This is a genomic window from Geodermatophilus sp. SYSU D00684 (genome assembly GCF_054050455.1).
Window position 1 is genome coordinate 112,045 of record NZ_JBJGZI010000006.1, and the last position, 57,671, is coordinate 169,715.

The following is a 57,671-nucleotide window of genomic DNA, read 5'->3' on the forward strand; positions in this document are numbered from 1 at the left end:
GGAGTCGCGGGCGGCGTCGGTGTCCTCGATGCGGAAGACGAACGTGCCGCCGGTGTGCCGCGCGTGCGCCCAGTTGAACAGCGCGGTGCGCAGCAGGCCGACGTGCACCATCCCCGTCGGCGAGGGGCAGAAGCGGGTGCGGACGGTGCTCGTCGGGGTGGTCATCGCGCACCGCCCGCGGTGGAGGCGGTGTCCGCGCCGCTGACCCCGTTGGTCAGCGTGCCCAGGCCGTCGATCGAGCACTCGACCCGCTGCCCGGGCCGGATCGGCCCGACCCCGGCCGGGGTGCCGGTGAGCACGACGTCGCCGGGCAGCAGCGTCATCACCTGCGAGATGTAGCTGACCAGCGTCGGGACGTCGAACAACAGCTGGCTGGTGCGCCCGGCCTGCCGCGGCTCGCCGTCGACGGTGCAGGTGATCTCCAGGTCGGCCGGGTCCTTGCCCAGGCCGCGCAGGTCGGTCTCGATCCACGGGCCGAGCGGGCAGAACGAGTCGAAGCCCTTGGCGCGGGTCCACTGCCCGTCGGCCTTCTGCATGTCGCGCTCGGTGACGTCGTTGGCGATCGTGTAGCCGAAGACGCTGCCCGGGACCTGCTCGGGGGTCAGGTTGCGCGCGCCGCGGGCGCCGATGACGACGGCGAGCTCGACCTCGTGGTGCACGTTCGTGCTGCCGGCGGGGATGCGGATGGCGTCGCCGGGGCCGATGACCGACGTCGAGGGCTTGAGGAACAGCAGCGGCCGCTCCGGGGCGTCGCCGGTGTTCATCTCCTTCACGTGGTCGGCGTAGTTCTTGCCGACGCAGACCACCTTGCTCGGCAGGATCGGCGAGAGCAGCCGGACGTCGGCCTGGGCGAACCGCTGGCCGGTGAAGGAGATGGTCCCGAACGGGTGGCCCTCGATCTGGGCGACCTGCCCGTCGCCGTCGAGGACTCCGAAGGACATGCCCGAGGGCGAGGCGAAGCGGACGATGCGCACGACGTCGAGGCTACTGACCCCGCGCGCACCCGCCGCCCGCCCTACGGTGACCGGGTGGCCTGCCGCCTGAGCGAGATCGTCGTCGACAGCCGGGACCCCGAGGCGCTCGCCGCCTGGTGGGCCGAGGTGCTCGGCTACCGGGTGCTCGGCCGGGACGACGACGGGGCGGTCGAGATCGGCCCGGAGGCCGGTTTCGGCGGGGCCGCGCCCACGCTGGTGTTCGCCCCGGTGGCCGAGCCCGCCCCCGGCAAGCCGCGGCTGCACCTGGACGTCAACGCCACCGACCGCGACCAGGACGCCGAGCTCCAGCGCCTGCTGGACCTCGGCGCCACCCGGGCCGACGTCGGGCAGACCGGGGAGGAGAGCTGGCACGTGCTCGCCGACCCGGAGGGCAACCCCTTCTGCCTGCTGCGCCGCCGGCTCGACCCGCTGTGACCCTCGACCTGCTCTGACCCTCGACCTGCTCCGTCCAGAGGAGACCCTGTGATCCTGATCGTCATCAAGTTCCCCGTCCGGCCCGACAAGATCGACGAGTTCCGGGCGAAGGCCGACGAGTACGCGGCGGCGGTGAACGCCGAGGAGGGCAGCCTGTTCTTCGAGTGGTCCCGCAGCGTGCTGGACCCGAACACGTTCGTCTGCATCGAGGGCTTCCGGGACGCCGACGCCGGCGCCTCGCACGTGGCCACCCCGCACGCCAAGGCCGCCTTCGACTGGATGTCGGACCTCGTGGCCGAGCAGCCGCAGATCATCTACATCGACGAGCCGTCGGTCCCCGGCTTCGGCCCGATGGGCGAGGTCGAGCCCAGGAGCTGACGCCCCGCGCCGAGCACACGGCAGTGGCCCCCTCCCCCGCCGGGAGGGGGCCACTGCCGTGTCCTCGGCCCGGTGGTTGACCCCGGCGCGGCGACAGCGCGACAGTGACCGGGTGACCCGCGCGCTCGCGGTGCTGACCCTGCTGGCGCTGCTCACCGTCGCGGTCGAGGCCACCGACGACCCCCACCCGCTGCTCGCCGTCGCCCTCGCGACGACGTACGCGGCGCACAGCCTGGTGTCGTTCCCGTGGCTGTCCCGGCAACCGGCCCCGCGCCGGTACTGGCTGACCGGCGGGCACGTGTGCCTGCAACTGCCGCTCGGGGTCCTGCTGTTCGGCGCGGCGCACGCCGGCGTCGGGGCGACCCTCCTGCTGCTGGTGCTGGTCGCCCAGTGCGTGCTGCTGCTCCCCCTGCCCGCCGCCGCGGCGGTCACGCTGGTCGTGCCGCTGGTGCACCTCGGGATGGGGTGGGCCGACTTCGCCCGCAACGCGCTCGGGCTGCTCGGCGCCGCGGTGTTCACCGCCGTCGTGACCGCCCTGCTGCAGCAGGCGCAGCGGGCGCGGGCGGAGCTCGCCGAGGCCAACGGGCTGCTCCGCGGGTACGCCGCCCAGGCCGGGGAGCTCGCCACCACGCGCGAGCGCAACCGGCTGGCCCGCGACATCCACGACGGCCTCGGCCACCACCTGACCGTCGTCCAGATGCAGGTGCAGGCCGCCCGCGCGGTGCTGCCGACCGATCCCGCGCGCGCCGACGAGGTGCTCGCCAAGGCCCAGTCCCAGGCGAGCGAGGCGCTGGCCGAGGTCCGCCGGTCGGTGGCCACGCTGCGGGCGCCGGTGTCCCGCCCGCCGCTGCGCGTGGCGCTGGAGACGCTGACCGGCGAGGCCGCGGCCGCGGGACTCCCCGCCACGCTCGAGGTCACCGGGCCCGAGCGACCGCTGCCGGAGGAGACCGAGGAGTCGCTGTTCCGGTCGGCGCAGGAGGGGCTGACCAACGTCCGCAAGCACGCCGGGGCCACCTGCGCGCGGGTGACGCTGACCTACGGCGGGGACGGCACCGTCCGGCTGGCGGTCCGCGACGACGGCCGCGGCATCCCCGACACCCCCGGGGACCGGCCCACCTTCGGCCTGCTCGGTCTGCGCGAGCGCGCCGCCCGGGTGGGCGGTCGGGTCACCGTCGGGTCGTGCGGCGGGGCGGGCACCGAGCTGCTGGTCGAGGTGCCCGGGTGAGCGCCGTCCGCGTGCTCGTCGTCGACGACCAGGCGCTGTTCCGGGAGGCGCTGGTGACCCTGCTCGGCGCACGGCCGGAGGTCGAGGTCGTCGGCGAGGCCGGCGACGGGCACGAGGCGCTGGAGCGGGCGGCGGCCGTGCGTCCCGACGTCGTCCTCATGGACCTGCACATGCCGGTGCTGGACGGGATCGGCGCGACCCGCCGGCTGCGGGTCGAGCAGCCGCACGTCCGGGTGCTGGCGCTGACCACCTTCGACGACGACGAGGACGTCTTCGCCGCGCTCCGGGCCGGCGCGCTGGGCTACCTGCTCAAGGACGTCTCCTCCGACCGCCTGGTCGAGGCGGTGCTGTCGGCCGCCCGCGGCGAGTCGGTGCTGCAGCCGTCGGTCGCGGCCAAGGTGGTCGCCCGCCTCGCCCAGCTCGACGACGCCCCGCGGCCGCGGCCCCAGCCGCTGGTCGTGCCGCTGTCGGACCGCGAGCTCGACGTCCTCCGGCTGCTGGCCGAGGGCCGCAGCAACCGGGAGATCGCGCGGGCGCTGTACCTGGCGGAGGGCACGGTCAAGAACCACGTGACCAACGTGCTGGGCAAGCTCGGCGCCCGGGACCGCACCCAGGCGGCGCTGCGCGCCCGCGCGCTCGACCTGGTCTGAGGCCGGTCATGCCGGACCGTGACCGGCGGCCGTGACCTCCGGCACGTGGCGGGGACGGCGCCCCGCCCGACCCTCCCTGCATGACGACGCAGACCCCTCCCGAGCAGACCCCCGCCCGTACCCGGCACACCTGGCACCTGGCCCGCCACTACCTGGAGATGGTCGTGGCGATGGTCGCCGGCATGGTGGTCCTCGGTCCGGTCGGGACCTGGCTGTGGCCGGCGCTGGACGACCGCGCCGACGTCCACGCGATCGTGATGGCGACCGAGATGGCGATCGGGATGGCCGCCTGGATGCGCGTCCGCCGGCACTCCTGGCCGGCGATCGCGGAGATGTCCGCGGCGATGTACGTGCCGTTCGTCGTCCTGCTGGTGCCGTACTGGACCGGGACGATCTCGGCGTCGACCCTGTTCACCGCCGGGCACGTGCTGATGCTCCCGGCGATGGCGCTGGCGATGTGGTGGCGCCTGGACGAGTACGCCCACCACTGAGCCGACGCCCCCGTCCCGCCTCCCCCGCGGGAGGCGGGACGGGCGCGTCAGCGGTGGCGGACGGCGTAGGTCAGCGCGTCGACCAGCGCGTGCCAGGAGGCCTCGACGATGTTGTCGTGGACACCGACGGTGGTCCACTCCCCCACCCCGTCGGTGGTGTCGACGAGCACCCGGGTGGTGGCGCTGGTGCCGCCCTTCCAGCCGAGGATGCGGACCTTGTAGTCGGCCAGCGAGACGTCGGCCAGCCGCGGGTACCGGCTGACCAGCGCCTGGCGCAGCGCGTTGTCCAGTGCGTTGACCGGGCCGTTGCCCTCGCCGGTGCTGATGATCCGCTCGCCGTCGACGTGGACCTTCACCGTCGCCTCGCTCATGACGACGCCGTTGGCCCAGTGCTCGACCGTCGTCCGGTAGCTCTCCAGCTCGAACAGCGGGGCGGGGGCGCCGGGCAGCTGGGAGCGCAGCAGCAGCTCGAAGGAGGCGTCGGCGGCCTCGAACGACCACCCCTCGGCCTCGAGCACCTTGACCTGGTCCACCACCCGGCCGACGGCGTCGGCGTGCCCGTCGAGGTCGACGCCGAGCTCGCGACCCTTGAGCTCCACCGAGGCGCGGCCGGCCATCTCGGTGACCAGGATGCGCATGTCGTTGCCGACGACGGCCGGGTCGAGGTGGTTGTACAGCTCCGGGCTGACCTTGATCGCGCTGGCGTGCAGGCCGGCCTTGTGCGCGAACGCCGAGGCGCCGACGAAGGGCTGGTGGTCGTCGGGGGCGATGTTGGCCAGCTCGGCGATGGCGTGGCTGACCCGCTGCAGCTCGGCCAGGCACTCCGCGGGCACGACCGGCAGGCCCATCTTGGTGACCAGGTTGGCCACCAGCGCGAAGGTGTCGGCGTTGCCGGCCCGCTCGCCGTAGCCGTTGGCGGTGCCCTGCACGTGGGTGACCCCCGCCTCGACGGCGGCCAGCGAGTTGGCGACGGCGCACCCGGTGTCGTCCTGGCAGTGGATGCCCAGCCGCCCCTCCACCCGCGACCGGACGTCGGCGACCACCCGGGCCACGCCCATCGGCAGCATCCCGCCGTTGGTGTCGCACAGGACGCCGACCTCCGCGCCCGCGCCGAACGCGGCCCGCAGCACCGCGACGCCGTAGTCGGGGTCGGCGGCGTAGCCGTCGAAGAAGTGCTCGCAGTCGAGGAACACCCGCCGGCCGTGGGAGACCAGGTACGCGACGGTGTCGGCGACCATCGCGAGGTTCTCCTCGAGCGTGGTCCGCAGCGCCTCCCGCACGTGCCGGACGTCGGACTTGGCGACCAGGCAGACCACCGGCGTCCCGGCGTCGAGCAGCGCGCGCACCTGCGGGTCGTCCTCGACGCGGACCCCGGCCTTGCGGGTGGCGCCGAACGCGACCAGCACCGCGTGCCGCAGCTTGAGCTCGCTGCGGGCGCGGGCGAAGAACTCGGTGTCCTTGGGCAGCGCCCCCGGCCAGCCGCCCTCGATGTAGCCGACGCCGATCTCGTCGAGCAGCCTCGCTGTGGCGAGCTTGTCGGCGACGGAGAAGCTGATCCCCTCGCGCTGGGCGCCGTCGCGCAGCGTGGTGTCGAAGACGTGGAAGTCGGTGCTGACGGCGGTCGGGCTGTCGGTGGCCACGGGTGCTCCCGGGGGTTCGACGGCGATCAGGCCCCTGACACGAAGAAGACCCCCCGGGTACGGAGGGTCTGCGCGCGGTCGGGGGTGCTGACCGCGCGCTAGGCGATGATGATCGTGCCGGACAGGTGCATCGCGGCGGAGTCTAGCCCCGCTGCCCGCACGCCGCGGCGCCCGACCTCACTCGGCGGTGCCCGACCTCGCCGTGCAGGGCGGGGCCGGGCACCACGCGGTGAGGTCCGTGCCGGCCGGCGGCCGGGGCGAGCCGCCGGTTCAGCCGCCGGCGAGGGCGGCCAGGCGGTCGCCGACCTCGGCGGTGCGGACCTGCGCCTGCGGATCGCGGGTCGACAGGTCGAAGGCCACGGCGGCGTTCACCTTGCGGGCGAGGTCGCCGGAGCCGAGGTGCTCGAGCAGCAGGCCCACCGACAGCACGGTCGCCGTCGGGTCGGCGATGCCCTTGCCCGCGATGTCCGGCGCCGAGCCGTGCACGGGCTCGAACATGCTCGGGTTGGTGCCCGAGGCGTCGAGGTTGCCGCTGGCGGCCAGGCCGATGCCGCCGGTGACCGCGGCGGCGACGTCGGTGACGATGTCGCCGAAGAGGTTGTCGGTGACGATGACGTCGTAGCGGCCGGGGTCGGTGATGAAGAACATCGACGCCGCGTCCACGTGCTGGTAGGCGACGGTGACCTCGGGGAACTCCGCCGACACCTCCTCCACCGTCCGCGACCACAGCGACCCGGCGTGGGTGAGCACGTTGGTCTTGTGGATCAGCGTGAGGTGCCGGCGCGGCCGCGCGGTCGCCCGCTCGAAGGCGTAGCGGACGACCCGCTCGACGCCGAAGGCGGTGTTGAGGCTGACCTCGGTGGCCACCTCGTGCGGGGTGTCGCGGCGCAGCACGCCGCCGTTGCCGACGTAGGGGCCCTCGGTGCCCTCGCGCACGCAGAGCATGTCGATGGTGCCGGGGTCGGCCAGCGGGCTGCGGACGCCGTCGTAGAGCTTGGCCGGGCGCAGGTTGACGTGGTGGTCGAGCTCGAAGCGCAGCCGCAGCAGCAGCCCGCGCTCGAGGATGCCCGGCGGCACGCCGGGGTCGCCGATCGCGCCGAGCAGGATCGCGTCGTGCCCGCGCAGCTCCTCGAGCACGGAGTCCGGGAGCAGCTCGCCGGTCCGCTGCCAGCGGGTGGCGCCGAGGTCGTAGGGCGTCGTCTCCAGGTCGGGGGCGACGGCGCCCAGGACCTTGAGGCCCTCGGCCACCACCTCGGGACCGATGCCGTCCCCTGCGATCACAGCCAGGCGCATGGCGACGACCCTAGGTCAGCGCGGGTCGAGGTCCGCGGAGCGGGCCTCGCGCGCCCCGATCCGGCCGGCGATGTCGGCGAGCAGGTCGGCGGCCACCGGGCTGTCGACGACGACCGCCATGAGCGCCTCGCCGCCGCGGGTCGTGCGGCTGACCTGCGCCCCGGCGATGTTGATCCCCGCCTCCCCCAGCGCCGCGCCGACGGTGCCGACGACGCCGGGCCGGTCGGTGTAGACGAAGAACAGCAGGTGGCCGGACAGGTCGAGGTCCATGTCGAAGCCGTCGACCTCGACCAGCTTGGGCACCTGGTTCTTGCCGAACAGGGTGCCGGAGACGCACACCTCGCGGCCGTCGGCCATCGCGCCGCGCACCCGCACGAGGTTGCGGTAGTCGGGGCTGTCGAGGTCGCTGGTGAGGGTCACGTCGAGGCCGCGCTGCTGGGCCAGCAGCGGCGCGTTGACGTACGTGACCTGCTCCTCGACGACGTCGGCGAAGACGCCCTTGAGCACGGCCAGCTGCAGCACCGAGTCGTCGAACTCGGCGAGCTTGCCGCGGACCTCGACGGTGACCGACTGGGCCAGCCCGCCGGCGACGGCGGTGAAGACCGTGCCCAGCCGCTCGGCCAGCGGCAGGCCGGGCCGCACGTCCTCGGCGACGACGCCGCCGGCCTGGACGTTGACCGCGTCGGGCACGAACTCGCCCTGCAGCGCCAGCCGCACCGAGTGCGCGACGGCGGTGCCGGCCTTGTCCTGCGCCTCCGTCGTCGAGGCGCCCAGGTGCGGGGTGACGACGGTGTTGGCCAGCGCGAACAGCGGGCTGTCGGTGGTGGGCTCGGTCGCGAAGACGTCGATGCCCGCGGCGCCGACCTGGCCCGAGCGCAGCGCGTCTGCGAGCGCGGCCTCGTCGACCAGCCCGCCGCGGGCGGCGTTGACGACGATCACCCCGCGCTTGGTGGTGGCCAGCTCCTCGGCGCCGATCAGCCCGAGGGTCTCCGGCGTCCTCGGCAGGTGGACGGTGATGAAGTCGGCCTCGCGGAGCAGCTCCTCCAGCGACACCATCCGCACGCCGAGCTGCGCCGCCCGGCCGGGCTGGATGTAGGGGTCGTAGGCGATGAGCGTGGTGCCGAAGGCGGCCAGCCGCTGGGCGACCAGCTGGCCGATCCGGCCCAGGCCGACGACGCCGACCACCTTGTCGGTGACCTCGACGCCCATGAACCGCGACCGCGCCCACCGGCCCGCGCGCAGCGACGCGTCGGCGGCGGGGATCTGCCGGGCGGCGGCCAGCAGCAGCGCGACGGCGTGCTCGGCGGCGCTGACGATGTTCGACGTCGGGGCGTTGACCACCATGACGCCGCGCGCGGTGGCCGCGGCGACGTCGACGTTGTCCAGGCCGATGCCGGCGCGGGCGACCACCTTGAGGTTCGGCGCGGCGGCGAGGGCCTCGGCGTCGATGCGCGTGGCGCTGCGGATGATCACGGCGGCGGCGTCGGCGAGGGCCGGCAGCAGCGCGGACCGGTCGGCGCCGTCGACGTGACGGATCTCGACGTCGTCACCGAGCACCTCCAGCACGCTCGGGGCCAGTTCCTCGGTGATCAGGACGACGGGCGCGCTCGCGGTCACGGGTCCACAGCCTAGGGAGACGGGTGGCCGGGCGGGGTCCCGCGTCGGGGTCCCCGTGATCACCGGGCGGTGACGGTACGCACCAGCCGCCACGACACCCCCGCCCCGGAGGGAGGGCCGCTTGCCCTGCCGGGTGGCCCCCCGCACGCTGGGGCGCGACGCGCCGGGACGAGCCGGCGCCTCCGGAGGAGACCATGACCGACTTCAGCAAGGACAGCGGCGGGGCCTCGGCCTCCGGCCAGGGTCAGCCCCAGGACCCGCCGTACGGCCAGCAGTACGGGCAGCAGGGCCAGGACCAGGGGCAGGGGCAGGGCCAGCAGGGTTACGGCCAGCAGTACGGCCAGGCGGGCTACGGGCAGCAGGGCCACGGCCAGACCCAGCCGTACGGCCAGCAGGGGTACGGCCAGCAGGGCTACGGGCAGCAGGGTTACGGGCAGCAGGGCTACGGGCAGGGCCAGCCCTACGGGCAGCAGTACGGCCAGTACGGGCAGACGGCGCCCTACGGCCAGCAGTACGGGCAGTACGGCCAGGGCGCCGTCCCGGCCAAGCCCGGCGGCGTCGTGACCGCGGCCGTCCTCGGCTTCGTGCTGGGGGCGATCGGCGTCCTGATCAGCCTGCTGCTGGTCTTCGCCGGCGCCGTGGCCAGCAGCGCCGGGGACGAGCTGGACAGCGAGATCCCCGGCTTCGGGTCGGTCGCCGGCGCGGTCGGCGGCGTGATCCTGGTCTTCGGCCTGGTCGCGCTGGTCTGGACCGTCGTCATGATCTGGGGCTCGGTGTGGGCGCTCACCGGGCGCAGCCGCGTGATGCTCCTGGTCGGCGGCTCGATCGCCCTGGCCTTCACCCTGTTCGGCCTGATCGGCAACCTCGCCGACGCCGACACCGCCGGTGCCGGCGGGATCGTCACCAGCCTGCTGTTCTTCCTGGCCGCGCTGGCGATCGTGGTGCTGCTGTCCCTGAAGCCCGCCGCGGCCTTCTTCGCGGCGCACCGCGCCCGCCGCGGTCGCTGAGTCCGCCCGTGGGGGGACGTCGCGTCGGCGGACCCCCACGGACGTCAGCGAGCCCCTACACTCCGCCGCCGACCGCCGACAGGGCGGAGCCACCTCCAGGAGGAACCCGAGCATGACCAGCCCCAGCTTCGACAAGAACACGCCGCCGGGGGGTCAGCCCGGGTACGGCGCGCCCGGCGCGCAGCCCTACGGCCAGCAGCCCTACGGGGCCCAGCCCTACGGCCAGCAGCCGCACGGCAACCCGGCCCCCTACGGCGGCGGCTTCGGCGGCCCCTCCCCCTACGGCGGCGCGCCGGCCGGCCAGCGTCCCGGGCAGGTCACCGCGGCCGCGGTGATCGGCGTCGTCATCGGTGGCCTGGGCTCGCTGTTCGGTCTGCTCGCCATCCTGGGGATCGGCCTGCTGTTCGCGCTCAGCCCGCTGCTCGGGATCGTCACCCTGCTGGCGGTCGCCACGGCCGTCGTCGTGCTGGTCGGCGGCATCCAGGTGCTCACCGGCAAGTCGCCGCGGCTGCTGCTCCTCGGCAGCTACGCCTCGATCGGCATCCAGTTGCTGACCCTGATCATCTCGCTGGCCGTCGGCGGCGGCTTCGAGTTCTCGGCGCTGCTCGGCTTCGTGCTGCCGGGCCTGATCGTCTTCTTCCTGCAGCAGCCGCAGTCCAAGCAGTACTTCGCCTCGCGGGGCCTGGCCTACTGACCTCCCCCGCAGACGACGACGACCCCCGCTGCCGGCAGGCAGCGGGGGCCGTTCGCGTTGCCGGACGCTACGAGCGGGCGGCGGTGCCGGTGTAGTCGTCGGAGGCCGACACCCAGCTCATCAGGCCGCGCAGCTTGCGGCCGGTCTCCTCGATGGGGTGCGCCTCGGCCTCGGCGCGGCGGCGCTTGAAGTCCGGCGCCCCGGCGTCCTGGTCGGCGATGAAGGCCGCGGCCCACGAGCCGTCCTTGATCGCGGCGAGGACCTCCTTCATCGACTCCTTGACGCGGGCGTCGATGACCTTCGGGCCGGAGGTGTAGTCGCCGTACTCGGCGGTGTCGGACACCGACCAGCGCTGCTTGGCGATGCCGCCCTCGTACATGAGGTCGACGATCAGCTTCAGCTCGTGCAGGCACTCGAAGTAGGCGACCTCGGGCTGGTAGCCGGCCTCGGTGAGGGTCTCGAACCCGGCGGTGATCAGCGCGCTGGCGCCGCCGCAGAGGACGGCCTGCTCGCCGAACAGGTCGGTCTCGGTCTCCTCGGCGAACGTCGTCCTGATGACGCCGGCGCGGGCGCCGCCGATGGCCTTGGCGTAGGACAGCGCGAGCTGCAGGGCCTGCCCGCTCGCGTCCTGCTCGACGGCGACCAGGCACGGCACACCCTTGCCGTTCTCGAACTCGCGGCGGACGAGGTGGCCGGGGCCCTTGGGCGCGACCATCGCGACGTCGACGCCGGCCGGGGGCTTGATGTAGCCGAACCGGATGTTGAAGCCGTGACCGAAGAACAGCGCGTCGCCGTCCTGCAGGTTGGGCTCGATCGACTCGCTGTACAGCGTCCGCTGCACGTGGTCGGGCGCGAGGATCATGATCAGGTCGGCCTCGGCGGCGGCCTCGGCCGGCGTGACGACCCGCAGGCCCTCGGCCTCCGCCTTGGCCCGGCTCTTGCTGCCCTCGGGCAGGCCGACGCGGACGTCCACCCCGGAGTCCCGCAGCGACAGGGCGTGCGCGTGGCCCTGGCTGCCGTAGCCGATGACGGCGACGGTGCGCCCCTGGATGATCGACAGGTCGGCGTCGTCGTCGTAGAAGATCTCGGCCATGCGGTACGTGCTCCTTCGGTTGTTCTCGTGCGGGGCGTGCGGGGGCTAGGCGCTGCGGTCGACCGGGCGCAAGGTACCGGCGCCGCTCATCGAGCGCGGACCCCGGCCGAGGGCCACGGTGCCCGACTGCGCCATCTCCTTGATCCCGAGCGGGGCGAGGACGGCGAGCAGGGCCTGCAGCTTGTCCGGGGTGCCGGTGGCCTCGAGGGTCACGGTGTCGGTGTTGACGTCGACGACGCGGGCGCGGAACAGCTCGGCGGTCTGCAGCACCGTGGTGCGCTCGGCCATCGGTGCGCGCACCTTGACCAGCAGCAGCTCGCGCTGGACGGCGGCGCCGCCGTCGAGCTCGACGATCTTGATGACCTCGACGAGCTTGTTGAGCTGCTTGGTCACCTGCTCCAGCGGCGCGGACTCGGCGTCGACGACGATCGTCATCCGCGACAGGTCGGGGTTCTCGGTCGGCCCGACGGCCAGCGACTCGATGTTGAACGCGCGCCGGCTGAACAGCGCCGAGACGCGGGCCAGCACACCGGCCTTGTTCTCGACCAGGACCGACAGGGTGTGGCGGGTCATCTCCGGGCTCCTTAGACCTGGCTGTCGCCGAAGACCGGGCGCAGGCCGCGCGCGGCGAGGATGTCGTCGTTGCTGGCGCCCGCGGCGACCATCGGCCACACCTGCGCGTCGTGGCCGACGACGAAGTCGATGACCACCGGGGCGTCGGTGATCGCCATGGCCTTCTCGATGACGGCGTCGACGTCGTCCTTGGACTCGCAGCGCAGCCCGACGCAGCCCAGCGCCTCGGCCAGCATCACGAAGTCGGGGATGCGCACCGGCGTGGGCCGGCCCTCGTCGTCCACCGGGTGCAGCTTGGTGTTGGAGTAGCGGCCCTCGTAGAACAGGGTCTGCCACTGCCGGACCATGCCGAGGTTGCCGTTGTTGATGACGGCGATCTTGACCGGGATGCCCTCGATGGCGCAGGTGGCCAGCTCCTGGTTGGTCATCTGGAAGCAGCCGTCGCCGTCGATCGCCCACACCGTGGTCTCGGGGCGGCCGTACTTGGCGCCCATGGCCGCGGGGACGGCGTAGCCCATCGTCCCGGCGCCGCCGCTGTTGAGCCACGTGCCCGGCTTCTCGTACCTGATGAACTGCGCGGCCCACATCTGGTGCTGGCCGACGCCGGAGGCGTAGATCGCGTCCGGGCCGGCGATCGCGCCGAGCCGCTCGATGACGTACTGCGGCGACAGCGAGCCGTCCTCGGGCCAGTCGTAGCCCAGCGGGTAGCGGGCCCGCCAGTCGTCGAGCTGCGCCCACCAGGCGGTCAGGTCGGGCGTGCGGCCGGCGGCGTGCTCGGAGCGCAGCGCGGTCACGAGCTCCGCGATCGTCTCCTTCGCGTCGCCCACGATCGGCACGTCGGCCCGGCGGTTCTTGCCGATCTCGGCGGGGTCGATGTCGGCGTGGACCACCAGCGCGCCGGGCGCGAAGGAGGACAGCTGGCCGGTCACCCGGTCGTCGAAGCGGGCGCCGAGGGCGACGAGGACGTCGGCCTTCTGCAGCGCGGTGACCGCGGCGACGGTGCCGTGCATGCCGGGCATGCCCAGGTGCTGCGGCGAGCTGTCGGGGAACGCGCCGCGGGCCATGAGGGTGGTGACGACCGGCGCCCCGGTGAGCTCGGCGAGCTCGGCCAGCTCCTCGGTGGCGCGGGCCTTGAGCACCCCGCCGCCGACGTAGAGGACCGGCCGGCGGGCGCCGGCGATCAGCGCGGCGGCCTCGCGGACCTGCTTGCCGTGCGGGCGGGTGGTCGGCTTGTAGCCGGGCAGGTCCAGCCGCGGCGGCCAGGAGAAGTCGGTGGTCGCCTGCAGCACGTCCTTGGGGATGTCGACCAGGACCGGGCCGGGGCGGCCGGTGGCGGCCAGGTGGAACGCCTCGGCGATCCGCTGGGGGATCTCCGCCGGGTCGGTGACCAGGAAGTTGTGCTTGGTGATCGGCATCGTGATGCCGCGGATGTCGGCCTCCTGGAAGGCGTCGGTCCCGATCGCGCCGCTGGGCACCTGGCCGGTGATCGCGACGATCGGCACCGAGTCCATGTAGGCGTCGGCCAGCGGGGTGACCAGGTTGGTCGCGCCCGGGCCGGAGGTGGCCATGCAGACGCCGACCCGGCCGGTGGCCTGCGCGTACCCGGTGGCCGCGTGCCCGGCGCCCTGCTCGTGCCGGACGAGGACGTGGCGCACGCGCGAGTCGAACAGCGGGTCGTAGGCGGGCAGGATCGCGCCGCCCGGGATGCCGAAGACCACCTCGACGCCCACGGCCTCGAGCGAGCGGACCAGGCTCTGCGCGCCGGTGATGCCGGTCGCGGGCTCGGCGGCGGACTCGGCGATCGAGCGGGCCGTCGTCTCGACACCGGTCAGGGCTGCGGCGGCCTCTCGGGTGGCGGACTCGCTCGGGGTGCTGGTCATGCGGGGCGTCTCCTGTGCCGGACGGGCGGGACGGGCGTGCGGTTCCGGGTGTCTGCTCGGTGTCGCCCGGGTGCGGGGAGGGTCCCGGCTGTCCGCCGGGCCGGCCCCGCCCCGGGCCTCGCGCCAACAAAAAACCCCTCGTGCCGTGGGCACAGAGGGGCATAGCGCGTCGGTCGGGCGACCGGCGCGCTAGGCGACTACGAGGAGCAGGCGGGCGGAGGTCACGCGGACACTGTGCGCCTCGACCGCCACGACGTCAACCAGGCTGTCCCACACAGTGGACTCGTGTCGTCCATGTCATGGGACGGCGACGGGCACCGGGCCGGTCGGCAGGGCGGGGTCGAAGGCGTCGACCAGCGCCGGCAGGGCGGCGGCGGGGACGGGCCGGCCGATCAGCCAGCCCTGAAGGAACCGGCAGCCGAGCGCGGTGAGGACCGCCATCTGCTCGGGGGTCTCCACGCCCTCGGCGACGACGTCCATGCCGAGCGTGCGGCCGAGGTCGACGACGCTGCCGACCAGCGCCGCGCCGCGCGGGTCGGTGTCGATGCCGGACACGAAGCCGCGGTCCATCTTCAGCACCTGCACGGGCAGCCGGGCGAGGTAGGCCAGCGACGAGTAGCCCTTGCCGAAGTCGTCGAGGGAGACGATGCAGCCCAGCGCGGACAGCTCCGCGAGCTCGGCGAGCAGCCGCTCGTCGTCGTCCATGAGGACGCTCTCGGTGACCTCGACCATCAGCAGGTGCGCGGGCAGGCCGGAGCGCTGCAGGGCGCGGGTGACGTCCTCGACCAGGCAGCGGGCCTGCAGGTGGCGCACCGAGATGTTGACGCCGAGCTTGAGGTCGCGGCCCTGCGCGACGAGGCGGGCGTGCTCGGCGGTCGCCGTCTGCAGCACCCACCGCTGCAGCGGCACGATCAGCCCGTCGTCCTCGGCCAGGCCGATGAACTCCTCCGGCGGCACGGGGCCGAGCACCGGGTGGTCCCAGCGCACCAGGGCCTCGACGCCCAGGACGCGGTGCTCCTCCACCCCGGCCACCGGCTGGTAGACCACCCGCAGCTGGCCCCGCTCGATGGCGGTGGGCAGGTCGCGGGCCAGCCGGCTGCGCCGGGCGGACTCCTCCACCAGCGCCTCCCCCGAGGCCCGGACGCCGTTCTTGCCCTGCGCCTTGACCGTGCGCAGCGCGAGGTCGGCCTCGCGGACGGTCGCCGAGGCGTCGGCGCCGGCGACCACCTCGGTGACGCCGACGCTCGCCGAGGTGCGCAGCACCGGACCGGCGCCCTCCGGGTCGCCGGGGGCGGCGTAGCGCTGGGTGCGGTCCAGCCGCGCGACCAGCCGCTCGGCCAGGGCCAGCGCCTCGTCGGGGCCGGCGTCGACGACGAGGGCGAACTCGTCCCCGCCGAGCCGCGCGACCAGGTCCCCGGCGCGGGCCGCGGCGCGCAGGGAGTCGGCCACCTCGCACAGCAGCCGGTCCCCCGCGTCGTGCCCGGCGACGTCGTTGACCGCCTTGAAGCCGTCGAGGTCGAGCAGCAGCACGCAGGAGCGCCGGCCGCGGGACGCCTGGGTCAGGGCGCCGTCGAGGGCGGCCATGAAGCGGGCGCGGTTGGGCAGCCCGGTGAGCGAGTCGGTGTAGGCCAGCCGCTCGAGCTCGCGCTGCCCGGCGCGGCGCTCGGTGACGTCGCGCAGGTGCAGCACCAGACCGTCGCCGGACCGGCGGCCCGCGGCGGGGGCGGCGCCGGACACCTCGACGTCGCGCCAGGTGCCGTCGGCGGCGCGCAGCCGGCCGGTGGCCGGCAGGCCGTCGGGCGTGGCGTCGCGCAGGGCGGCGGAGACGCGGTCGAGCAGGTCCCGGTCCCCCGGGTGCAGCAGGCCGACCAGCACCCGGCCGATCAGGTCCTCCTCCGCGACGCCGAGCCGCTCGGCGACCGGGCCGGTGGCGGAGGTGACGCGGCCGGAGCCGTCGAGGACCAGCGTGACGGCGTCGCCGCTGTGCACGAGCGCGCGGAACCAGCCCTCGGTCCGCTCCAGGCGGCGGGTCAGGGCCGCGGCGTCCAGGGCCCAGTACAGCGTCCGCGCCGAGGTGAGCAGCACGAGGACGACGGTGGCGGCGGCCTCGGCCGCGGGCAGCGGGCGGCCGGCGACGGTGCCGCCGGCGACCGCGAGCAGCGCGGCGGTGGCCGCGCCGTGGGCGAGCACGCCCCCGCGCAGGGGCAGCGTGCGGCGGCCGGCGTCGGCGGCGGCGTGCGCGCCGGCGTCGGCCCGGGCGGCGCGCAGGGCGGCGGCGAGCATGGCCAGCCAGCCGAGCACGACGACCACGTCCCAGCCCGGGGCGGTGCCGGCCGAGGTGCGGCCGGGCGCGCCGCCGACCGCGACCAGCGACATGGCGACGAAGGCGGCGAGCAGCCAGCCGGCGGCGCGGCGGCGGCCCTCGGGGACGGCGGTGAGGGTGACCAGGCCGATGCCGCACAGGAGCGCCCCGGCCAGCGGGTAGCCGGCCGCGACCAGGCCGCCGCCCGGCCCGGTGGTCCGGGCGACGAGGTCGCCGAGCAGCACGCAGCCGAGCAGGGCCCCGGCGACGGTGACGACCACGCCGTCGAGCAGCACCCGCGTGCCGAGCCGCCGGTGCGACCGCGGCGGCAGCAGCAGGACGGCCGCCGAGACGGCGACCGGGACGCCGAGCAGCGTCGGGAGGTCCTCGACGCCACCGGCGGCGAGGTCGCGACCGGGTGCGGCGAGGGCCGGCACCTGGCCGAGGGCGAGCAGCGCGCCGGCGGCGGACAGCGCCCGCCAGGGCCGGCCGGCGCGGCCCGGCAGCCGGGCGGCGTCGCGGGCGAGCACCGCGGCCGAGGCGGCGGACGCCGCCCCGAGCAGGGCGGGCACCAGCCAGGCGGGCGCACCGGTGAGCAGGCCGGCGACGGCGACGGCGCCGAGGACCGCCAGCAGGACCTGGACCGCCGGGGCGGCGCGGTCAGCCACGGCGGCCGGCCCGGACGGTGGAGGGCTCGACCGGCGCCGGGACCGGGTCGGCCGACGAGCCGACCAGCCCCGGCCACAGCAGGCCGGCGCCGCCGCGCAGCAGGTCCACGAGGTCGGCCAGCGGCAGCGGGCGGGACAGCAGGAACCCCTGCGCCTGGTCGACGCCCAGCCCGCGCAGCACGCCGAGCTGGGCCGGCGTCTCGACGCCCTCGGCGACGACCTGCAGCCCCAGGGACCGGCCGACGGTCACGACCGCCTCGCACAGCGCGCGGCTCTGCCGGTCGCGGTCGACGCGGGAGACGAAGGAGCGGTCGAGCTTGAGCACGTCGACCGGGAGGCGGGTGAGCAGGCCCAGCGACGACGAGCCGGTGCCGAAGTCGTCCAGGGCCACGTGCACGCCCATGAGCCGCAGCGCCTCGGCGTCGACGGCCACCGAGTCGCCCTCGGCCAGCACGGTCGCCTCGGTGACCTCCAGGACCAGCCGCTCGGGCGCCAGGCCGGAGGCGGACAGCGCGCCGGCGACGTCGTCGACGAGGGTGCGCTCGGCCACGTGCGCGGCGGAGACGTTCATGCCGATCCGCAGGGGCCCGCCGCCGCCGGCCGGCAGCACGGCGGCGGCCGCGGTGATCTCCCGCAGCGCCCAGCGCTGCAGCTCGCCGACGACCCCGGCCCGCTCGGCGATCGGGACGAACTCCCGCGGGGAGACCTCCCCCAGCTCCGGGTGCCGCCAGCGCAGCAGCGCCTCGACGCCGGAGACCCGCTTGTCGGCCAGGGACACGACCGGCTGGAACGCCAGCCACAGCTCCCCGCGGCCGGCGGCGCCGGGCAGGTCCGCGCGCAGCCGGTCGCGGCGGGCGGCCGCCGCGCCGAGCGCCGGCGTCCAGCAGGTGGCGCGCGCCGAGCGGGAGGCCCGGGCGGCCGCGACCGCGAGCTCGGCGCGGGCGCCGACCTCGGCGACGCCGGTCCCCGGCTCGACGACGACCACGCCGACGGCGGCGGTGAGGTCGAAGACGCCGGCGGCGGTGGTCACCGGCTGCTCGAGCACGGCCAGGCAGCGGTCGGCGAGCAGCGCGGCGGTGTCGCCGTCGCCCTCGGCCAGGACCGCGAAGGTGCCGCCGACCAGCCGGGCGACGACCTCGTCGCCGCGCACGGCGGCGCGCAGCCGCCGGCCCAGCTCGACGAGGACGGCGGCGACGGCGTCGCGGCCGGCGTGCTCGCGGACCTCGTCCAGGCCGGCGACCTCGACGAGCAGGACCGCGGACCCGGCGCGGGCGGTCGCGGGCTGCAGGGCCGCGTCCCAGCCGGCCCGGTTGGGCAGTCCGGTGAGCGCGTCGGTGAACGCGAGCTCCTCCAGCGCCCGCTCGCGGGCCACCCGCTCGGTCACGTCGCGGCAGTGCAGCACCACCGAGGCGACCGCCGGGTCGGTGCGCAGGTCGGAGACGCTGGCCTCGAGGCAGCGCCGCGCGCCGCCCGCGTCGCGGACGTGCAGCGTCACCAGCCCGTCGGTGCCGGTGTCGGTACCGGTGTCGAGGACCCGGCGCAGCGCGGCGGCGTCCGCGGGCTCCAGGGTGCCGGGCCGGCCGGCGGCGCCGGAGAGCACGTCGCGGCCGACGAGCTGCTCCGGCGTGGCGCCGACCAGCGCGGCCATCGCCGGCGAGACCCAGCCGACGCGCAGCCGGGCGTCGAGGACGAGGACGGCGTCGCGGCCGGAGTGCAGCAGGTTGCGGAAGTAGGCCTCGTCGCGGCGCAGCCGGGCGCCGCGCTGGTGGTCCTCGCGGGCGGTGACCCAGCGGTGCGCGGCCGCCAGGCCCACGCAGGCCAGCGCCCCGGCGAGGGTGAGCAGGGTCGGCCGGGTGCCCAGCGCCAGCGGCACGACGACGAGCGCGACCACGGCGACCAGCGCCAGGTGCGGCAGCACCGAGCGCAGCGGGTCGGTGCGGCCGTCGGCCGCGCGGCGGGGGACGGCCGGGCCGGTGCCGGGGTCGAGCAGGCGGGCGAGCACCAGCAGCGCCAGGCCGACGACGACGGCCACGCGGGTGGCCGGGACGACGTCGTGCGCGCCGAGCAGCGTCGCGGAGGTGGCGGTGCCGCGCGCGGCGCAGAGCAGGACGAGGCCGCCGAGCAGCACCGCGGCCATGCGCCGGCGGTGCGCCTCGACCGCGCCGAGGACGGTGAGGCCGGCGGCCATGGTGGCGGCCGCGGCCACGACCGCGGCGCCGAGGACGAGCTGGGCGCCCAGGGACAGCGCGGTCCAGCTGCCGCCCGGGCCGACCAGCAGGAACTGCATGACGGCGAGCGCGGCGACGCCGAAGAGGGCGAGCTCGAGCGTCGTCCGCCGGCAGGTGCGCCGCAGGCTGGACCGCTCGACCATGCCGAGCACGGCCACGACCACGAGGACGTAGCCGGGGACGGTGGGCAGCCAGCGCAGCACCACCGCGGACAGCACGGAGTCCGGCCGGGCCGTGGTGGTCAGGACCAGGCCGAGGGCGGGGAACAACGCCGCGACGGCGAGCACCCGCCACGGCGGGGCGGAGGGGTCACCGGGCCGGCTCAGCGCCCACAGCGCGAGCGCGGCGAGCAGCCCGGCCAGGCCGGTGACGGCGTCGGAGACCGGGTCCAGCGCGGGCACGGCGACCGCCAGGGCGCACGCCGCTGCGGCCGGCACGGCGCACGCCAGCAGCCACCTGATCCGCCTGTCCACACCGGGGGTGTCGGCAGCGGCGCTCCCCGGGACCAGTTCCCGGGGAGCGCCGTCACCCCATCGGGGGGACTATCCGCAGATGGCGCCGTTGGCCGCGGAGCCCACCAGCTTGGCGTACTTGCCGAGGACGCCGGTGGTGTAGCGCGGGGGCAGGGGCGCCCAGTCCGCGCGGCGGCGGGCCAGCTCGTCGTCGTCGACCAGCAGGTCCAGCGTGCGCGTGGTGAGGTCCAGCCGGACCGGGTCGCCGTCGCGGACCAGCGCGATCGGGCCGCCCTCGGTGGCCTCCGGCGCGACGTGGCCGATGCACAGGCCGGTGGTGCCGCCGGAGAACCGGCCGTCGGTGAGCAGCAGGACGTCCTTGCCCAGCCCCGCGCCCTTGATCGCGCCGGTGACGGCGAGCATCTCGCGCATGCCCGGGCCGCCCTTGGGCCCCTCGTAGCGGATGACGACGACGTCGCCGGCCTGCAGCGTGCCCTCGGTGACCGCGTCCATGGCACCCTGCTCGCCGTCGAAGACCCGCGCGGTGCCCTCGAAGACGTCGCGGTCGAAGCCGGCCGACTTCACCACGGCGCCCTCCGGCGCCAGCGAGCCGTGCAGGATCGTGAGGCCGCCGGTCCGGTGGATCGGCTGGGACAGCGCGTGGATGATCGCGCCGTCGGGGTCCGGCGGGGCGATCTCGGCGAGGTTCTCGGCCATCGTCTTCCCGGTCACGGTGAGCGTGTCGCCGTGGAGCAGGCCGGCGTCGAGCAGCGCACGCAGGACCACCGGGACGCCGCCGATGCGGTCGACGTCGGTCATGACGTACCGGCCGAAGGGCTTGACGTCGGCCAGGTGCGGCGTGCGGTCACCGATCCGGTTGAAGTCGTCGAGGGTCAGCTCGACCTGCGCCTCGTGCGCGATGGCCATGAGGTGCAGGACCGCGTTGGTGGAGCCGCCCAGCGCCATGACCACGGTGATCGCGTTCTCGAACGCCTGCCTGGTCATGATCTGCCGCGCGGTGATGCCCTTGCGCAGCAGGTTCACCACGGCCTCGCCGGAGGCGACGGCGAAGGCGTCGCGGCGGCTGTCGGGCGCCGGCGGGGCGGCGCTGCCGGGCAGGCTCATGCCCAGCGCCTCGGCGACGCTGGCCATGGTGTTGGCGGTGTACATGCCGCCGCAGGAGCCCATGCCGGGGCAGGCGGCCCGCTCGACGGCGGCCAGCTCGTCCTGGGTGATCAGCCCGCGGGCGCAGGCGCCGACGGCCTCGAAGACGTCGATGATCGTCAGGTCGTCGCGGTCGCCGAGCTTCCCCGGCAGCGTCGAGCCCGAGTAGAGGAAGACGCTGGCGAGGTCCAGCCGGGCGGCGGCCATGAGCATGCCGGGCAGGGACTTGTCGCAGCCGGCCAGCAGCACCGAGCCGTCGAGCCGCTCGGCGAACATCACCGTCTCCACCGAGTCGGCGATGACCTCGCGGCTGACCAGCGAGGCGCGCATGCCCTCGTGGCCCATGGAGATGCCGTCGGAGACCGAGATGGTGCCGAACTCCAGCGGGAACCCGCCGGCGGCGTGCACGCCCTCCTTCGCCCGCTTGGCCAGCCGGTCCAGCGAGAGGTTGCACGGGGTGATCTCGTTCCACGACGAGGCCACGCCGATCTGCGGCTTGTCCCAGTCGTCGTCGCCCATGCCGACGGCGCGCAGCATCGCCCGGGCCGGGGCCCTGGTGATGCCGTCGGTCACCTCGCGGCTGCGCGGCTTGACGTCGGCGGTGGTGCGGGGGTCGTCCACGGTCGTCACGCCGCGAGCGTAGGCGCGGTCCCGGGGCGCTCCCAGACGCCGTCGATACTGGTACCGACACCACCACCCGGGAGCCGCCGTGTCCGCCACCGCCCGCCGGGAGCTCGGCGACTTCCTCCGCTCGCGCCGCTCCCAGGTCGACCCGCGCGACACCGGCCTGCCCGCGGGCGGTCCCCGGCGCACGCCGGGGCTGCGCCGGGAGGAGGTCGCGCTGCTGTCCGGGGTGAGCTCCACCTGGTACACGTGGCTGGAGCAGGGCCGCGACATCCGCCCGTCCCGCCAGGTGGTCGACGCGCTCGCCCGCACCCTGCGCATGACGCCGGCCGAGCACGGCTACGTGCTGCGGCTGACCGGCCACGGCGGCGCCGCCCCCGGCGACCCCGACGGCGGGATGCCCGGCCACGTGCAGCGCCTGCTGGACGCGCTGGGCCCCTCCCCCGCCTACGCGATCACCGCCGACTGGTGGATCGCCGGGTGGAACCGCGCCTACGAGCGCTTCTACCCCGGGGTGGCCGCCGCCCCCGCGGACCGGCGCAACCTGCTGGAGCTGGTGTTCACCGACCCGGCGGTGCGGGCGCTGCTGGCGGACTGGGCCGGGGACAGCCGGCGGTTCCTCACCCAGTTCCGCGCCGAGGTGGGCCCGCGGCTGGCCGACCCGGCGGTCGTCGACCTCGTCGCCCGGCTCGAGGCGGCCAGCCCGGAGTTCCGCGCCGGGTGGGCCAGCCACGACGTCGACCGGTTCAGCTCCGCCGAGCGCCGCTTCGAGCACCCCGAGGTGGGCAGCCTGCTGCTCGAGCACCACCAGCTCACGCCCGCCGACGCCCCCGGGCTGCAGCTGGTCGTCTACACCGCGGCCGAGGGCGGCGAGAGCGCCGCGCGGCTGTGCGCGCTCGCGGGCTAGGCGGCCGGCGGCGCGGGGACGTCGAAGCGGCCGCCGGACCACCCCGCCAGCCGCGGCAGGTCGCGGGCGCGCAGGACCGGCAGCCGCACCTCCCCGCCGCCGGTGGTGACCAGCACCAGCCGGGCGTTGCGGCCCACCCGGATGCCGGCCAGGTCGTCCCAGGGCACCCGGCGCTGCCCGAGCAGCCCGCGCGTGGTGATCGCCTCCTCGCCGACGTCGACGCCCACCCGCAGCACCCAGACCGCCGCCAGCAGCGGCAGGAGCAGGACCAGCGCGGCCCACGGGGAGGCGGCGGCGAAGGGCAGCACGCAGACGGCGAGGAAGACGACGGGGAGCAGCGCGACCCGGCTCAGCCGCATGCGCGCGAGGGTTGCCACGTCCCCATGATCCCGCGCCGCGGGACGACGATCCCGGGGTCCGGCGTCAGTAGTCGCCGACGACGTCGGTCAGGGGCTCCCCGGCCAGCACCCGGCGCAGCTGCGCGAGGACCGCGGCCTCCGCGCGGGCGGCGGTCTGCGGCACCGCCCCGCCCACGTGCGGGGTGAGCAGCAGTCCCGGCGCCGACCACAGCGGGTGCCCCTCGGGCAGCGGCTCGGGTTCGGTGACGTCGAGCGCGGCCCGCAGCCGGCCCGCGGTCAGCTCGGCCACCAGCGCGTCGGTGTCGACGACGACCCCGCGCGCGGCGTTGACCAGCAGCGCGCCGTCCTTCATCGCGGCGAGGAACTCCGCGTCGACCAGGCCGGTGGTCTCCGGGGTCACCGGCACGACGAGGACGACGACGTCGGCGCCGGGCAGCAGCCGCGGCAGCTCGTCGGTGCCGTGGACGCCGTCGCGGGCGCTGCGCGCGACGTAGGTCAGCTCGACGTCGAAGCCGGACATCATGGCGCCGATCCGGCGGCCGATGTCCCCGGCGCCGACGACGAGCACCCGCGCCCCGACCAGCGAGGAGAACGTCCCCGGGCTCCACCGGCCGGCGTCCTGCGCGCGGACCAGGTCGGGCAGGCCGCGCTGGGCGGCCAGCGTCGCGGCCAGCACCCACTCGGCGGTCGACGGCGTGTGTGCGCCGCGGGCGTTGCACAGCACGACGCCCTCGGGCAGCCGGCCGACGAACCGCTCGGCGCCGGCGCTGAGCAGCTGGACAAGCCGCAGCCGCGGGGCCGCGGCGAGCAGGGCGTCGTCCGGGCCGCCGCCGCTGCGCGGCACCCAGACCTGCGCCTGCCCGGCCTCCTCCGGCGGCGGCCCGTCGGGGTCGGCGCGGACGGCGCGCACGCGCGGGGACAGCGCCTCCACCGCGGTGGCCATCGCCCGCGAGGGCACCAGGACGGTCAGGGTCTCGTCGGGGCCGACGACGTCGGTGCCGCGGATCTCGGGAGCCACGGCCCCCGACCCTAGGAGGCGCCGGCGGCGACCTCCGGGCCGGGAACCGCCTGCGGCGCGAGGCCCTGGGCGGTGGCGATCCGCGCGTCCTCGGGCCGGACCACCGACAGCTGCGTGGACTCCGGCGGCAGCACCGTCTGGAACAGCCAGTCGGCCGCGACCCGCACCCGGTTGGCCATCGCCGGCATCGCGTAGAGGTGGTAGCCGCGGGTGACGACCTTGGCCAGCGGCCCGGTCAGCGGCACCCCCAGCGGCCGGGCGACGGCGTCCCAGCCGCCGAGGTCGGCGACCAGGCCGAGGTCGCGGTGCCGGTACCGGCGGGGGCGGCCGACGCCGAGGCTGGCGGCGACGTTGCGGCCGAGGACGGCGCCCTGCCGCTGGGCGTGCTGCGCCGTCGGCGGGGTGTCCGGCAGCTCGCCGTCCTGCTCCCCGGCGGCGAGGTCGGGGACGGCGGCCGCGTCGCCCGCGGCCCACACGCCGGCCACGCCCGGGACGGCGAGGTCGGGGTCGACGGCGAGCCGGCCCCGCCGCAGCGGCAGCCCCAGCCGGCCGACCAGGGGGTGCGCGACGACCCCGGCGCCCCACACCAGCGTGCGGGTCGGGATCGTCTCGCCGTCGGTGAGGACGACGGCGTCCTCGTCGGCGGAGACCACCGAGGTGCGGAGCCGGACGTCGACCCCGCGGCGGGCCAGCACGTCCAGCGCGCGGCGGCCGAGCTCGGGGCCCAGCTCCGGCAGCACCGCGGGCGCGAGGTCGACCAGCACCCACCGCACCTCGGCGGCGCGGGTGCGGTCCCACCGGCCCTCGATCCGGCGCAGCCAGCGCTGGGTCTGGGCGACCACCTCGGTGCCGGTGTAGCCCGCGCCGACGGCGACCACGGTGAGCCGCGCGGCGCGCTCGGCCCGGCCGGCCGGGGTGTCGGGCAGGGCGTCGGCGAGGTCGAGCTGCTCGAGCAGGTGGTCGCGGAGGAACACCGCCTCGACCAGGGTCTTCAGCGCCCGGCCGTGCTCGGGGACGCCGGGGACGGGCACCTGGCGGGTCACCGCGCCGGGCGTGAGCAGGAGCCGGTCCCACGACATCGCCGTCGGGGTCCCGTGCGCGGGCCGCAGCGTGAGCGAGCGCGCGGCCAGGTCGACGTCCTCGACCCGGCCCAGCACCAGGCGCACCCGGGGCAGCAGCCGCCGCAGGGAGACCGCGATGTGCCGCGCCTCGACCACGCCGGTGGCCACCTCGGGCAGCAGGGGGCTGTAGAGCAGGTAGTCCGTCGGCGTGACCAGGACCAGGTCGGCGGCGTCCGGCGGGAGCAGCCGCTGCAGCCTGCGCAGGGCGGTGAGCCCGGCGAAGCCGCCGCCGACCGTGACCACCCGCGGCCGCCCGCCGCCGTCTCCCGCGATCCGCATGCCGGCCTCCGCTGCTCGCCCGGGTGAGGTCGGCAACCTACCGGGGACCGGCGCCGCTCCGGGGCGCTGCGCGCCTGCCGGACGGCGCCCGGCGTACGGCTGCCGGCGGCGTTCCGCCCGTACTGTGGAGCGGGTGAGGCGGCAGGCGGGACGGCGCGGCGGCGCGGCGGGCTGCGCGGTCGCCCTGGCGCTCGTGCTCGCCGGGTGCGGCGAGGACGGCTACGAGCCGGCCGGGCCGTTCCGCCCGCTGCCCGAGGGGGCGCCGCCCGAGGTCGGGCCGCCCACCGAGTCCTCCCCCGCGCCCTCGCCCGGCGACCCGGCCGACCCCGGCTCCGGCTCCACCGCCGGCGACCCGAACGTCGTCGCCACCGACCTGGTCGTGCCCACCGGGCTGGTCGTGCTGCCCGACGGCAGCGCCGTCGTGGGCGAGCGCGAGACCGGCCGGCTGCTGCACGTCTTCCCCGACCGCTCGCCGGCGCAGGAGCTCATGGTGCTGCCCGGCGTCGACACCGGCGGCGACGGCGGGCTGCTCGGCCTGGCGCTGTCCCCCACGTTCGACGAGGACGGGCTGTTCTACGCCTACGTCTCGACGGCCACCGACAACCGCGTCGTCCGCTTCCCGCTCGGCGGCACCCCGAACCCGGTGCTCACCGGCATCCCCCGCGGCGAGGTGCACAACGGCGGCGGGCTCGCGTTCGCCCCCGACGGCACCCTGTTCGTCGGCACCGGCGACACCGGCAACCCCGTGCTGGCGCAGGACCCGGCCTCGCTCGGCGGCAAGGTCCTGCACGTCGACGTGTTCGGCCAGCCCGCGACCGCCTCGGGCCCGGTCCACAGCCGGGGCTTCTCCGACGTCACGGCGGTCTGCCCGTCCGGCGACGAGGCGGGCACGCTCTACGCCGTCGACGAGTCCACCGCCGGGCCCGACGAGCTCAACGAGCTGGTCGAGGGCAGCGACCACGGCTGGCCGGCCGCCGGCCCCGGGACGATCGCGCCGCTGTTCGAGGTGGGCAACGCCGAGGGCGGCCTGGGCGGCTGCACCGCCGCGGGGACCACGGTGTTCCTCGGCGCGCTCGACGGCCAGCGGGTGCACGTCGTCCAGCTCGACGGCGACGGCGGGATCAGCGAGGACCCGATCGAGCTCATCAGCGGGCGCTACGGCCGGCTGCGCACCGTCGTCCTCGACAGCGAGGGCGGGCTGTGGGTGACCACGTCCAACCGGGACGGCATCGGCGTCCCCGCCGAGGACGACGACAAGGTGCTGCGGATCCTGCCGCCGTCGTCGACCGGCTCCTCCCCGGTCTGACCGGGCACTTCCGCGGATCTGCACGGCGCAGATCCGCGGAAGTGCGCGCCGGTCAGCTGCCGAGGACGCGCTCCTCGAGCATCCGCCGCACGGTCGGGGCGTCGGCCTGGCCGCGGGTGGCCTTCATGACCTGCCCGACCAGCGCGCCGAGCGCCTGGACCTTGCCCGAGCGCACCTTCTCCACGACGTCGGGGGCGCCGGCGATCGCGGCCTCGACGGCGGCGACGAGCTCGTCGGACTCCCCCATCACCGCCAGGCCGCGAGCCTCGACGACGGTGCGCGGGTCGCCCTCGCCGGCCAGGACGCCGTCGAGCGCCTGCCGGGCCAGCTTGTCGTTGACCGTGCCCTCGGCGACCAGCGTCGTCAGCTCGGCGACCTGGGCCGGGGTGACGGCGAGGTCGGCGAGGTCGACGCCGGCGTCGTTGGCCCGGCGGGCGAGCTCGCCCAGCCACCACTTGCGGGCGTCGGCCGGCGTGGCGCCGGCGGTGACGGTCTGCTCGACCAGCCCGAGCGCCCCGGCGTTGACCAGCCAGGTCATCTCGGTGGCCGACAGGCCCCACTCCTCCTGCAGCCGGCGGCGGCGGGCGGCGGGCAGCTCGGGCAGCCCGGCGGCCAGCTTCTCCACCCACTCGGCGTCGGGCGCGAGCGGCACCAGGTCGGGCTCGGGGAAGTACCGGTAGTCGGTCGCCTCCTCCTTGCTGCGGCCCGGGGAGGTGCTGCCGGTGTCCTCGTGGAAGTGCCGGGTCTCCTGCAGCACCCGCCCGCCGGCGTCGAGGACGGCGGCCTGCCGGCGCATCTCGTAGCGCACCGCCCGCTCCACCGACCGCAGCGAGTTGACGTTCTTGGTCTCGGTGCGGGTGCCCCACTCCAGGCTGCCGATCGGCGCGAGCGAGGTGTTCACGTCGCAGCGCAGGCTGCCCTGCTCCATCCGCACGTCCGAGGCGCCGAGGGTCTGAATGATCTCGCGCAGCTCGGTGACGTAGGCGCGGGCCACCTCGGGGGCCTTGGCGCCGGCGCCGGCCACCGGGCGGGTCACGATCTCCACCAGGGGGATGCCGGCCCGGTTGAAGTCGACCAGCGAGTGGTCGGCGCCGTGGATGCGGCCGGTGGCGCCGCCGACGTGCAGGTTCTTGCCGGTGTCCTCCTCGAGGTGCACCCGCTCGATCTCCACGCGGTAGGTCTCGCCGTCCACCTCGACGTCGAGGTGCCCGGCGGTGCACAGCGGCTCGTCGTACTGGCTGGTCTGGAAGCCCTTCGGGATGTCCGGGTAGAAGTAGTTCTTCCGGGCGAAGCGCGACCAGGACGCGATCCGGCAGCCCAGGGCCAGGCCGATCCGGATGGTCGACTCGACGGCCGCGGCGTTGGCCACCGGCAGCGAGCCGGGCAGGCCGAGGCAGACCGGGCAGGTCTGGGTGTTGGGCTCGGCGCCGAACGTCGTCGAGCAGCCGCAGAACATCTTCGACTCGGTGCCCAGCTCGACGTGGGTCTCCAGGCCGATCACCGGCTCGTAGCGGGTGAGGACGTCGTCGAAGTCGACGAGGGACTCGGTCACGGGGTGGGCCCTCCCTTCGGGGTGGTGCTGCGGCCGGTGACCCAGGCACCGAGGCCGGTCAGCACGCCCAGGACGATGAAGACGGCGAAGACGGCCCGGCCGGTGGTCAGCCACAGCACCAGTCCGGCGAGGATGACGAACGCGGTCAGGCCCCAGGCGGCCTTGAGCGCGCCGTTCACGCGGCACGCTCCGGGAGCCGGTCGGCGAGCGGCGCGCCCTGGGCGGCCTCGACGGCGGCGGCGACGCGGTAGCAGCGGTCGTCGGCCAGCGCCGGCGCCATCACCTGCAGGCCGACCGGCAGCCCCTCGGACAGCCCGCACGGCACCGAGATGGCCGGGACGCCGGCCAGGCTCGCGGGCAGCGTGCACAGGTCGGCGGCGTACATGGCCAGCGGGTCGTCGACGCGGGCGCCCAGCGGCCAGGCCACCGTCGGGCTGGTCGGGCTGACCAGCACGTCGACGCCGCCGTCGAAGGCGGCGGAGAAGTCGCGGGTGATCAGCGAGCGGACCTTCTGCGCCTGGCCGTAGTAGGCGTCGTAGTAGCCCGCCGACAGCGCGTAGGTGCCGAGGATGATCCGGCGCTTGACCTCGGCGCCGAAGCCCTGCTCGCGGGTGAGCGCCATGACCTCGTCGATGTCGCGGGTGCCGTCGTCGCCGACCCGGATGCCGAACCGCATGCCCTCGAACCGGGCCAGGTTCGACGACGCCTCGCTCGGCGCGATCAGGTAGTACGCCGGCAGCGCCAGCCCGAACGAGGGGCAGGACACCTCGCGCACCTCGGCGCCGGCGGCCTCCAGCAGCGCGACCGCCTCGGCGAACCGCTCGAGCACGCCGGCGTCGTAGCCCTCGCGCGCGCCCTCGCCGCCCAGCTCCCGGACGACGCCGACCCGCAGGCCGGACAGGTCGCCGCCGGCGCCGCGGCGGGCGGCCTCGACGACGGTGGGCACCGGGGCGTCGATGCTCGTGGAGTCGCGCGGGTCGTGGCCGCCGATCGCCTCGTGCAGCAGGGCGGCGTCCATGACCGTGCGGGCCATCGGGCCGGCCTGGTCGAGACTGGAGGAGAACGCGATCAGGCCGTAGCGCGACACCGAGCCGTAGGTGGGTTTGTGGCCGACCAGGCCGGTGACCGCGGCGGGCTGGCGGATCGAGCCGCCGGTGTCGGTGCCGAGCGCGAACGGGGCGAGCCGGCCGGCGACCGCGGCGCTGGAGCCGCCCGACGAGCCGCCGGGGATGCGGTCGCGGTCCCACGGGTTGCGGGTGACCCGGTACGCGGAGTTCTCGGTGGACGAGCCCATCGCGAACTCGTCCATGTTGGTCTTGCCGAGCAGCACCGTGCCGGCCTCGTGCAGCCGGGTGGCGACGGTGGCCGAGTACGGCGGGCGCCAGCCCTCGAGGATCCGCGAGCCGCTGGTGGTGGGCACGCCCTCGGTGACGAAGACGTCCTTGAGCGCCACCGGGATGCCGGCCAGGCCGGTGCCGGCGGTGCCCGAGGCGTCGATCTCCCCGGCCCGCTGCAGCGCGGCCTCGGCGTCGACGTGCAGGTAGGCGCCGAGGTCGCCGTCCTCGGCGGCGATCCGGTCCAGGTGGGCGCGGGTGACCTCGACGGCGGAGGTCTCGCCGGCGGCGAGCGCGCTCTGCAGCGCGGTGACCGGCAGCGCGGTGAGGTCGCTCACTCCTCCTCCCCCAGGATGCGCGGCACGCGGAAGCGGTCGTCCTCGGCGGCGGGTGCGCCGGCCAGGACGGCGTCGCGCGGCAGGCACGGGGTGGCGACGTCGTCGCGCAGCACGTTGGTCAGCGGGACGGCGTGGGTCATCGGGGCGACGTCCTCGACGTCGGCGCGCTGCACCTGGGCCACCGCGTCGAGGACCGCGCCCAGCTGGCCGGCGAAGCGGTCGAGCTCCTCGTCGGTGACGGCCAACCGGGCCAGTCGCGCGAGGTGCGCGATGTCCTGGCGGCCGAGGGCGGGTGACGCTCCGCGGTCGGGCGTGGTGGGGCTCATGCTCGGGGAGGACTCCTGTCGTCGGCGCCGGCCGGCGCCAGGGACGCAACCTGTTCACTGTACGTGGGGCGGGTCGGGCGCCGGTCCGGCCGGGCGCGGTGCTCGACCGGGGGCTGCGCATGCGGGAAGCTGCTGCGACCACGATCGACGGAGATCGGCTCACCTCGTCGCCTGCGGAGGCACCCGTGTCCTATCTCCTGCGCCTGGTCGTGCCGGACCGCCCCGGTCTGCTCGGCGCCGTGGCCACCGCCCTGGGCACGGCGGGCGTCGACATCGTCTCGCTCGACGTGCTCGAGCGCGGCAACGGTGTCGCCGTCGACGACGTCGTGGTCGACCTCCCGCCCGGCCGGCTCCCCGACAGCCTGATCACCGCCGTGCAGTCGGTGCCCGGCGTGCAGGTGGAGGCGCTGCGCCCGTTCGCCGGGCCGCTGGACACCCATCGCGAGCTCGACCTGCTCGAGGGGCTGGCCCGGGCCGCCGAGGGCACCGCGGTCAAGCTGCTGGCCGCCGAGCTGCCGCGGGTGTTCCACAGCGGCTGGGCGGCGGTGCTGCACGCCGGCGACGACGGCGGCTGCGAGGCGCTGGCCGCCTCCGACGCGGCGCCGGCGTTCGAGGGCATGCGGCTGCCGTGGCTGCCGCTGGCCTCGCCGCGGCTGCTGCCCAGCGAGGACGACTGGCTGCCCGAGCGCTGGCGGGACCTGGCCGTCGAGATGATGGCCGCGCCCTTCGGCGACCCGTGCACCGCCGTCGTCCTGGGGCGCTCGGGCGGGCCCGCCTACCGCCGCTCGGAGCTGCTGCGGCTGACCCACCTGACCGGGATCGCGGCGAGCGTCGCCCACCTGCCGCCGGCCTGACTCACTCCCCCGCCGGCTCGCTCCCGTCGCCGACGGTCGCGACGGCACGGGCGGCCTCGGGGCCCTGCTCGAGCAGCACGCGCAGGCCGTCGTCGTCGAGGATCGGCGCCTTGACCTGCACGGCCTTGTCGTACTTGCTGCCGGGGTCGGCGCCGACCACCACGAACCCGGTCTTCTTCGACACCGAGCCGGTCACCTTGCCGCCGCGCTGCTGGATCGCGGCGATCGCCTGGTCGCGGCTGTAGTCCCGCAGTGAGCCGGTGACGACGACGGTGACGCCGGTCAGCGGCCCGGGCGGGGCGTCGTCGCCGGCGTCGGCCAGCTTCACGCCGGCCCGGCGCCACTTCTCCACGACCTCGCGGTGCCAGTCGACGGCGAACCAGTCGCGCACCGAGCGGGCGATGGTGGGGCCCACGCCGTCGGCGGCCGCGAGCTCCTCCTCCGACGCCTCGGCGATCCGGTCCAGCGAGCGGAAGTCCCGCGCCAGCGCCTGCGCGGCGGTCGGGCCGACGTGCCGGATGGACAGCGCGACCAGCACCCGCCACAGCGGGACGTCCTTGCGCGACTGCAGGTTGGCCAGCAGCCGCTGCCCGTTCGCCGACAGGTCGCCGTCCTTCCTGGTGAAGAAGGACGTGCGGCAGAGCTTCTCCTCGGTCAGGTCGAAGACGTCGCCCTCGTCCTCGAGCAGGTGCTCGGCCAGCAGCGCGGTCGCGGCCTCGTAGCCGAGCACCTCGATGTCGAACGCCCCGCGCCCGGCGACGTGGAAGACCCGCTCCCGCAGCTGCGCGGGGCAGGACCGCGCGTTGGGGCAGCGGATGTCGGCGTCGCCCTCCTTCTCGTGCCGCAGCTCGGTGCCGCACTCGGGGCAGTGCGTCGGCATGACGAACTCGCGCTCGTCGCCGGTGCGGGCGGCGACCACCGGCCCGAGGACCTCGGGGATGACGTCGCCGGCCTTGCGGATGACGACGGTGTCGCCGATGAGCACGCCCTTGCGCTTGACCTCGCTGGCGTTGTGCAGCGTGGCCAGCTGCACGGTGGAGCCCGCGACCTTGACCGGCTCCATGTAGGCGAACGGCGTCACGCGGCCGGTGCGCCCGACGTTGACCCGGATGTCGAGGAGCTTGGTGGTGGCCTCCTCCGGCGGGTACTTGAACGCGGTCGCCCACCGCGGCGCCCGCGAGGTGGAGCCCATCCGCCGCTGCAGGGCGATCTGGTCGACCTTGACGACGACGCCGTCGATCTCGTGCTCGACCGAGTGCCGCTGCTCGCGGTAGCGCTCGATGTAGGCCCGGACGCCCTCGAGGTCGTCGACCACCTCGAAGCGGTCGCTCGTGGGCAGGCCGAGCTCCCGCAGCCGGGCGTAGGCCTCGGACTGGTTCTCCGGCTGCCAGCCGTCGTGCACGCCGAGCCCGTGCACGATCATCCGCAGCGGCCGGGAGGCGGTGATCCGCGGGTCCTTCTGCCGCAGCGAGCCGGCGGCGGCGTTGCGCGGGTTGGCGAACGGGGCCTTGCCCTGCTCGACCATGCTCGCGTTGAGGTCGGCGAAGGCGGCGACCGGGAAGTAGATCTCACCCCGAACCTCCAGCTGCGCGGGGAGGTCCTCGCCGGTCAGCTGCTGCGGGACGTCCTGCATCGTGCGCACGTTGGCGGTGACGTCCTCGCCGGTGACGCCGTCGCCCCGGGTGGCGGCGCGGACCAGACGCCCGCGCTCGTAGAGCAGCGCGACCGCCAGGCCGTCGATCTTGAGCTCGCACAGGTAGCGGGCACCGGTGCCGACCTCGCGCTCCACGCGGGCGGCCCAGGCCGACAGCTCGTCGCTGTCGAAGACGTTGTCCAGGCTCTGCATGCGCTCGAGGTGCCGCACCGGCGCGAAGGTGGCGGCGAACCCGCCGTTGACCTTCTGGCTCGGCGAGTCCGGCGACACCAGCGCCGGGTGCGCGGCCTCGATGGCCTTGAGCTCGCCCATGAGCGCGTCGTACTGCCCGTCGCTCACCAGCGGCTCGTCGCGCACGTAGTACGCGAAGGCGTAGCGGTCGAGCTCCTCGGACAGGTCGCGGTGGCGCGTCCGCGCGTCGTCGGGGACCTCGGTGAGGTCCTCCCGGTCGGCGACCGCGGCGACCTGCGGGGTGTCCAGCTCGGCGTCCGTGCTCACGCGGGCACGGTATCCGCCGGGTGTGACTCCGGTGCCGGTCCGCCCGATCGGGTGTCGGTCACTCGGGCAGCAGGTACCGCGCGGCCTCGCGGACGTGGGCCATCGCCGCCCGCGCGTAGGCGGGGCCGGCGCCGGCCAGGCCGCACGCCGGGGTGAGGGTGACCGCCTCGTGCAGCGTCTCGGCCGGGAAGCCGAGCTCGCGCCACCAGGCGCGCAGCCGCGAGGCGGTGGCCTTCGGCGCGGGCAGCGGTGCGTCGGTCCCGGGGACGACGCCGGGCAGCAGGTGGGTGCCGGCCTCGACGGCGGCGCCGACGGCGTCGAGGTCCTGGACCAGACCGAGGTCGAACGACAGCCCGGCCGCGCCCGCGGCGCGCAGCAGGTCCAGCGGCGCCCGGTTCGCGCAGCAGTGCACGACCACCGGGCCGGGCAGCGCGGCCACGACGGCGGCGAGCTCCGCCTCGACGTCGGGCGCGGCGACGGCGGGCAGCCGGCCGAAGCCGCTGGCCGTCGGCAGCGCGCCCTGCAGGACCGCCGGCAGCGAGGGCTCGTCGAGCTGGACGACGACCTGCGCGCCGGGCACCCGCGCGGTCACGGCGGCGACGTGCGCGGCGATGCCCTCGGCCAGCGACTGCCCGAGGTCGCGCCGGGCGCCGGCGTCGACGACGGCCCGCTCGCCCCGCTCCCGCTCGAGACCGGCGGCCAGCGTCCACGGCCCCGTGGCCTGCACCTTGAACGGGCCGCGGTGGTCGCCGGCGACGTCGTGCAGGGCGTCGAGGTCGCGGGCGAGGAACTCCTGCGCGCGGCGCAGGTCCCGGCCGGGGCGGGGCACGAGGCGCCAGCCGGCGGGAGTCAGGTCGACGGCGAGGTCGACGAGGAGGGCGGCGCTGCGGCCGAGCAGGTCGGCGCCCGCGCCGCGGGCGGGCAGCTCGGGCAGGTGCGGCAGGCCGGGCAGCTCCCCCAGGACGACCCGCAGGGCCTCGGCAGGGTCGGTGCCGGGCAGCGATCCGACGCCCGAGGCCGGCCCCCACGGTGCGGGAGCCGGCCTCGGGTCGGTGCTGGTCGGATCGGGCTCGGTCGGGGTGGCCACGGCGGCGACGGTAGTACCACCGTCGCCGTGACCCGGCCGGCCCCGGGTGGTGCGATCGGTCAGATGGCCGTGCCGTGGTTGGCAGGCGGCGGGCTGACCGGGGAGTGGTTCGCGAAGTAGGCGACCAGGGCGTCGACGTCGACCGGGCCGGTGACCGGGTTCGTCCCGCCGGTGAAGGCGCCGAAGCTGTCACCACCGGCGACGAGGAACGAGTTGGCCACCACGCGGTACTCCGTCGTCGGCGAGAGGACCACGCCGTTCAGCGTGATCGAGCTGTCGAGCACCCGGTCGCCGTAGGAACGGTCGAGGTCGTACGTGTAGCTGAAGCCGGCCGAGGTGCCCAGGACCAGCTGGGTGTTGCGCGGGCCGCCGTTGAGCTGGAACTGCTGCTCCAGCACGTCGTCGATCTGCGCCCCGGTCAGTGTGATCGCGTTGACCGTGTTGCCGAAGGGCTGGACGTCGAACAGGGCGCCGTACGTGACCGTTCCGCCAGGGATGTCCTTGCGGACACCGCCCGGGTTCATGAAGGCGATCACCGGGTCGCCGTAGACGGGCCCCTGCAGCGCCTCAAGCTGGGCCTGGGCGACCAGGTTGCCGATCGGCTGCTCGCTGCTCCGGCCGGCCGACACGGAGTTGCCGATCGTGGCGGTCGTACTGCCGATGACCCGGTTGCGAGCCTCGGCCGAGCGCCCGTTCCAGTAGTCGACGATCGCCTTGACCTCGGTGTCGACCGCGGTTCGGGTGACGGGAACGTTCGTCGCGGCGTAGGTGGCTCGCCGGTCGACGTCACCGGTGTTCGGGTTGATGGTCAGGCGGATGTCAGTGACCAGTCGACCGTAGAAGCCGGCCTGCGTGACCAGCCGCGGCTCGCTGCCGCGCACCGGGAGCAGGCAGTTGTAGGTCTCGTGGCTGTGCGCACTGACGATGAAGTCGACCTGCTTGTCCATGCGGGCGTTCAGGTCGGTGATCGGTCCGGCCAGGCCGGTGCAGCCGTTGGCCGTGGGAGCGGCGTTGGGGTCGGTGACGTCGCCACCCTCGTGGACCAGGACTCCGATCGAGCGAATGCCCTGCTTCTTGAGCTCGTGCGTCCAGCGGTTGACGGCGTCGGCCTCGTCGATGAACTGGACGTCGGTGATGCCGGCCGGCGACACGATGGTCGGGGTCGTCTCGGTGACCACGCCGATGAGAGCGATCCTCTGGCCGCCCGCGACGTCGAAGACCTGGTACGGCGGCAGCATCGGCTCGCCGGTCTCGCGCGAGATGACGTTGGCGGCCAGGTACGGGAACTCGGCGCCGTGGAACTCGTGCTCGCCGGTACCGAAGCAGCCGTCGACGCCGACCTCGACGCCCTCGCACGCCGTGACGTCGTCGGTGTGGCTGTCGTCGGTGGCGCCGGAGATCCGCCGCAGCTCCTCGGTGCCGCGGTCGAACTCGTGGTTGCCCACGGAGGACACGTCCAGACCCATCGCGTTGAGCGCCTCGATCGTCGGCTCGTCCTTGTAGACGCTCGACTCGAACGGCGAGGCGCTGACCAGGTCCCCGGCGCCGACGAACCAGGAGTTGTCCGAGCCGCCGCTCTGCTGGGCGAACTGCGCCTGCAGCGCGTCGACGGTGGCGGCGATGTGCGCGGCGCCGCCGACGGGGGTCGTGACGTCGTCGGCCGTGCCGTAGGCGCCGTCGGGACCAGGCGAGGTCGCCAGGGCCCCATCGGCGGTGGCCTGCGGGGTGATCCGCCCGTGGAAGTCGTTCATCGCGATCAGCTGGACCGGGATGGACGGCTGGGGCGCGGCCTGGGCCGCGCTCGGGACGGCCACGAGACCGGCCGTGGTCGCCACCGCGACGGCGGCGGCGAGGGAGAAGCGCGTTCGGCGCAAGGAGTCCTCCGGAGGACATGCGGAGCAGGCCACCGGAGACGGCGGCCCGGGCGGGGGTGGTGAGCCGAGCTGCGTAGCCGTGCTCAGGAAGTGGCTCGGACGACACCGTAGGTGACGGACGGTTCCGACACCAGGTCCTCCCGGTGACGATCAGGTGTCCGGCGATCAGCCGGAGACGGTCCCCTGCCCGAGCACCAGGTCGCCCCGCTCCGGGTCGGGCGCGTAGAGGACGGCCGACTGCCCGGGCGCGACGCCGCGCTGCGCCCCGTCCAGCGCGATGACCAGGCCGCCGTCGGGACCGGCGGTCACCGTGCACGGGACGGCGGTGGCGTGCGCCCGCAGCTGCACCTCCGCGCGCAGCGGGAGCTCCGGGGCCGCCCCGGTCCACGTCGGCCGGCCGGTGCGCACCTCGGCGACGCCGGCGAGCTCGGCGGTCCCCACCGTCACGGTCCGGGAGACCGGCTCGATCGACAGCACGTAGCGCGGGCGCTGGTCGCCGGCGGCGATGCCCAGCCCGCGCCGCTGCCCGACGGTGAACCCGTGCGTGCCCTCGTGCGTGCCGACGGTGGCGCCGGTGGCGGCGTCGACGACCGGCCCGGGCGCCGTCCCCAGCCGCCGGGTGAGGAAGCCGCGGGTGTCGCCGTCGGGGATGAAGCAGATGTCGTGCGAGTCGGGCTTGGTGGCGACGGCGAACCCGCGCTCGGCGGCGATCGCGCGCACCCGGTCCTTGGTCATCGACCCCAGCGGGAACACCGCCCCCGCCAGCTGGCCGGGGGTGAGCACGCCGAGCACGTAGGACTGGTCCTTGGCCGCGTCCACCGAGCGGCGCAGCCGGCCGTCCTCCAGCCGCGCGTGGTGGCCGGTGACGACGGCGTCGAAGCCCAGCGCCAGCGCCCGGTCGAGCACCGCGGTGAACTTGATCTTCTCGTTGCACCGCAGGCACGGGTTGGGCGTGCGGCCGGCGGCGTACTCGGCGACGAAGTCCTCGACGACGTCCTCGGTGAACCGCTCGGCGAGGTCCCAGACGTAGAACGGGATGCCGAGCTCGTCGGCGACCCGCCGGGCGTCGTGGGCGTCCTCGACGCTGCAGCAGCCGCGGGCGCCGCTGCGCAGCGTCTGCCGGTCCGGCGAGAGCGCGAGGTGCACCCCGGTGACGTCGTGGCCGGCGTCGACCGCCAGCGCCGCGGCGACCGCGCTGTCCACTCCCCCGCTCATCGCGGCGAGCACGCGCACGGCGCTACCTCCCCGCCCCGCGGGCGCGCTCGACCACGGGGGCGATCACGGCCAGCAGCGCGTCGACGTCGGCGTCGGTGCTCGGCGAGCCCAGGCTGAACCGCAGCGAGCTGCGGGCCCGCGCGGCGTCGGCGCCGACGGCGGTGAGCACGTGGCTGGGCCGGGCCACCCCGGCGCTGCACGCCGACCCGGTCGAGCACTCGATGCCGCGGGCGTCGAGCAGCATGAGCAGCGCGTCGCCCTCGGCGCCGGGGAAGGACAGGTGCGCGTTGCCCGGCAGCCGGCCCGGCCCGCCGGCGACGACGTCGTCCAGCGGGGCGCCGTTGAGCTCGGCGTCGGGGACCTGCTCGAGCACCCCGGCCACCAGCCGGTCGCGCAGCGCGGCCAGCCGGGCGGCGCGCTCGGGCCGGGAGCCGACGGCGGTGGTCGCGGCGACGGCGAGGCCGACGATGGCCGCCACGTCGAGGGTGCCCGAGCGGACGTCGCGCTCCTGCCCGCCGCCGTGCAGCAGCGGCATGCACTCGGCGTCGCGGCGCAGCAGCAGCACGCCGGCGCCCATCGGGCCGCCGACCTTGTGGCCGGTCATGGTGAGCGCGTCGACGCCGCTGTCGGCGAAGTCCACCGGCACCTGGCCGACGGCCTGCACCGCGTCGGTGTGCAGCGGCACCCCCACCGCGTGGGCGACCTGCGCCAGCGCGGCGACGTCGCTGACCGTGCCGATCTCGTTGTTGGCCCACATGACGCTGGCCATCGCGACGTCGGAGCCGTCGCCCAGCGCCTCGGAAAGCGCCTCCGGCGTCACCCGCCCGGTGGGCTCCAGGCGCAGCCAGGTGACCTCCGCGCCCTCGTGCTTGGCCAGCCACTCGGCGCTGTCGAGGACGGCGTGGTGCTCGGCCGGGCTCACCACGAGCCGCCGCCGGCGCGAGTCGGCCTCCCGCCGCGCCCAGTACAGGCCCTTCACCGCGAGGTTGTCGCTCTCGGTGCCCCCACCGGTGAACAGCACCTCCGACGGGCGGGCGCCCAGCGCCTCGGCCAGCCGCTCCCGGGACTGCTCGGCGGCCCGCCGCGCGGCCCGGCCGCTGGCGTGCAGCGAGGAGGCGTTGCCCACCCGGCCGAGCTGCTCGGTCATCGCGGCCAGGACCTCGGGGAGCACCGGCGTGGTCGCCGCGTGGTCGAGGTAGGTCACTCCGCCCAGGTTAGTCGCGCACGACGGACCCGCTCGGGTGACGCCGGTGACCCCGGGAACGGCGACGGGCGCCGACCCCCGGAGGGGATCGGCGCCCGTGGCGACGTGCTGGAACGGCCCCCGCAGCGGGGGCCTCCCGCTACTTGCGGGCGGCGATCTTCTCGGTGGCGGCCGGGACGACCTGGAACAGGTCGCCGACGACGCCGAAGTCGGCCAGCTCGAAGATCGGGGCCTCGGGGTCCTTGTTGACGGCCACGATGGTCTTCGAGGTCTGCATGCCGGCGCGGTGCTGGATCGCCCCGGAGATGCCGACGGCGATGTAGAGCTGCGGCGAGACGGTCTTGCCGGTCTGCCCGACCTGGAAGCTGTGCGGGTAGAAGCCGGAGTCGACCGCGGCACGCGAGGCACCGACGGCGGCGCCGAGCGAGTCGGCCAGGGCCTCGATGATCGAGAAGTTCTCCGCGCTGGCCACACCGCGGCCACCGGAGACGACGATCGAGGCCTCGGTCAGCTCGGGCCGGTTGCTCTTCTGCTCCACGACCCGGTCGACGACGCGGGTCTGCTTCGCCTGGTCGGACAGGCTGACCTCGACCGGGACCTCCTCGCCGGCGGCGGGGGCCGGCTCGGGGGTGACCGAGTTGCCGCGCAGCGTGTAGACCGGGGTGCCGGTCGTCACCTTCGAGTGGACGATCTGCTGGCCGGCGAACACCACTTGGGTGGCGGTGCCGTCGGCGGCGATCTCGCTGACGTCGGTCAGGAAGCCGCTGCCGGTCTTGAGCGCCAGCCGCGCGGCGATCTCCCGGCCCTCCGGGGAGGACGGGATGACGACGGCGGCCGGGGACGCCTGCTGCACCAGCTGGGCGAGCACCTCGGCCTTGGGGGCGACGAGGTACTCGTCGATCTCCGGGGACTCCGCGACGTAGACCTTCGCCGCGCCGTACTGGGCGAGCTGCTCGCGGGCGCCGGCGGCGACGCCGGGGCCGCCGGCGACGACCGCCGAGACCTCACCGAGCGCGCGTGCGGCGGTGAGGGCCTCGAGGGTGCCCTTGCGGACGGTGCCGTCGGCCGGGTTCAGCTCGACGAGGACCAGGACCTCTGCCATGGCTGTTCAGTCTCCTCTTCGCTTCGGATCCGGGCCGGGTCAGACGAGCTTCTGGCCGGCGAGGAAGCCCACGAGCTCCTCGGCGCCGTTGCCCTCGTCGGTGACCTTGACGCCCTCGCCCTTCGGCGGGCGGCCGGCGAAGTCGAGGACCTGGCTGGTGGCGGTGGCGAGGCCGACGGCCGAGGCGTCCACGCCCAGGTCGGCCAGCGACCGGCTCTCCACCGGCTTCTTCTTCGCGGCCATGATCCCCTTGAAGGAGGGGTAGCGCGGCTCGTTGATGGTGTCCCAGGTGGACACGATGGCCGGCAGCGGGGCCTCCAGGGCCCAGTAGCCGCCGTCGGTCTGCCGCTCCACCTTCACCGTCGAGCCCTCGACGGTGAGCTTGCGGGCGCCGGAGACCTGTGGGATGCCCAGCCGCTCGGACAGCAGCGCCGGCATGACGCCCATCTGGCCGTCGGTCGACGTGGCGCCCATGAGGACCAGGTCGTACTCGAGCTGCTGCAGCGCCGCGGCGAGGACCGCCGAGGTCTGGATCGCGCACGAGCCGTGGATGGCGTCGTCCTGCACGTGGACGGCCTTGTCCGCGCCCATCGACAGGGCCTTGCGGATGGCGTCGGTGGCGCTGCCCGGGCCGACGGTCAGCACCGTGACCTCACCGCCCTGCGCCTCCTTGACCTGCAGCGCCTCCTCGATCGCGTACTCGTCGATCTCGTTGATGACGTTGTCCGCGGTGGCGCGGGCGACGGTGTTGTCCGACGGGTCCAGCGAACGCTGGGTGCCCGAGTCGGGGACCTGCTTGACCAGAACGACGATGTTCATCGCCAGACCTACCTCCGCAGTCGGTCATGGGGGACGCGGGCCGCGGCCCGCCTGGCTCCGATAGTGGAGGTTACTGCGGGGTAACGGGGCGGCGGACCGGGGTGCCGGTGAGCCCGGTCACGCCGTCCAGCGGCCGGTGGCGGTGAACTCCTCGAGGACCGCCCGGTGGGGCGCGAGGTCCAGGCCGTGCTCGGCCACCCAGACGTCGGAGTGGTAGGTGTGCGCGTACCGCTCCCCGCCGTCGCAGAGCAGGGTGACCACGCTGCCGGTCCGCCCCTCGGCGACCATCTCCGCGACCAGCCGGAACGCGCCCCACAGGTTGGTGCCGGTCGAGCCGCCGGCCAGCCGCCCGGTCACCCGCTCCAGGTGCCGCACCGCCGCCAGCGACGCGGCGTCGGGGACGCGGATCATCCGGTCGACCACCGACGGCAGGAACGACGGCTCGACCCGCGGCCGGCCGATCCCCTCGATCCGCGACGGCATCCCCGTCGTCCAGGCCGGCTCGTCCTCCACCCAGCCGGGGAAGAACGCCGAGTTCTCCGGGTCGACGACGGCCAGCCGGGTGGGGTGCCGCCGGTAGCGCAGGTAGCGGCCGAAGGTCGCGCTGGTGCCACCGGTGCCCGCCCCGACGACCACCCACTCCGGCACCGGGTGGCGCTCCAGGGCCATCTGCTCGAACACCGACTCGGCGATGGTGTTGTTGCCGCGCCAGTCGGTGGCCCGCTCGGCGTTGCTGAACTGGTCGAGGTAGTGCCCGCCGCACGCGGCGGCCAGCCGGCGCGCCTCGTCGTAGACGTCGGGGGCGCGGTCGACGAAGTGGCAGCGCCCGCCGGCGAACTCGATGAGCGCGACCTTCTCCGGGCTGGTCGAGGCGGGCATGACCGCGACGAACGGGAGGCCCAGCATCCGGGCGAAGTAGGCCTCGCTGACCGCCGTCGACCCGCTGGAGGCCTCGACGACGGTGCTGCCCTCGGTGATCCAGCCCGAGCACAGCGCGTGCAGGAACAGCGAGCGGGCCAGCCGGTGCTTGAGGCTGCCGGTCGGGTGGGTCGACTCGTCCTTGAGGTAGAGGTCGACGCCCCACTCCGGTGGCAGCGGGTAGACGAGCAGGTGGGTGTCGGCGCTGCGCACCGCGTCGGCCTCGACGACGGCGATCGCCCGCTCCACCCACGCCCGCCCGGCGGGGTCGGACCGGTCGACGTCGGTGACCTCGGGGCTCGGGCGCTCGCTCACCCGGCCATCCTCGTGCACCTCAGCCGGCGGCCGGGACCTCCCCCGCGGGCTCGACCAGCGCGGGGCGCTCGGCCGGGGTGACGGTGACCGCCGTCCCGGGGGTGAGGCCCTGGCTCCCGGCGCTGGGGACGTCGGCCCGCACCTCGACGCCGTCGGGCAGCGCGACCGCCAGCCGGGTGGTGGCGCCGGAGAACGTGCGGGTGACCACCCGGCCCACCCCGCGCGGGTCCTCGACCACCTCCAGCGCCTCGGGCCGCACCAGCGCGAACGCCGGGCCGGGCGGCGGGGCGGCGCCGAGCACCTCCCGGCGCACGCCCAGGAACTCGACGTCGCCGTCGCCGAGCACGGCCGGGATGCGGTTCATCGTGCCGACGAAGCCCGCCACGAACGCCGTCGCCGGGCGCTCGTAGAGGTCGTCGGGGGTGGCCACCTGCTCCAGCCGGCCGGCGCGCATGACGCCGACCCGGTCGGCCACCGACAGCGCCTCGGACTGGTCGTGGGTGACGAACACCGTGGTGATGCCGAGCTCCAGCTGGATGCGGCGGATCTCCTCGCGCAGCTGCACGCGCACCTGGGCGTCGAGCGCCGACAGCGGCTCGTCGAGCAGCAGCACCTGCGGGGCCACGGCGAGCGCGCGGGCCAGCGCCACCCGCTGCTGCTGGCCGCCCGACAGCTGGTGCGGGTAGCGCTGCCCGCGGTCGGCGAGCCCGACCAGCTCCAGCAGCTCCGCGGCCCGCCCGGCGCGCTCCTCCCTGCCGCGGCGGCGCACCCGCAGCCCGAAGGCGACGTTCTCGGCCACCGTCATGTTCGGGAAGAGGCTGTAGGCCTGGAACACCATCCCGACGTCGCGCTTCGACGGCGGGATGCCGGTGACGTCGCGGCGGTCGAACCACACCCGGCCGGCGTCGGGCACCTCGAAGCCGGCGATCGCGCGCAGCGCCGTCGTCTTGCCGCAGCCCGAGGGCCCCAGCAGGGCGAGGAACTCCCCGCCCGCGATCTCCAGGTCCAGCCCGTCGAGGGCGAGGACCGGGCCGTAGCGGCGGGTCAGGCCCTCGAGCCGGACGGCGACGCCGGGTGCCTCCCGGAGGTCGGCGGGGGCGGCGGCGCGGACGGCGGTCATGCGGGGTCCTCCTCGCGGCGCCGGCGGTCCAGCGCGGAGATGAGCAGCAGCAGCACCCAGGTCAGCAGCAGCGAGAGCACCGACACCGCCACCGACAGCCGCGGCTGCGAGCCGGAGATGCGCACGATCCAGGTGGGGAAGGTCTCGAAGCCGAGGATGTTGGCGACGGTGAACTCGCCCAGCACCAGCGCGAGGGTGAGGAAGGCGGCGTTGAGCACCGACGTCCGCAGCACCGGCAGGACGACCGAGGCCATCACCCGGGGCCACGAGGCGCCGAGCACCCGCGCGGCCTCGGTGAGCGTGCGCAGCTGGGCGCCGCGGACGCCGGCGTCGAGCGCCCGGTAGACGAACGGCAGCGCCAGCACGACGTAGACCAGCACCAGGATCCACGGCAGCGCCGGCTCCTGGAGGGCGAAGAACACCTCGGCGAGCGGGGTGCCGTAGAAGTGGTCGGGCGCCCAGGCCAGCACGCTGCGCACGCCGACCACCAGCGCGATCGGCGGCAGCAGCAGCGGCACGAGGGTGAGGAACTCGACCAGCGGGCGCAGCCGCGGCAGCCGCAGCTCCACGAGCACCACGGTGGGCACCACGAGCAGCAGCGCGATCGCGACGGTGAGCACCCCGAGCAGCAGCGAGCGGCCGAAGTTCTCGGCGAACCCCTCGGCGCCCGGGATGCTCGTGTAGGCGTCGGCGGTGACCCCGTCGCGGCCCCGGACGGTGAACCACAGCGAGGCGCCCAGCGGCACGAGGAAGTACAGGCCGAGGACGGCGAACACCGCCCACCGCCAGCCCCCGCGCCCGCGCCGGGGGTGCCGGACCGGGGTCTCCGGCTCGACGCCGCCGGCGCCGGCCACCGCCGCGGCGGGGGCGCCGGCCGTCGCCGCGCTCACGCCAGCCACCGCGACGTGCGCCGCTGCACCCAGGTGTAGAAGACCATCACCAGCCCGACGAGGACGACCATCCCCAGGGCCAGCGCCTTGCCGAGGTTCTCCGCGCCGACGACCACGTTGCTCGACAGCGAGTCGGCGATCTGCAGCGTCACCAGCGGCAGGCTCGAGCCGACCAGCGCCTTGGCCGTGGCGTAGGCGGCGAACGCGGAGGCGAACAGCAGCATCGTGGCGCCGAGCACGGGGGGCAGGAGGACCGGCCCGCCGACGTGGCGCCAGTACTGCCAGCGGCTGGCGCCGAGGACGTCGGCGGCCTCGCGCCACTGCAGGCGCAGCGCCTCGACCGCCGGGACGATGGTCAGCACCATCAGCGGCACGAGGAAGTACAGGTAGACCACCGCCAGGCCGGTCATCGAGTACAGCGAGAAGCCGTCGAGGCCGAGGGTGTCGGTCAGCAGGGCGGTGACCACGCCGGCGGTGCCGATGGTGGCGATGAAGGCGAACGCCAGCGGGATGCCGCCGAAGTTGGCCAGCACGCCCGAGGCGGTGAGCACCAGGCGGCGCAGCAGCCGGCCGCGGCGGGTGCCGACGACGGCGAAGGCCAGCGCCAGCCCGAGCACCGCGCCCAGCACCGCGGTGACCGCCGACAGCCGCAGGCTGCCGAGGTAGGCGCGGGCGTAGGCGCCGTCGGTGATCGTGCCGAGGTTCGCCGTCGACCAGCTCTCCTCGAAGGTGACCGGGTCGGTGGCGCGGAACGCCTCGACGGCGAGCACGCCGACCGGCAGCAGCAGGAACAGCGCGACGTAGAGCAGGAACGGCAGGACGCCCAGCGCGGGCAGCAGCCCGCCGCGCCGGCGTCCCCTGCGGGACGCCGGCGCGGCGGGAGCGGGTGCGGTGCTCAGCCGGAGATCTCCTGGTTCCACCGGGTGGCGACCACCTGCTGGGCGGCGGTCTCCTGCTCCTGGGTCGGGAACTCCGCGGTGCCCTCGACCGGCGGGAGGGCGGCCAGCGCCTCGGCGTCGGCGGTCCCGGCCTCCTCCATCACCGGCAGCCGCACCGGCCGGGCGCCACCGGCCAGGTACAGGTTCTGGCCGCGGTCGCTGTAGAGGAACTCCTGCCACAGCCGCGCGGCGGCCGGGTGCGGGGCGTAGGCGCTGATCGCCTGGCTGTAGTAGCCGCCGAACAGCCCGTCGGAGGGGACGGCGACCTGCCAGTCGACGCCCTGCTCGGCGAGGGTGCCGGTCAGGCCCGCGTTGAGGTAGTCCCAGTCGATCGCCAGCGGCGTCTCGCCGCTCTGGATCGTGGCCGGGGTGATCTCGACGGGGTTGAAGTTGCCGACCTCCTTGACCTGGGCGAAGAAGTCGATGCCCGGGCCGATGTCGTCGAGGCTGCCGCCGTTGGCCAGCGACGCCGCCCAGACGCCGGCGAACGCCGCCGCGGCCTGGGTCGGGTTGCCGTTGAGCGCCACCTGGCCGGCGTACTGCGGGTCGAGCAGGTCGGCGAAGCTGGTCGGGCACTCGGCGATCACGCTGGCGTTGCAGCCGATGGAGATGTAGCCGCCGTAGTCGTTGTACCAGTGGCCCTCGGGGTCCTTCTGGCCCTCGGGGATGTCGTCCCAGGTCTCCACCTGGTAGGGCGCGAGCAGGTCCTGGGCCTGGGCCTGGCGGGCGAAGGCGGTGCCCAGGTCGAGGACGTCGGGCGCCCGGTCCTGGCCGCGCTGGCTCTCGACGGCGTTGAGCTCGTCCTGGCTGGACCCGTCGGGCGAGGCGCTGTTGACGGTGATCCCGTACTCCTCCTCGAAGGCGGAGATGATCTCGCCGTAGTTCGCCCAGTCCGGCGGCAGCGCGATGACGTTGAGCTCGCCCTCGGCCTGCGCGGCCTCGACGAGGGCGTCCATGCCCCCGAGGTCCTCGGCGGAGCGGGCACCGGCCGCGTCCGAGCCGCCCCCACCCCCGCCCGAGCCGCCGTCGTCGTCGCCGCCGCCGCAGGCGGTCAGCACGAGGGTCGCGGCCGCCAGGACGGTCGCGGTCCTCAGGGTGGGGGTGGATCGCACGGGGGGTCCTCCTCGGGAGCTGTCGGACGGCCCCGCCGGCAGGGCGGTGTGCCGTGCGGGGGGCCCGACGGATGGTGGCAGAACCGGACCGTCCGCAGGGCCGGTTCCGGTGACGGTCCGGAGAACGTTCGGGAGACCGCGGGGGTCAGCGCCCGCTGAAGGCCGCCTTGCCGGGCCCGCTCTCGAGGAAGGAGCGCATCCCGGTCTTCTGGTCCTCGGTGTCGAACAGCTCCGCGAACAGCCGGCTCTCCAGTGCCAGGCCCTGCTCGATCGGCCCGTCGAGGCCCTCGTCGATCGCCTGCTTGGCCGCGGCCAGCGCCAGCGGCGGCCCGGCGGCGAGCTTGCGCGCCATGGCGACGGCGGTGTCGTACACCTCGGCGTCCGGGACGACGGCGTCGGCCAGGCCCATCTCCAGCGCCTCCTCGGCGCCGACGTGCCGGCCGGTGAAGACCAGGTCCTTGGCCTTGGCCGGGCCGACCAGGCGGGCCAGCCGCTGGGTGCCGCCGGCGCCGGGGATGACGCCGAGCAGGATCTCTGGCTGGCCGACCTTGGCGCCGGCGCCCATGACCCGGAAGTCGGCGCACAGCGCGAGCTCGTAGCCGCCGCCGAGGGCGTAGCCGGTGATGGCGGCGATGACCGGCTTGGGGATGCGGGCGACGGTGGTGAAGCTGTGGGTGAGCTCGCGGCCCCAGGCGACCATCGAGGAGCCGGTCAGCTGCGACATCGCCTTGATGTCGGCGCCGGCGGCGAACACCCGCTCCCCGCCGTAGAGCACGACGGCGCGCACGTCGGCGCGCTCGGTCGCCTCGATCGCCGCGGCCCGCACCTCGGTGTACAGCTGCTCGTCGATCGCGTTCATCTTGGGCCGGTCGAGGCGGATCGTGCCCACCCCGTCCTCCACCGACAGGGTCACGAACTCGGGCGCTGCCATGCACGGCCTCCAGCGGGGGGACGACGTCGTCGCCTGGACCCTAACCAGAGGGCCGCGCATCACCCCGGCGACGGGCGGTGAAGCGACCGTCGGAACGCTCGAGCGCCAGCGGCAGGCCGAACGTCTCCGACAGCAGCCCGGCGGTGATGACCTGCTCCAGCGGACCCGAGGCCACCACCGCGCCCCGGCGCAGCAGCAGCGCGTGCGTGTACCCGGGCGGGATCTCCTCGACGTGGTGGGTGACCAGCACCTGCGCCGGGGCGTAGACGTAGGTGGCGAGGTCCGACAGCCGGCCCACCAGGTCCTCGCGGCCGCCGAGGTCCAGGCCCGCGCCGGGCTCGTCGAGCAGCAGCAGCTCCGGGTCGGGCATCAGCGCGCGGGCGATCTGCACCCGCTTGCGCTCCCCCTCGCTGAGGGTGCCGAAGGGCCGGTGCGCGATCCGCTGCACGCCCCACTGCTGCATGAGCGTCGCGGCGCGGGTGAGGTCGTGGATGTCGTAGCGCTCCCGCGCGCGGCCGACGATCGCGTACCCGGCGGACAGGACGACGTCGCCGGTGCGCTCCCCCGCCTCGATCCGCTGCGCCAGCGCCGCGCTGGTCAGGCCGATCCGCGGGCGCAGCTCGAACACGTCGACCGCGCCCATCGTCTCGCCCAGCAGCCGCACCTCACCGCGCGTCGGGTGCATGTGCGCCCCCGCCAGCTGCAGCAGCGTCGTCTTGCCCGCGCCGTTCGGGCCGAGCACCACCCACCGCTGCTCGGGCCGGACGAGCCAGTCCACCCCCCGCAGCAGGTGCGACTGCCCGCGGACGACGTCCACGCCGCGCATCTCGACGACCGGTTCTGCTCCGCCGACGGCGGCACTGCTGGACACGACCCCATCCAACCAACCCGCCCGCCTGCACCCGGGGAGGTGGCGGTCTTGGCACGATCGCCCGGTGACCACCAGCGAGGACGTCGAGGTCTGGCCGGGCTCCCCCGCTCCCCTGGGCGCGCACTGGGACGGCACCGGCACGAACTTCGCGCTGTGGTCGGCCGGCGCCACCGCCGTCGACCTGTGCCTGTTCGACGACGGCGGCTTCGAGCACCGGCACCGGCTGCAGGAGACCACCCACCAGGTCTGGCACGGGCGGCTGCCCGGCGTCGGCCCCGGCCAGCGCTACGGCTACCGGGTGCACGGGCCCTGGGACCCCGGCGCCGGCCACCGGTGGAACGCCGCCAAGCTGCTGCTGGACCCCTACGCCCGTGCCGTCGACGGCGACCTGACGCTGCACCCGGCGCTGTTCGCCTACCGCGCCGACGGCCCCGACACCGGCCCGGCCGACCCGCGGGACTCCGCGCCGTACGTGCCGCGCGGCGTCGTCGTCCACGACTCCTTCCCCTGGGACGGCGACCGGCGGCCGGCCACCTCGTGGTCGGACACCGTCGTCTACGAGGTGCACGTCAAGGGCGCGACCATGCGCCACCCGGGCGTGCCGCCGGCGCTGCGCGGCACCTACGCGGGGCTGGCGCACCCGGCGTTCGTCGAGCACCTGGTGGGCCTGGGCGTCACCACCGTCGAGCTGCTGCCGGTGCACCACTTCGTCAGCGAGCCGCACCTGCTGCGCCGCGGGCTGACCAACTACTGGGGCTACAACACCCTCGGCTACTTCGCCCCGCACGCCGCCTACAGCTCGGCCGGGTCCGGCGGGGCGCAGGTCACCGAGTTCAAGGCGATGGTGAAGGCGCTGCACGCGGCCGGCATCGAGGTGGTCCTCGACGTCGTCTACAACCACACCGCCGAGGGCGACCACACCGGGCCGTCCCTGTCGCTCAAGGGCATCGACAACGGGGGCTACTACCGGCTCAACGGCGAGAACCGGGCCCGCTACACCGACTACACCGGCTGCGGGAACACCCTCGACGTCCGCCGGCCGCAGGTGCTCGCGATGCTCATGGACTCCCTGCGGTACTGGGTCACCGAGATGCACGTCGACGGCTTCCGGTTCGACCTCGCCGCCGCGCTGGCCCGGTCCTTCCACGACGTCGACCGGCTCTCGGCGTTCTTCGACGTCGTCCACCAGGACCCCGTCGTCAGCCAGGTGAAGCTCATCGCCGAGCCGTGGGACATCGGCGAGGGCGGCTACCAGGTGGGCAACTTCCCGCCGCTGTGGACCGAGTGGAACGGCCGCTACCGCGACACGGTGCGCGACGTGTGGGCCGGCTCGCACGTCGGCGTGCGCGACCTGGCCTACCGGCTGACCGGCTCCTCGGACCTCTACCGCTCCGACGGGCGCCGCCCGTTCGCCAGCGTCAACTTCGTCACCGCCCACGACGGGTTCACCCTCACCGACCTGGTCACCTACGAGCGCAAGCGCAACGAGGCCAACGGCGAGGACAACCGGGACGGCGAGAGCCACAACCGCAACTGGAACTGCGGCGTGGAGGGGCCCACCGACGACCCGGGGGTGCAGGCGCTGCGCGCGCGCCAGGTGCGCAACCTGCTGACGACGCTGCTGCTGTCGACCGGCGTCCCGATGCTCACCGCCGGCGACGAGCTCGGCCGCACCCAGGGCGGCAACAACAACGCCTACTGCCAGGACAACGCGGTGTCCTGGATCGACTGGGACACCGCCGACGGGGACCTGCTCGCGTTCGTCCGCCGGCTGCTGCGGGTGCGCCGCGACTCGCCGGTGCTGCGCCAGGAGGCGTTCTTCGAGGGCCACGAGATCCCGGGCACCGGCGGCACCCGCGACGTGGCCTGGTTCGCCCCCGGCGGCGGGCAGCTGACCACCGCGGACTGGTTCGACACCGGCCTGCAGACGGTCGGCATGTACCTCGACGGCCGCGGCATCCGGCACCGCGACGAGCGCGGCCGCCCGGTGGTCGACGACTCCTACCTCGTCCAGCTGCACGCCGGGCCGGAGCCGGCGACGGTGCAGCTGCCGGGGGCGCCGTGGTCCGACGGCTACGAGCTCGTGCTGAGCACCGAGTACCCGACCGGGGCGCCGCCGCGGCCGGCCGTGGTCGCGCCCGGGGCGATCGTGGTGCCGCCGCGCACCGTCTGGCTGCTGCGCGTCCTGCGCCGCCCGCACGACCAGGTGAGCTGATCGTGCGGCGTCCCGGCTCACCGCCGACGCCGAGCCAGGACGCGTTCCGGTGAGCCAGGACGGCCCCGCAGACGACGAGAGCCCCGGTCCGCGGTGGACCGGGGCTCTCGCCGTGTCGTTCAGTCCTGGGGCTGCTCGTAGGTGATGACCGTCCAGCCGAGCAGGAGGCGGTCGCCGTCGGAGAGCGGGTGGGCGACGCCCGGCTCGAGCTGGGTCCACTCGGTGGCCTCGGGGCCCGCGACGTGGGTGCCGTTGAGCGAGCCGAGGTCGGTGAGCGTGACCTCGCGGCCGGAGCGCTGGATGGCCGCGTGCGCCGAGGACAGCACGTTCTGCGTGTCGGCGATCGGCACCGGCCGGGCGTTGCCCGCGGTCACCAGCTCGTGGCTGTCGGGGCGGCGGCCGAGGACGAGGTCCTCGTCGACGGTGACGACCAGGCCGTCGTCGAAGCGCAGCACCGGCGCGGCGGCGGCGTCGGGCTTCCAGAACGCGGTCTCCTCGCCGCCGTCGTCGACGCGGGTGGACCCCTGCCCCGACGCCGAGGACCCGACCGAGGCGCCGAAGGACGGCGCGGCGGCGAAGCCCGCGTCCGAGCCCGCGCTGAACGACGACGCCGGCGTGTGGGTGGCCGGCGGGACGGCGGCCGGGGCGGAGGAGGCCGCCGCGAGCTGCAGCAGCGCGCCGGCGCCGGGGACCGCGCCCTCGACGAGGTCGTAGGCGACGCCCGGCGGCATCTGCGGGGTGGCCTGGCCCGGGCCGACGTAGAGCGTGGCGCCGAGCGGGAACCCGGCGGCCAGGCTGCACCCGTCGGCCGGCTGGCCGGAGACCGGGACGCCGTCGACGGCCGGCTGGCCCTTGCCGGACCACAGCGCGACGCCGGTGCCCGTGCCGCCGCTGGTGTCGACGAGGACGAGCGCGAAGGAGGCCGAGCCGCCCCCGAGCGCGGGCACCTGGGCGGCGACCGCCGCGAGGACGCGGTCGGCGCCGGGGCCGGACACGCCCAGGCAGGCGTGCAGGGCGGCGACCAGGGCCGGCGAGCCGGGTGCGTCGACCCAGAGCAGTCCCCCGCCGCGACGGGCCACGAGGGCGTCTCCGGGCAGGACTTCACAGCGGTCGGGCATGCGCGCCAGCCTAGTGACCGCGCGCCGCCGTGCGTGGTCCGGCCGCACCGCCACGCCGCCCGTGGGGACGCTGCGACCGGCGTGACGGATGAGCCTCCGGCTACGCCGAACGCACCAGGCCCAGCTCCGCCGGGTCGGCCAGGTGCTCGGAGTGCGGCAGCACGCGCACCGTGTACCCGAACGCGCCGGTGCGCTCGAGCGGCAGCGTCGCGGTGAACCAGTGCCGCGAGCCCTCGGTGTGCTCGTGCCGCATCGGCACCGTCGTCACCTCGTGCAGGCCGTCGGCGTCGTCGACCCGCCCGTAGGCCGCCTGCACCTCGACGTCGGCCGGGGTGAGGTGCGGCAGCTCCACCTCCGCGCGCAGCGCCAGGGTCGAGCCGATCTCCGGGGTGTCGCCGGCGCCGGTGGCCTCGACGTGCGCGACCCGCACGCCCGCCCAGTTCTCCAGCAGGTGCGCCCGCCACTGCGCCTCGGCCCGGGCCGGCGCGTACCCGCCGTCGGCCATGGTCCGCGACGAGCCCGCCGCCGGCACGTACAGCCGCTCGACGTAGTCGCGCACCATCCGGGTGGCGAGCACCCTGGGGCCGGTCTCGCGCAGCGTGTGCCGCACCATCTCGACCCAGCGGGTGGGGATGCCGTCGCGGTCGGTCTCGTAGAACCGCGGCAGCACCTGGGTGGACAGCAGGTCGTAGATGGCCCGCGCCTCGACGTCGTCGCGCCGCTCGTGGTCGGTGACGCCGTCGGCGGTCGGGATCGCCCAGCCGTTCTGGCCGTCGAACCACTCGTCCCACCAGCCGTCGCGGATGGAGAGGTTGAGCCCGCCGTTGAGGGCGGCCTTCATGCCCGAGGTGCCGCAGGCCTCGAGCGGGCGCAGCGGGTTGTTCAGCCAGACGTCGCAGCCCCAGTAGAGGTAGCGGGCCATCCCGATGTCGTAGCCGGGGAGGAACGCGATGCGGTGCCGGATCGCGGGGTCGTCGGCGAACTTCACCATCTGCTGGATCAGCTGCTTGCCGCCGTCGTCGGCCGGGTGGCTCTTGCCGGCGATGACCAGCTGGACCGGCCGCTGCTCGTCGAGCAGCAGGGCCCGGAGCCGGTCGGGGTCGCGCAGCATGAGGGTCAGCCGCTTGTAGGAGGGCACCCGGCGGGCGAAGCCGATGGTGAGGACGTCGGGGTCGAAGGCGGTCTCGGTCCAGCGCACCTCGGCCTCGGCCGCGCCGCGGGAGCGCGCCGTCTCGCGCAGCCGGCGGCGCACCTCCTCGACCAGCCGGCCGCGCAGCATCCGGCGGGTGTTCCACAGCTCCAGCGCCGGGATCCGGTCGACGCCGTCGAAGGACGCCGGCCCGGTGCCCTCGAACGGGTCGCCGTCGCTGGAGGTCTGGGTGCCCAGCTCCACCAGCTCCCGGGCGGTCCAGGTGGGCGCGTGCACGCCGTTGGTGATCGAGGTGATCGGCACGTCGGCCTCGTCGAAGCCGGGCCACAGCGGGTTGAACATCGACCGGCTGACGTGCCCGTGCAGCCGGCTGACCCCGTTGGCCCGCTGCCCCAGCCGCAGGCCCATGTGCGCCATGTTGAACTTCGTCGGGTCGTCCTCGGCGCCGAGCGGGATGAGGTGCTCGAGCGGGACGCCGAACCCGGCGAAGTACCGCTCGATCAGCGCCCGCGGGAACCGGTCGATGCCGGCGGGCACCGGCGTGTGCGTGGTGAACACCGTGCCGGCGCGGACGGCCTGCAGCGCCTCGGCGAAGGACAGCCCGTGCGACTCGGTGAGCTCGCGGATCCGCTCGACGCCCTGGAAGCCGGCGTGGCCCTCGTTGGCGTGGAACACCTCCGGCTGCGGGGTGCCGGTGAGCTGGCAGTAGGCGCGCAGCGCCCGGACGCCGCCGATGCCGAGGAGCATCTCCTGGCGCAGCCGGTGGTCCTCGTCGCCGCCGTAGAGCCGGTCGGTGACCCCGCGCTCGGCCGGGGCGTTCTCCTCGATGTCGCTGTCGAGCAGCAGCAGCGACACCCGGCCCACCTGCGCCCGCCACACGTGCGCGTGCAGGGTGCGCCCCTCGGGCAGCGGCACGGTGATGACGACGGCGGACCCGTCGGGCTGGCGCAGCAGCTTGACCGGCAGGCCGTGCGGGTCCAGCGACGGGTAGTGCTCCAGCTGCCAGCCGTCGGCCGACAGCCCCTGCTCGAAGTAGCCGGCCCGGTACAGCAGGCCGACGCCGATCAGCGGGACGCCGAGGTCGGAGGCGGCCTTGAGGTGGTCGCCGGCGAGGATGCCCAGGCCGCCGGAGTACTGCGGCAGCACCTCGGTGATGCCGAACTCGGCGGAGAAGTAGGCGATGCTGCGCGGCGCCTCGGGGCCCAGCGACTGGTACCAGTGCTCCGAGGACAGGTAGTCGTCGAGGTCGTCGACGACGTCCTGGAGGCGGCGGAGGAACCGGCGGTCGGTCGACAGCGTGGCCAGCCGCTCGGCCGACACCTCGCCCAGGACCTTCACCGGGTCGTTGTTGCACGTCCGCCACAACTCCGGGTCCAGCGCCTCGAACAGGTCGCGTGTCTCCGGGTGCCACGACCAGCGGAGGTTCATGACCAGCTGGGACAGCGGCATGAGGGCCTCGGGCAGGGCCGCCCGGACGGTGAACCGACGCAGAGCTCGCACGCGGGGAGCCTAGCCAGCACGGCGCGTCCGGACAGGTCGGGCGCACCACACAGCCGGGGGCCGGGCACCCGGCCGGGGACGTCTCGGCGGCCGAGGTGTGACCGGTGCCGGAGGTGGATAGCGTGGCCGGGATGACTCGCCGCGCTGACCTCCGCCTCGGCATCACCGATGTCGCCCCCGTCGTGTCCTGCGGGTCGTTCTCGGCCCGCGCCGTGGTCGGCGAGCACCTGCCGGTCACCGCCACCGTCTTCCGGGAGGGCCACGACGCCGTCGCGGCCGACGTCGTCTGGACCGCTCCAGACGGCACCCGGGGACCCCTCAACCGCATGCGCCGCTTCGGCGCCGAGCCCGACCGGTGGATCACCACCGTGGTGCCCGACCGGGAGGGGCGCTGGACGTTCCGGGTCGAGGCGTGGAGCGACCCGCTGGCCACCTGGCACCACGCCGTCGAGGTGAAGATCGAGGCCGGCCAGGGCCCCGGGGAGCTGGCCAACGACCTCGAGGAGGGCGCGCGGCTGCTCGAGCGGGTCGCCGAGGGCGCCGACGACGAGTGGCGCGGCCGCCTCGGCGACGCCGTCGCGGCCCTGCGCGACACCTCCCGCACGCTGCCCGACCGGGTCGCGCCGGCGCTGGCCGCCGGGGTGCAGCGCTACCTCGACGAGCACCCGGTCCGCGAGCTGGTCACCCCCACGCCGGAGTACGAGGTGTGGGTCGACCGGCCGCGCGCGCTCTACGGCTCCTGGTACGAGTTCTTCCCCCGCTCCGAGGGCCCCGTCGTCGGCGGCGTCCCCGCGCACGGCACGTTCCAGACCGCGGGCGACCGGCTGCCGGCGGTCGCCGAGATGGGCTTCGACGTCGTCTACCTGCCGCCGATCCACCCGATCGGCAAGGTCAACCGCAAGGGCCCGAACACGCCGCAGTTCCCCGGCGGCAACCCGCACGAGGTCGGCCCGGACGACGTCGGCTCGCCGTGGGCGATCGGCAGCGACGAGGGCGGCCACGACGCCGTCCACCCGCAGCTGGGCACGATGGAGGACTTCCGCGCCTTCGTCACCCGCACCCGCGGCCTGGGCATGGAGGTGGCGCTGGACCTGGCGCTGCAGGCCGCGCCGGACCACCCGTGGGTCAAGGAGCACCCGGAGTGGTTCACCACCAAGCCCGACGGGACCATCGCCTACGCGGAGAACCCGCCGAAGAAGTACCAGGACATCTACCCGGTCAACTTCGACAACGACCCCGAGGGCATCTACGCCGAGGTGCTGCGGGTGGTGCGGGTCTGGATGGACGCCGGCGTGCGGATCTTCCGGGTCGACAACCCGCACACCAAGCCGCTGGACTTCTGGCACTGGCTCATCTGGAAGGTCAAGGAGACCGACCCGGACGTGCTCTTCCTCGCCGAGGCGTTCACGCGGCCGGCGATGATGCACCAGCTGGCGCGGATCGGGTTCACCCAGTCCTACACGTACTTCACGTGGCGGACCGCGCGCGGCGAGATCGAGGAGTACGGCCGCGAGCTCGCCACCAACGCGCACTACATGCGGCCGAACTTCTTCGTGAACACCCCGGACATCCTGCACGCGAGCCTCCAGTACGGCGGCCCGCCGATGTTCAAGATCCGCGCGGTGCTCGCGTCGATGATGAGCCCGACCTGGGGCGTCTACTCCGGGTTCGAGCTCTACGAGCACGTGGCGGTGCGGCCGGGCAGCGAGGAGTACCTCGACAGCGAGAAGTACCGGCTGCGCCCGCGCGACTGGGCCGGCGCCGAGGCGGCCGGCCGCAGCCTGGCGCCCTACCTGCGCAGGCTCAACGAGATCCGCCGCGCGCACCCGGCGCTGCAGCAGCTGCGGACGCTGCGGTTCCACCCGGTCGACAACCCGAACCTCATCTGCTTCTCCAAGACCGACCCGGGGTCGCAGGACGCCGTCCTCGTGGTCTGCGCCCTCGACAGCCAGAACCGGCAGATCGGGACGACGGCGCTGGACATGCCGACCCTCGGGCTGGACTGGCACGAGCGGTTCGGCGTCACCGACGAGATCACCGGCGCCCGCTACGACTGGGGCCAGTTCAACTACGTGGAGCTGGACCCCTACTGGGAGCCGGCGCACGTGTTCTCGGTCCACCTGCCCCGGCCGGTGACCTGGCCGCCGCCGGTCTCCTGACCCCTTCCCCAGCACCGACGACCAGCGAGGGCTTCCCGCACCGATGACGCTCCCCGTGCCCGCTCCCGACAGCGGCGCATCCGGCCTGCCCGCACGCGGCACCGACCCGCTGTGGTTCAAGCGCGCCGTCTTCTACGAGGTGCTCGTCCGCGGCTTCGCCGACAGCAACGCCGACGGCGTGGGCGACCTCCGCGGCATGATCGACAAGCTCGACTACCTGCAGTGGCTCGGGGTCGACTGCCTCTGGCTGCCGCCGTTCTTCGCCTCGCCGCTGCGCGACGGCGGGTACGACGTCAGCGACTACACCGCGGTGCTGCCGGAGTTCGGCGACATCGAGGACTTCCGCGACCTGCTGAACGCCGCCCACGCCCGCGGCATCCGCGTGATCATCGACTTCGTCATGAACCACACCTCGGACCAGCACCCCTGGTTCCAGGCCAGCCGCAGCGACCCCGAGGGCCCCTACGGCGACTTCTACGTGTGGGCCGACGACGACACCGGCTACGCCGACGCACGGATCATCTTCGTCGACACCGAGTCGTCCAACTGGACGTTCGACCCGGTGCGCAAGCAGTACTTCTGGCACCGCTTCTTCTCGCACCAGCCGGACCTCAACTTCGAGAACCCGAAGGTGCAGGAGGCGATCATCGACGCCCTGCGCTTCTGGCTGGACCTGGGCATCGACGGCTTCCGGCTGGACGCGGTCCCCTACCTGTTCGAGGAGGAGGGGACCAACGGGGAGAACCTCCCCCGCACCCACGAGTTCCTCAAGCACGTGCGCAAGGTGGTCGACGCCGACTACCCCGACCGCGTGCTGCTGTGCGAGGCCAACCAGTGGCCGGCCGACGTCGTCGAGTACTTCGGCGAGGACGGCGACGAGTGCCAGATGGCCTTCCACTTCCCGGTGATGCCGCGCCTGTTCATGGCCGCCCGCCGGGAGCAGCGGTTCCCGATCTCGGAGATCATGGCCCAGACGCCGCCGATCCCCGACAACTGCCAGTGGGGCATCTTCCTGCGCAACCACGACGAGCTGACCCTCGAGATGGTCACCGACGAGGAGCGCGACTACATGTGGGCGGAGTACGCCAAGGACCCCCGCATGAAGGCCAACATCGGCATCCGCCGTCGGCTGGCGCCGCTGCTGGAGAACGACACCAACACCCTCGAGCTGTTCAACGCGCTGCTGCTCTCGCTGCCCGGCTCGCCGGTCCTGTACTACGGCGACGAGATCGGCATGGGCGACAACATCTGGCTCGGTGACCGCGACGGCGTCCGCACGCCGATGCAGTGGACGCCCGACCGCAACGGCGGCTTCTCCACCGCCGACCCGCAGCGGATGTACCTGCCGCTCAACCAGGACCCGGTCTACGGCTACCAGACCACCAACGTCGAGGCACAGCTGCGCAACACCAACTCGATGCTGCAGTGGATCCGCCGGATGATCGCCGTCCGCAAGGAGCACCCGACCTTCGGCCTGGGCAGCTACGAGGAGGTCGGGTCGCGCAACCCCACGGTGCTGTCGTTCGTCCGCGAGTTCGGCGACGACGTGGTGCTGTGCGTCAACAACCTGTCCCGCTTCCCGCAGCCGGTGGAGCTGGACCTGCGCCGGTTCGAGGGCTACACGCCCATCGAGCTCACCGGCCGGGTCGAGTTCCCGCAGATCGGCGTGCTGCCCTACATGCTGACCCTGGCCGGGCACGGCTTCTACTGGTTCGAGCTGGCCAAGCCGGTGGAGCCGGTCGAGGAGCCGGCCGCGGAGCCGGAGGCCGCCACCAGCCCGGTCGCCGACTCGCTGCTGGCCGCCGGCCTGGTCAGCGAGGCCGAGGAGATCCCCGGCGACAGCGACACCCGGACCGGCGACGACGTCCCGCCCAGCAGCGGAGGACCCCGATGAGCGGAGCACCCGAATGAGCAAGGCCCTGGCCGACGTCCTGCGCGAGTGGATGCCGCACCAGCGCTGGTTCGGTGGCAAGGGCCGGGAGTGGGCCGACGTCACCGAGGAGGGCTTCTTCCTCTCGCGGTCCGAGCCGGTCCTGTCGGTGCACCGCGTGCGGGTGACCTACGCCGACGGCGCCGTCGAGACCTACCTGGTGCCGCTGTCGTGGCGGGCGCACCCGGAGGAGGAGCTGGCCTCGGCGCTCGTGGGCGCCGTCCCGGCCAAGGGCGCGGACGGCACCGACCGGGAGAACTACGCCTACG

Annotated in this window: 48 protein-coding genes (2 of these 48 only partly in view); 14 read left to right on the forward strand and 34 right to left on the reverse strand. The window is 74.9% G+C overall.

Annotated elements, in window-relative coordinates; all coding sequences use genetic code 11:
- Positions 1–165, reverse strand: partial view of a glutamate--tRNA ligase gene (gltX, locus tag ACI79L_RS05950; protein WP_456935879.1) — the beginning only. Its footprint begins 1,341 nt before the window's first position; only the first 165 of its 1,506 coding nucleotides appear in the window; it begins with the start codon at positions 163–165; the stop codon falls past the left edge of the window.
- Positions 162–974 carry a fumarylacetoacetate hydrolase family protein gene (locus ACI79L_RS05955; RefSeq protein WP_456935880.1) on the reverse strand — a complete coding sequence of 271 codons (813 nt, stop codon included), beginning with the start codon at positions 972–974 and terminating at the stop codon, positions 162–164. The genes gltX and ACI79L_RS05955 overlap by 4 nt, the downstream gene beginning before the upstream one ends.
- Positions 975–1,028: 54 nt before the next feature.
- Here ACI79L_RS05955 and ACI79L_RS05960 point away from each other — a divergent pair, with 54 nt between their 5' ends.
- The 5 genes from ACI79L_RS05960 to ACI79L_RS05980 all read left to right on the forward strand — a co-directional run bounded on the left by ACI79L_RS05960 (position 1,029) and on the right by ACI79L_RS05980 (position 4,153).
- On the forward strand, positions 1,029–1,409 hold the full coding sequence (locus ACI79L_RS05960; protein ID WP_456935881.1) for a VOC family protein: 381 nt from the start codon (positions 1,029–1,031) through the stop codon (positions 1,407–1,409).
- Between the two features lie 48 nt (positions 1,410–1,457).
- The gene (locus tag ACI79L_RS05965) at positions 1,458–1,787 is read left to right on the forward strand and encodes a putative quinol monooxygenase (RefSeq protein WP_456935882.1); all 330 of its coding nucleotides are present in this window, start codon (positions 1,458–1,460) and stop codon (positions 1,785–1,787) included.
- Between the two features lie 112 nt (positions 1,788–1,899).
- Positions 1,900–3,012 carry a sensor histidine kinase gene (locus ACI79L_RS05970; RefSeq protein ID WP_456935883.1) on the forward strand — a complete coding sequence of 371 codons (1,113 nt, stop codon included), beginning with the start codon at positions 1,900–1,902 and terminating at the stop codon, positions 3,010–3,012.
- Complete coding sequence (locus ACI79L_RS05975) at positions 3,009–3,662, forward strand: response regulator (protein ID WP_456935884.1); 654 nt, start codon at positions 3,009–3,011, stop codon at positions 3,660–3,662. Before ACI79L_RS05970 ends, ACI79L_RS05975 begins: the two co-directional genes overlap by 4 nt.
- Positions 3,663–3,742: 80 nt before the next feature.
- On the forward strand, positions 3,743–4,153 hold the full coding sequence (locus ACI79L_RS05980; RefSeq protein ID WP_456935885.1) for a hypothetical protein: 411 nt from the start codon (positions 3,743–3,745) through the stop codon (positions 4,151–4,153).
- Between the two features lie 47 nt (positions 4,154–4,200).
- Here the strand turns inward: ACI79L_RS05980 and cimA are convergent, their stop codons facing one another.
- From cimA to serA, 3 genes are all read right to left on the reverse strand, one after another.
- Positions 4,201–5,793 carry a citramalate synthase gene (gene cimA, locus ACI79L_RS05985; protein WP_456935886.1) on the reverse strand — a complete coding sequence of 531 codons (1,593 nt, stop codon included), beginning with the start codon at positions 5,791–5,793 and terminating at the stop codon, positions 4,201–4,203.
- A gap of 270 nt (positions 5,794–6,063) precedes the next feature.
- On the reverse strand, positions 6,064–7,086 hold the full coding sequence (locus ACI79L_RS05990; protein ID WP_456935887.1) for a 3-isopropylmalate dehydrogenase: 1,023 nt from the start codon (positions 7,084–7,086) through the stop codon (positions 6,064–6,066).
- A 15-nt stretch (positions 7,087–7,101) separates the two neighbouring features.
- Complete coding sequence (serA, locus tag ACI79L_RS05995; protein WP_456935888.1) at positions 7,102–8,703, reverse strand: phosphoglycerate dehydrogenase; 1,602 nt, start codon at positions 8,701–8,703, stop codon at positions 7,102–7,104.
- Between the two features lie 194 nt (positions 8,704–8,897).
- Here serA and ACI79L_RS06000 point away from each other — a divergent pair, with 194 nt between their 5' ends.
- Both ACI79L_RS06000 and ACI79L_RS06005 read left to right on the forward strand, forming a co-directional pair.
- Complete coding sequence (locus ACI79L_RS06000) at positions 8,898–9,710, forward strand: hypothetical protein (protein ID WP_456935889.1); 813 nt, start codon at positions 8,898–8,900, stop codon at positions 9,708–9,710.
- 112 nt (positions 9,711–9,822) lie between these two features.
- Positions 9,823–10,404 carry a hypothetical protein gene (locus ACI79L_RS06005; RefSeq protein WP_456935890.1) on the forward strand — a complete coding sequence of 194 codons (582 nt, stop codon included), beginning with the start codon at positions 9,823–9,825 and terminating at the stop codon, positions 10,402–10,404.
- Positions 10,405–10,471: 67 nt separating this feature from the next.
- On the opposite strand, the gene ilvC is transcribed toward ACI79L_RS06005, so the two are convergent.
- The 6 genes from ilvC to ilvD form a co-directional block, all read right to left on the reverse strand.
- A complete protein-coding gene (ilvC, locus tag ACI79L_RS06010; RefSeq protein ID WP_456935891.1) occupies positions 10,472–11,497 on the reverse strand; it encodes a ketol-acid reductoisomerase in 1,026 nt (341 codons plus the stop codon).
- A gap of 45 nt (positions 11,498–11,542) precedes the next feature.
- Positions 11,543–12,070 carry an acetolactate synthase small subunit gene (ilvN, locus tag ACI79L_RS06015; RefSeq protein WP_456929174.1) on the reverse strand — a complete coding sequence of 176 codons (528 nt, stop codon included), beginning with the start codon at positions 12,068–12,070 and terminating at the stop codon, positions 11,543–11,545.
- An 11-nt stretch (positions 12,071–12,081) separates the two neighbouring features.
- Positions 12,082–13,950, reverse strand: coding sequence for an acetolactate synthase large subunit (locus tag ACI79L_RS06020; protein ID WP_456935892.1), 1,869 nt, complete (start codon positions 13,948–13,950; stop codon positions 12,082–12,084).
- A gap of 297 nt (positions 13,951–14,247) precedes the next feature.
- Positions 14,248–16,920, reverse strand: a complete 2,673-nt coding sequence (locus ACI79L_RS06025; RefSeq protein WP_456935893.1) for a putative bifunctional diguanylate cyclase/phosphodiesterase — start codon at positions 16,918–16,920, stop codon at positions 14,248–14,250.
- On the reverse strand, positions 16,913–19,621 hold the full coding sequence (locus ACI79L_RS06030) for a putative bifunctional diguanylate cyclase/phosphodiesterase (protein ID WP_456935894.1): 2,709 nt from the start codon (positions 19,619–19,621) through the stop codon (positions 16,913–16,915). The genes ACI79L_RS06025 and ACI79L_RS06030 overlap by 8 nt, the downstream gene beginning before the upstream one ends.
- Positions 19,622–19,690: 69 nt before the next feature.
- On the reverse strand, positions 19,691–21,394 hold the full coding sequence (gene ilvD, locus ACI79L_RS06035) for a dihydroxy-acid dehydratase (protein WP_456935895.1): 1,704 nt from the start codon (positions 21,392–21,394) through the stop codon (positions 19,691–19,693).
- Positions 21,395–21,473: 79 nt separating this feature from the next.
- Here ilvD and ACI79L_RS06040 point away from each other — a divergent pair, with 79 nt between their 5' ends.
- On the forward strand, positions 21,474–22,295 hold the full coding sequence (locus tag ACI79L_RS06040; RefSeq protein ID WP_456935896.1) for a helix-turn-helix transcriptional regulator: 822 nt from the start codon (positions 21,474–21,476) through the stop codon (positions 22,293–22,295).
- Here the strand turns inward: ACI79L_RS06040 and ACI79L_RS06045 are convergent.
- From ACI79L_RS06045 to ACI79L_RS06055, 3 genes are read right to left on the reverse strand one after another with little or no spacing between them, the layout of a single operon-like run.
- Positions 22,292–22,672 carry a PH domain-containing protein gene (locus tag ACI79L_RS06045; protein WP_456935897.1) on the reverse strand — a complete coding sequence of 127 codons (381 nt, stop codon included), beginning with the start codon at positions 22,670–22,672 and terminating at the stop codon, positions 22,292–22,294. The genes ACI79L_RS06040 and ACI79L_RS06045 overlap by 4 nt on opposite strands.
- A 46-nt stretch (positions 22,673–22,718) precedes the next feature.
- Positions 22,719–23,672 carry a 2-hydroxyacid dehydrogenase gene (locus ACI79L_RS06050; RefSeq protein WP_456935898.1) on the reverse strand — a complete coding sequence of 318 codons (954 nt, stop codon included), beginning with the start codon at positions 23,670–23,672 and terminating at the stop codon, positions 22,719–22,721.
- A gap of 11 nt (positions 23,673–23,683) precedes the next feature.
- On the reverse strand, positions 23,684–25,072 hold the full coding sequence (locus ACI79L_RS06055; protein WP_456935899.1) for an NAD(P)/FAD-dependent oxidoreductase: 1,389 nt from the start codon (positions 25,070–25,072) through the stop codon (positions 23,684–23,686).
- A 133-nt stretch (positions 25,073–25,205) separates the two neighbouring features.
- Here ACI79L_RS06055 and ACI79L_RS06060 point away from each other — a divergent pair, with 133 nt between their 5' ends.
- Entirely contained in the window at positions 25,206–26,378 is a 1,173-nt protein-coding gene (locus ACI79L_RS06060; protein ID WP_456935900.1) for a PQQ-dependent sugar dehydrogenase, read from the forward strand.
- Positions 26,379–26,430: 52 nt separating this feature from the next.
- On the opposite strand, the gene gatB is transcribed toward ACI79L_RS06060, so the two are convergent.
- The 4 genes from gatB to gatC are packed head-to-tail and all read right to left on the reverse strand — an operon-like array spanning position 26,431 to position 29,928.
- On the reverse strand, positions 26,431–27,930 hold the full coding sequence (gatB, locus tag ACI79L_RS06065) for an Asp-tRNA(Asn)/Glu-tRNA(Gln) amidotransferase subunit GatB (protein WP_456935901.1): 1,500 nt from the start codon (positions 27,928–27,930) through the stop codon (positions 26,431–26,433).
- Positions 27,927–28,109 carry a hypothetical protein gene (locus ACI79L_RS06070; RefSeq protein WP_456929163.1) on the reverse strand — a complete coding sequence of 61 codons (183 nt, stop codon included), beginning with the start codon at positions 28,107–28,109 and terminating at the stop codon, positions 27,927–27,929. Before ACI79L_RS06070 ends, gatB begins: the two co-directional genes overlap by 4 nt.
- The gene (gatA, locus tag ACI79L_RS06075) at positions 28,106–29,602 is read right to left on the reverse strand and encodes an Asp-tRNA(Asn)/Glu-tRNA(Gln) amidotransferase subunit GatA (RefSeq protein ID WP_456935902.1); all 1,497 of its coding nucleotides are present in this window, start codon (positions 29,600–29,602) and stop codon (positions 28,106–28,108) included. Before gatA ends, ACI79L_RS06070 begins: the two co-directional genes overlap by 4 nt.
- Positions 29,599–29,928, reverse strand: a complete 330-nt coding sequence (gatC, locus tag ACI79L_RS06080) for an Asp-tRNA(Asn)/Glu-tRNA(Gln) amidotransferase subunit GatC (RefSeq protein WP_456929161.1) — start codon at positions 29,926–29,928, stop codon at positions 29,599–29,601. The genes gatA and gatC overlap by 4 nt, the downstream gene beginning before the upstream one ends.
- A 185-nt stretch (positions 29,929–30,113) precedes the next feature.
- Here gatC and ACI79L_RS06085 point away from each other — a divergent pair, with 185 nt between their 5' ends.
- Complete coding sequence (locus ACI79L_RS06085) at positions 30,114–30,782, forward strand: ACT domain-containing protein (RefSeq protein ID WP_456935903.1); 669 nt, start codon at positions 30,114–30,116, stop codon at positions 30,780–30,782.
- A 1-nt stretch (position 30,783) separates the two neighbouring features.
- On the opposite strand, the gene ligA is transcribed toward ACI79L_RS06085, so the two are convergent.
- The 14 genes from ligA to ACI79L_RS06155 all read right to left on the reverse strand — a co-directional run bounded on the left by ligA (position 30,784) and on the right by ACI79L_RS06155 (position 47,330).
- Positions 30,784–32,934, reverse strand: a complete 2,151-nt coding sequence (ligA, locus tag ACI79L_RS06090) for an NAD-dependent DNA ligase LigA (RefSeq protein WP_456935904.1) — start codon at positions 32,932–32,934, stop codon at positions 30,784–30,786.
- Between the two features lie 58 nt (positions 32,935–32,992).
- Positions 32,993–34,021 carry a methionine synthase gene (locus ACI79L_RS06095; protein ID WP_456935905.1) on the reverse strand — a complete coding sequence of 343 codons (1,029 nt, stop codon included), beginning with the start codon at positions 34,019–34,021 and terminating at the stop codon, positions 32,993–32,995.
- Positions 34,022–34,080: 59 nt separating this feature from the next.
- Positions 34,081–35,895 (reverse strand): bifunctional metallophosphatase/5'-nucleotidase, encoded by a 1,815-nt coding sequence (locus tag ACI79L_RS06100; protein ID WP_456935906.1) that lies wholly within the window; start codon positions 35,893–35,895, stop codon positions 34,081–34,083.
- Positions 35,896–36,060: 165 nt separating this feature from the next.
- The gene (mnmA, locus tag ACI79L_RS06105; protein WP_456935907.1) at positions 36,061–37,128 is read right to left on the reverse strand and encodes a tRNA 2-thiouridine(34) synthase MnmA; all 1,068 of its coding nucleotides are present in this window, start codon (positions 37,126–37,128) and stop codon (positions 36,061–36,063) included.
- 4 nt (positions 37,129–37,132) lie between these two features.
- A complete protein-coding gene (locus ACI79L_RS06110; protein WP_456935908.1) occupies positions 37,133–38,314 on the reverse strand; it encodes a cysteine desulfurase family protein in 1,182 nt (393 codons plus the stop codon).
- Positions 38,315–38,453: 139 nt separating this feature from the next.
- The gene (locus ACI79L_RS06115) at positions 38,454–39,416 is read right to left on the reverse strand and encodes an electron transfer flavoprotein subunit alpha/FixB family protein (RefSeq protein WP_456929154.1); all 963 of its coding nucleotides are present in this window, start codon (positions 39,414–39,416) and stop codon (positions 38,454–38,456) included.
- Positions 39,417–39,455: 39 nt separating this feature from the next.
- Positions 39,456–40,235, reverse strand: a complete 780-nt coding sequence (locus tag ACI79L_RS06120) for an electron transfer flavoprotein subunit beta/FixA family protein (protein ID WP_456935909.1) — start codon at positions 40,233–40,235, stop codon at positions 39,456–39,458.
- A gap of 117 nt (positions 40,236–40,352) precedes the next feature.
- A complete protein-coding gene (gene cds1, locus ACI79L_RS06125) occupies positions 40,353–41,468 on the reverse strand; it encodes an L-cysteine desulfhydrase Cds1 (protein ID WP_456935910.1) in 1,116 nt (371 codons plus the stop codon).
- A gap of 19 nt (positions 41,469–41,487) precedes the next feature.
- The gene (locus ACI79L_RS06130; protein ID WP_456935911.1) at positions 41,488–42,588 is read right to left on the reverse strand and encodes an ABC transporter ATP-binding protein; all 1,101 of its coding nucleotides are present in this window, start codon (positions 42,586–42,588) and stop codon (positions 41,488–41,490) included.
- Positions 42,585–43,478: an ABC transporter permease subunit gene (locus ACI79L_RS06135; protein ID WP_456935912.1), complete on the reverse strand. Its 894-nt coding sequence runs from the start codon at positions 43,476–43,478 to the stop codon at positions 42,585–42,587. Before ACI79L_RS06135 ends, ACI79L_RS06130 begins: the two co-directional genes overlap by 4 nt.
- Entirely contained in the window at positions 43,475–44,398 is a 924-nt protein-coding gene (locus tag ACI79L_RS06140; protein ID WP_456935913.1) for an ABC transporter permease, read from the reverse strand. The genes ACI79L_RS06135 and ACI79L_RS06140 overlap by 4 nt, the downstream gene beginning before the upstream one ends.
- Positions 44,374–45,528 carry an ABC transporter substrate-binding protein gene (locus tag ACI79L_RS06145; RefSeq protein WP_456935914.1) on the reverse strand — a complete coding sequence of 385 codons (1,155 nt, stop codon included), beginning with the start codon at positions 45,526–45,528 and terminating at the stop codon, positions 44,374–44,376. Before ACI79L_RS06145 ends, ACI79L_RS06140 begins: the two co-directional genes overlap by 25 nt.
- Positions 45,529–45,673: 145 nt before the next feature.
- Complete coding sequence (locus ACI79L_RS06150; protein ID WP_456935915.1) at positions 45,674–46,459, reverse strand: enoyl-CoA hydratase/isomerase family protein; 786 nt, start codon at positions 46,457–46,459, stop codon at positions 45,674–45,676.
- A gap of 40 nt (positions 46,460–46,499) precedes the next feature.
- Entirely contained in the window at positions 46,500–47,330 is an 831-nt protein-coding gene (locus ACI79L_RS06155; RefSeq protein ID WP_456935916.1) for an ABC transporter ATP-binding protein, read from the reverse strand.
- Positions 47,331–47,394: 64 nt separating this feature from the next.
- Here ACI79L_RS06155 and glgX point away from each other — a divergent pair, with 64 nt between their 5' ends.
- Positions 47,395–49,545, forward strand: a complete 2,151-nt coding sequence (gene glgX / locus ACI79L_RS06160) for a glycogen debranching protein GlgX (RefSeq protein WP_456935917.1) — start codon at positions 47,395–47,397, stop codon at positions 49,543–49,545.
- 119 nt (positions 49,546–49,664) lie between these two features.
- Here the strand turns inward: glgX and ACI79L_RS06165 are convergent, their stop codons facing one another.
- On the reverse strand, positions 49,665–50,663 hold the full coding sequence (locus tag ACI79L_RS06165) for an FHA domain-containing protein (protein WP_456935918.1): 999 nt from the start codon (positions 50,661–50,663) through the stop codon (positions 49,665–49,667).
- Positions 50,664–50,763: 100 nt separating this feature from the next.
- Positions 50,764–53,313 (reverse strand): alpha-glucan family phosphorylase, encoded by a 2,550-nt coding sequence (gene glgP / locus ACI79L_RS06170; protein WP_456935919.1) that lies wholly within the window; start codon positions 53,311–53,313, stop codon positions 50,764–50,766.
- 131 nt (positions 53,314–53,444) lie between these two features.
- Here glgP and ACI79L_RS06175 point away from each other — a divergent pair, with 131 nt between their 5' ends.
- The 3 genes in view from ACI79L_RS06175 to ACI79L_RS06185 are tightly spaced (at most 55 nt apart) and all read left to right on the forward strand, a layout consistent with a single transcriptional unit that may run on beyond the window.
- The gene (locus ACI79L_RS06175) at positions 53,445–55,472 is read left to right on the forward strand and encodes an alpha-1,4-glucan--maltose-1-phosphate maltosyltransferase (RefSeq protein WP_456935920.1); all 2,028 of its coding nucleotides are present in this window, start codon (positions 53,445–53,447) and stop codon (positions 55,470–55,472) included.
- 55 nt (positions 55,473–55,527) lie between these two features.
- Positions 55,528–57,366, forward strand: coding sequence for a maltose alpha-D-glucosyltransferase (gene treS, locus ACI79L_RS06180; RefSeq protein ID WP_456935921.1), 1,839 nt, complete (start codon positions 55,528–55,530; stop codon positions 57,364–57,366).
- A gap of 13 nt (positions 57,367–57,379) precedes the next feature.
- On the forward strand, positions 57,380–57,671 hold the start of the coding sequence (locus tag ACI79L_RS06185) for a maltokinase N-terminal cap-like domain-containing protein (RefSeq protein ID WP_456935922.1). Its footprint extends 1,097 nt past the window's final position; 292 of the gene's 1,389 nt are visible here — the first part of the coding sequence; the start codon lies at positions 57,380–57,382; its stop codon lies off the right edge, out of view.

What these genes read in the sequence shown, in the direction of transcription:
- ilvN (WP_456929174.1), bottom strand. Translation starts at nt 12,070, where the DNA reads ATGACCCGCCACACCCTGTCGGTCCTGGTCGAGAACAAGGCCGGTGTG.
- gatC (WP_456929161.1), bottom strand. Translation starts at nt 29,928, where the DNA reads ATGAGCCCCACCACGCCCGACCGCGGAGCGTCACCCGCCCTCGGCCGC.
- ACI79L_RS06005 (WP_456935890.1), top strand. Translation starts at nt 9,823, where the DNA reads ATGACCAGCCCCAGCTTCGACAAGAACACGCCGCCGGGGGGTCAGCCC.
- ACI79L_RS06120 (WP_456935909.1), bottom strand. Translation starts at nt 40,235, where the DNA reads ATGAACATCGTCGTTCTGGTCAAGCAGGTCCCCGACTCGGGCACCCAG.
- ACI79L_RS06165 (WP_456935918.1), bottom strand. Translation starts at nt 50,663, where the DNA reads ATGCCCGACCGCTGTGAAGTCCTGCCCGGAGACGCCCTCGTGGCCCGT.
- ACI79L_RS05980 (WP_456935885.1), top strand. Translation starts at nt 3,743, where the DNA reads ATGACGACGCAGACCCCTCCCGAGCAGACCCCCGCCCGTACCCGGCAC.
- ACI79L_RS05990 (WP_456935887.1), bottom strand. Translation starts at nt 7,086, where the DNA reads ATGCGCCTGGCTGTGATCGCAGGGGACGGCATCGGTCCCGAGGTGGTG.
- ACI79L_RS06000 (WP_456935889.1), top strand. Translation starts at nt 8,898, where the DNA reads ATGACCGACTTCAGCAAGGACAGCGGCGGGGCCTCGGCCTCCGGCCAG.
- ACI79L_RS06175 (WP_456935920.1), top strand. Translation starts at nt 53,445, where the DNA reads ATGACTCGCCGCGCTGACCTCCGCCTCGGCATCACCGATGTCGCCCCC.
- ACI79L_RS06055 (WP_456935899.1), bottom strand. Translation starts at nt 25,072, where the DNA reads ATGCGGATCGCGGGAGACGGCGGCGGGCGGCCGCGGGTGGTCACGGTC.
- ACI79L_RS06150 (WP_456935915.1), bottom strand. Translation starts at nt 46,459, where the DNA reads ATGGCAGCGCCCGAGTTCGTGACCCTGTCGGTGGAGGACGGGGTGGGC.
- ACI79L_RS06115 (WP_456929154.1), bottom strand. Translation starts at nt 39,416, where the DNA reads ATGGCAGAGGTCCTGGTCCTCGTCGAGCTGAACCCGGCCGACGGCACC.
- ilvC (WP_456935891.1), bottom strand. Translation starts at nt 11,497, where the DNA reads ATGGCCGAGATCTTCTACGACGACGACGCCGACCTGTCGATCATCCAG.
- ACI79L_RS06130 (WP_456935911.1), bottom strand. Translation starts at nt 42,588, where the DNA reads ATGACCGCCGTCCGCGCCGCCGCCCCCGCCGACCTCCGGGAGGCACCC.
- ACI79L_RS06020 (WP_456935892.1), bottom strand. Translation starts at nt 13,950, where the DNA reads ATGACCAGCACCCCGAGCGAGTCCGCCACCCGAGAGGCCGCCGCAGCC.